At 66.5% G+C, this 53,833-nt stretch carries 59 protein-coding genes (2 of these 59 cut by a window edge); 23 read left to right on the forward strand and 36 right to left on the reverse strand.

Translation table 11 applies throughout. The features are described 5' to 3' along the window. The 6 genes from AC0J5K_RS03265 to AC0J5K_RS03290 all read right to left on the reverse strand — a co-directional run. Nucleotides 1-177 carry the 5' portion of a (2Fe-2S)-binding protein gene (locus AC0J5K_RS03265; RefSeq protein WP_074834382.1) on the reverse strand. The gene continues 78 nt to the left of window position 1, outside the view, so 177 of the gene's 255 nt are visible here — the first part of the coding sequence; its start codon is at nucleotides 175-177; its stop codon lies beyond the left edge, outside the window. A gap of 58 nt (nucleotides 178-235) precedes the next feature. Next, nucleotides 236-1,498: an imelysin family protein gene (locus AC0J5K_RS03270; protein ID WP_274565652.1), complete on the reverse strand. Its 1,263-nt coding sequence runs from the start codon at nucleotides 1,496-1,498 to the stop codon at nucleotides 236-238. Nucleotides 1,499-1,717: 219 nt separating this feature from the next. Then, the gene (locus AC0J5K_RS03275; RefSeq protein ID WP_274565651.1) at nucleotides 1,718-2,155 is read right to left on the reverse strand and encodes a DUF1178 family protein; all 438 of its coding nucleotides are present in this window, start codon (nucleotides 2,153-2,155) and stop codon (nucleotides 1,718-1,720) included. Nucleotides 2,156-2,232: 77 nt separating this feature from the next. Next, a complete protein-coding gene (locus AC0J5K_RS03280) occupies nucleotides 2,233-2,709 on the reverse strand; it encodes an NUDIX hydrolase (RefSeq protein ID WP_274565650.1) in 477 nt (158 codons plus the stop codon). A 106-nt stretch (nucleotides 2,710-2,815) separates the two neighbouring features. Beyond that, entirely contained in the window at nucleotides 2,816-4,078 is a 1,263-nt protein-coding gene (locus AC0J5K_RS03285) for a 3-deoxy-D-manno-octulosonic acid transferase (protein ID WP_274565649.1), read from the reverse strand. Between the two features lie 6 nt (nucleotides 4,079-4,084). After that, nucleotides 4,085-5,716 (reverse strand): AMP-binding protein, encoded by a 1,632-nt coding sequence (locus AC0J5K_RS03290; RefSeq protein ID WP_274565648.1) that lies wholly within the window; start codon nucleotides 5,714-5,716, stop codon nucleotides 4,085-4,087. Nucleotides 5,717-5,793: 77 nt separating this feature from the next. Here AC0J5K_RS03290 and AC0J5K_RS03295 point away from each other — a divergent pair, with 77 nt between their 5' ends. From AC0J5K_RS03295 to AC0J5K_RS03305, 3 genes are all read left to right on the forward strand, one after another. After that, a complete protein-coding gene (locus AC0J5K_RS03295; RefSeq protein ID WP_074834389.1) occupies nucleotides 5,794-6,714 on the forward strand; it encodes a DMT family transporter in 921 nt (306 codons plus the stop codon). Between the two features lie 93 nt (nucleotides 6,715-6,807). Then, nucleotides 6,808-7,452 (forward strand): sulfotransferase family protein, encoded by a 645-nt coding sequence (locus AC0J5K_RS03300; RefSeq protein ID WP_274565647.1) that lies wholly within the window; start codon nucleotides 6,808-6,810, stop codon nucleotides 7,450-7,452. A 256-nt stretch (nucleotides 7,453-7,708) separates the two neighbouring features. After that, complete coding sequence (locus AC0J5K_RS03305) at nucleotides 7,709-7,888, forward strand: hypothetical protein (RefSeq protein WP_048529928.1); 180 nt, start codon at nucleotides 7,709-7,711, stop codon at nucleotides 7,886-7,888. Between the two features lies 1 nt (nucleotide 7,889). Here the strand turns inward: AC0J5K_RS03305 and AC0J5K_RS03310 are convergent, their stop codons facing one another. Beyond that, nucleotides 7,890-8,519, reverse strand: coding sequence for a LysE family translocator (locus AC0J5K_RS03310; protein ID WP_274565646.1), 630 nt, complete (start codon nucleotides 8,517-8,519; stop codon nucleotides 7,890-7,892). A 27-nt stretch (nucleotides 8,520-8,546) separates the two neighbouring features. Continuing rightward, complete coding sequence (locus tag AC0J5K_RS03315; protein ID WP_074834391.1) at nucleotides 8,547-9,434, reverse strand: S-methyl-5'-thioadenosine phosphorylase; 888 nt, start codon at nucleotides 9,432-9,434, stop codon at nucleotides 8,547-8,549. A gap of 170 nt (nucleotides 9,435-9,604) precedes the next feature. On the opposite strand from AC0J5K_RS03315, the gene AC0J5K_RS03320 reads away from it, so the two are divergent. Beyond that, nucleotides 9,605-11,239 (forward strand): SulP family inorganic anion transporter, encoded by a 1,635-nt coding sequence (locus AC0J5K_RS03320; protein ID WP_048529933.1) that lies wholly within the window; start codon nucleotides 9,605-9,607, stop codon nucleotides 11,237-11,239. A gap of 18 nt (nucleotides 11,240-11,257) precedes the next feature. On the opposite strand, the gene AC0J5K_RS03325 is transcribed toward AC0J5K_RS03320, so the two are convergent. Together AC0J5K_RS03325 and tyrS are read right to left on the reverse strand one after the other, a co-directional pair. Further along, entirely contained in the window at nucleotides 11,258-12,094 is an 837-nt protein-coding gene (locus tag AC0J5K_RS03325) for a GNAT family N-acetyltransferase (RefSeq protein ID WP_074834392.1), read from the reverse strand. Between the two features lie 212 nt (nucleotides 12,095-12,306). After that, a complete protein-coding gene (tyrS, locus tag AC0J5K_RS03330) occupies nucleotides 12,307-13,566 on the reverse strand; it encodes a tyrosine--tRNA ligase (protein ID WP_074834394.1) in 1,260 nt (419 codons plus the stop codon). 61 nt (nucleotides 13,567-13,627) lie between these two features. Here tyrS and AC0J5K_RS03335 point away from each other — a divergent pair, with 61 nt between their 5' ends. Next, nucleotides 13,628-14,725 carry an anhydro-N-acetylmuramic acid kinase gene (locus AC0J5K_RS03335; RefSeq protein WP_274565645.1) on the forward strand — a complete coding sequence of 366 codons (1,098 nt, stop codon included), beginning with the start codon at nucleotides 13,628-13,630 and terminating at the stop codon, nucleotides 14,723-14,725. Nucleotides 14,726-14,813: 88 nt separating this feature from the next. On the opposite strand, the gene AC0J5K_RS03340 is transcribed toward AC0J5K_RS03335, so the two are convergent. Further along, nucleotides 14,814-15,419, reverse strand: a complete 606-nt coding sequence (locus tag AC0J5K_RS03340; RefSeq protein WP_074834397.1) for a flavin reductase family protein — start codon at nucleotides 15,417-15,419, stop codon at nucleotides 14,814-14,816. 80 nt (nucleotides 15,420-15,499) lie between these two features. Between AC0J5K_RS03340 and AC0J5K_RS03345 the strand changes: the two genes are divergently transcribed. The 4 genes from AC0J5K_RS03345 to AC0J5K_RS03360 all read left to right on the forward strand — a co-directional run bounded on the left by AC0J5K_RS03345 (nucleotide 15,500) and on the right by AC0J5K_RS03360 (nucleotide 18,347). After that, the gene (locus tag AC0J5K_RS03345; protein WP_274565644.1) at nucleotides 15,500-16,006 is read left to right on the forward strand and encodes a GNAT family N-acetyltransferase; all 507 of its coding nucleotides are present in this window, start codon (nucleotides 15,500-15,502) and stop codon (nucleotides 16,004-16,006) included. A 49-nt stretch (nucleotides 16,007-16,055) separates the two neighbouring features. Further along, the gene (locus tag AC0J5K_RS03350; RefSeq protein WP_074834400.1) at nucleotides 16,056-16,838 is read left to right on the forward strand and encodes an EcsC family protein; all 783 of its coding nucleotides are present in this window, start codon (nucleotides 16,056-16,058) and stop codon (nucleotides 16,836-16,838) included. Nucleotides 16,839-16,939: 101 nt separating this feature from the next. Then, nucleotides 16,940-17,257 (forward strand): hypothetical protein, encoded by a 318-nt coding sequence (locus AC0J5K_RS03355; protein ID WP_048529949.1) that lies wholly within the window; start codon nucleotides 16,940-16,942, stop codon nucleotides 17,255-17,257. A 133-nt stretch (nucleotides 17,258-17,390) separates the two neighbouring features. Continuing rightward, entirely contained in the window at nucleotides 17,391-18,347 is a 957-nt protein-coding gene (locus tag AC0J5K_RS03360; protein WP_274565643.1) for a LysR family transcriptional regulator, read from the forward strand. Nucleotides 18,348-18,413: 66 nt separating this feature from the next. Here the strand turns inward: AC0J5K_RS03360 and AC0J5K_RS03365 are convergent, their stop codons facing one another. Next, nucleotides 18,414-19,169 (reverse strand): alpha/beta fold hydrolase, encoded by a 756-nt coding sequence (locus AC0J5K_RS03365; RefSeq protein WP_048529953.1) that lies wholly within the window; start codon nucleotides 19,167-19,169, stop codon nucleotides 18,414-18,416. Nucleotides 19,170-19,284: 115 nt separating this feature from the next. Between AC0J5K_RS03365 and AC0J5K_RS03370 the strand changes: the two genes are divergently transcribed. Next, entirely contained in the window at nucleotides 19,285-19,659 is a 375-nt protein-coding gene (locus AC0J5K_RS03370; protein ID WP_074834843.1) for a hypothetical protein, read from the forward strand. 6 nt (nucleotides 19,660-19,665) lie between these two features. Here the strand turns inward: AC0J5K_RS03370 and AC0J5K_RS03375 are convergent, their stop codons facing one another. After that, a complete protein-coding gene (locus AC0J5K_RS03375) occupies nucleotides 19,666-19,827 on the reverse strand; it encodes a hypothetical protein (RefSeq protein WP_170850487.1) in 162 nt (53 codons plus the stop codon). Between the two features lie 129 nt (nucleotides 19,828-19,956). Continuing rightward, nucleotides 19,957-21,252, reverse strand: coding sequence for a serine hydroxymethyltransferase (glyA, locus tag AC0J5K_RS03380; RefSeq protein WP_074834404.1), 1,296 nt, complete (start codon nucleotides 21,250-21,252; stop codon nucleotides 19,957-19,959). A gap of 166 nt (nucleotides 21,253-21,418) precedes the next feature. On the opposite strand from glyA, the gene AC0J5K_RS03385 reads away from it, so the two are divergent. After that, nucleotides 21,419-22,180 (forward strand): NAD kinase, encoded by a 762-nt coding sequence (locus tag AC0J5K_RS03385; RefSeq protein ID WP_048529957.1) that lies wholly within the window; start codon nucleotides 21,419-21,421, stop codon nucleotides 22,178-22,180. 98 nt (nucleotides 22,181-22,278) lie between these two features. Here AC0J5K_RS03385 and AC0J5K_RS03390 read toward each other — a convergent pair whose 3' ends face one another. Next, nucleotides 22,279-22,968, reverse strand: coding sequence for a Crp/Fnr family transcriptional regulator (locus AC0J5K_RS03390; RefSeq protein WP_048529960.1), 690 nt, complete (start codon nucleotides 22,966-22,968; stop codon nucleotides 22,279-22,281). 441 nt (nucleotides 22,969-23,409) lie between these two features. Further along, on the reverse strand, nucleotides 23,410-25,299 hold the full coding sequence (prpE, locus tag AC0J5K_RS03395; RefSeq protein ID WP_274565642.1) for a propionate-CoA ligase PrpE: 1,890 nt from the start codon (nucleotides 25,297-25,299) through the stop codon (nucleotides 23,410-23,412). 207 nt (nucleotides 25,300-25,506) lie between these two features. On the opposite strand from prpE, the gene AC0J5K_RS03400 reads away from it, so the two are divergent. Continuing rightward, nucleotides 25,507-25,659 carry a hypothetical protein gene (locus tag AC0J5K_RS03400; protein ID WP_158499008.1) on the forward strand — a complete coding sequence of 51 codons (153 nt, stop codon included), beginning with the start codon at nucleotides 25,507-25,509 and terminating at the stop codon, nucleotides 25,657-25,659. A gap of 51 nt (nucleotides 25,660-25,710) precedes the next feature. Here the strand turns inward: AC0J5K_RS03400 and AC0J5K_RS03405 are convergent, their stop codons facing one another. Further along, nucleotides 25,711-27,993 carry an NADP-dependent malic enzyme gene (locus tag AC0J5K_RS03405; RefSeq protein ID WP_048529964.1) on the reverse strand — a complete coding sequence of 761 codons (2,283 nt, stop codon included), beginning with the start codon at nucleotides 27,991-27,993 and terminating at the stop codon, nucleotides 25,711-25,713. 230 nt (nucleotides 27,994-28,223) lie between these two features. On the opposite strand from AC0J5K_RS03405, the gene AC0J5K_RS03410 reads away from it, so the two are divergent. From AC0J5K_RS03410 to AC0J5K_RS03435, 6 genes are all read left to right on the forward strand, one after another. After that, on the forward strand, nucleotides 28,224-28,625 hold the full coding sequence (locus AC0J5K_RS03410) for a cytidine deaminase (protein ID WP_274565641.1): 402 nt from the start codon (nucleotides 28,224-28,226) through the stop codon (nucleotides 28,623-28,625). Then, complete coding sequence (locus AC0J5K_RS03415; protein WP_274565640.1) at nucleotides 28,622-29,926, forward strand: thymidine phosphorylase; 1,305 nt, start codon at nucleotides 28,622-28,624, stop codon at nucleotides 29,924-29,926. Before AC0J5K_RS03410 ends, AC0J5K_RS03415 begins: the two co-directional genes overlap by 4 nt. Further along, nucleotides 29,926-31,134, forward strand: coding sequence for a phosphopentomutase (locus AC0J5K_RS03420; RefSeq protein ID WP_274565639.1), 1,209 nt, complete (start codon nucleotides 29,926-29,928; stop codon nucleotides 31,132-31,134). The genes AC0J5K_RS03415 and AC0J5K_RS03420 overlap by 1 nt, the downstream gene beginning before the upstream one ends. Further along, nucleotides 31,131-32,117 (forward strand): adenosine deaminase, encoded by a 987-nt coding sequence (locus AC0J5K_RS03425; RefSeq protein ID WP_274565638.1) that lies wholly within the window; start codon nucleotides 31,131-31,133, stop codon nucleotides 32,115-32,117. The genes AC0J5K_RS03420 and AC0J5K_RS03425 overlap by 4 nt, the downstream gene beginning before the upstream one ends. Beyond that, entirely contained in the window at nucleotides 32,114-32,746 is a 633-nt protein-coding gene (gene upp / locus AC0J5K_RS03430) for a uracil phosphoribosyltransferase (RefSeq protein ID WP_048529974.1), read from the forward strand. The genes AC0J5K_RS03425 and upp overlap by 4 nt, the downstream gene beginning before the upstream one ends. A 67-nt stretch (nucleotides 32,747-32,813) precedes the next feature. Next, complete coding sequence (locus AC0J5K_RS03435) at nucleotides 32,814-34,178, forward strand: SPOR domain-containing protein (RefSeq protein ID WP_274565637.1); 1,365 nt, start codon at nucleotides 32,814-32,816, stop codon at nucleotides 34,176-34,178. A gap of 65 nt (nucleotides 34,179-34,243) precedes the next feature. Here the strand turns inward: AC0J5K_RS03435 and AC0J5K_RS03440 are convergent, their stop codons facing one another. From AC0J5K_RS03440 to AC0J5K_RS03465, 6 genes are all read right to left on the reverse strand, one after another. After that, on the reverse strand, nucleotides 34,244-35,269 hold the full coding sequence (locus tag AC0J5K_RS03440; protein ID WP_274565636.1) for a hypothetical protein: 1,026 nt from the start codon (nucleotides 35,267-35,269) through the stop codon (nucleotides 34,244-34,246). 71 nt (nucleotides 35,270-35,340) lie between these two features. Beyond that, entirely contained in the window at nucleotides 35,341-35,499 is a 159-nt protein-coding gene (gene ccoS / locus AC0J5K_RS03445) for a cbb3-type cytochrome oxidase assembly protein CcoS (RefSeq protein ID WP_274565635.1), read from the reverse strand. Next, nucleotides 35,496-37,685, reverse strand: a complete 2,190-nt coding sequence (locus AC0J5K_RS03450) for a heavy metal translocating P-type ATPase (RefSeq protein ID WP_274565634.1) — start codon at nucleotides 37,683-37,685, stop codon at nucleotides 35,496-35,498. The genes ccoS and AC0J5K_RS03450 overlap by 4 nt, the downstream gene beginning before the upstream one ends. Nucleotides 37,686-37,688: 3 nt before the next feature. Continuing rightward, on the reverse strand, nucleotides 37,689-38,150 hold the full coding sequence (locus AC0J5K_RS03455; RefSeq protein ID WP_274565633.1) for a FixH family protein: 462 nt from the start codon (nucleotides 38,148-38,150) through the stop codon (nucleotides 37,689-37,691). 1 nt (nucleotide 38,151) lies between these two features. After that, nucleotides 38,152-39,699, reverse strand: a complete 1,548-nt coding sequence (gene ccoG / locus AC0J5K_RS03460; protein ID WP_274565632.1) for a cytochrome c oxidase accessory protein CcoG — start codon at nucleotides 39,697-39,699, stop codon at nucleotides 38,152-38,154. Nucleotides 39,700-39,797: 98 nt separating this feature from the next. Then, entirely contained in the window at nucleotides 39,798-40,688 is an 891-nt protein-coding gene (locus AC0J5K_RS03465) for a LysR family transcriptional regulator (RefSeq protein ID WP_274565631.1), read from the reverse strand. A 100-nt stretch (nucleotides 40,689-40,788) separates the two neighbouring features. On the opposite strand from AC0J5K_RS03465, the gene AC0J5K_RS03470 reads away from it, so the two are divergent. After that, nucleotides 40,789-40,953: a hypothetical protein gene (locus AC0J5K_RS03470; RefSeq protein ID WP_158499009.1), complete on the forward strand. Its 165-nt coding sequence runs from the start codon at nucleotides 40,789-40,791 to the stop codon at nucleotides 40,951-40,953. Nucleotides 40,954-41,179: 226 nt separating this feature from the next. Here the strand turns inward: AC0J5K_RS03470 and ccoP are convergent, their stop codons facing one another. The 4 genes from ccoP to ccoN are packed head-to-tail and all read right to left on the reverse strand — an operon-like array spanning nucleotide 41,180 to nucleotide 44,688. Continuing rightward, on the reverse strand, nucleotides 41,180-42,070 hold the full coding sequence (gene ccoP, locus AC0J5K_RS03475; RefSeq protein ID WP_274565630.1) for a cytochrome-c oxidase, cbb3-type subunit III: 891 nt from the start codon (nucleotides 42,068-42,070) through the stop codon (nucleotides 41,180-41,182). Further along, entirely contained in the window at nucleotides 42,067-42,258 is a 192-nt protein-coding gene (locus AC0J5K_RS03480; RefSeq protein WP_274565629.1) for a cbb3-type cytochrome oxidase subunit 3, read from the reverse strand. Before AC0J5K_RS03480 ends, ccoP begins: the two co-directional genes overlap by 4 nt. 12 nt (nucleotides 42,259-42,270) lie before the next feature. Next, nucleotides 42,271-43,041, reverse strand: coding sequence for a cytochrome-c oxidase, cbb3-type subunit II (ccoO, locus tag AC0J5K_RS03485; RefSeq protein ID WP_274565701.1), 771 nt, complete (start codon nucleotides 43,039-43,041; stop codon nucleotides 42,271-42,273). 33 nt (nucleotides 43,042-43,074) lie between these two features. Beyond that, nucleotides 43,075-44,688 carry a cytochrome-c oxidase, cbb3-type subunit I gene (gene ccoN, locus AC0J5K_RS03490; protein WP_048529999.1) on the reverse strand — a complete coding sequence of 538 codons (1,614 nt, stop codon included), beginning with the start codon at nucleotides 44,686-44,688 and terminating at the stop codon, nucleotides 43,075-43,077. Between the two features lie 193 nt (nucleotides 44,689-44,881). On the opposite strand from ccoN, the gene AC0J5K_RS03495 reads away from it, so the two are divergent. Continuing rightward, nucleotides 44,882-45,721: a universal stress protein gene (locus tag AC0J5K_RS03495; RefSeq protein ID WP_274565628.1), complete on the forward strand. Its 840-nt coding sequence runs from the start codon at nucleotides 44,882-44,884 to the stop codon at nucleotides 45,719-45,721. A 10-nt stretch (nucleotides 45,722-45,731) separates the two neighbouring features. Here the strand turns inward: AC0J5K_RS03495 and AC0J5K_RS03500 are convergent, their stop codons facing one another. Continuing rightward, nucleotides 45,732-46,166 (reverse strand): DMT family transporter, encoded by a 435-nt coding sequence (locus AC0J5K_RS03500; RefSeq protein WP_048530003.1) that lies wholly within the window; start codon nucleotides 46,164-46,166, stop codon nucleotides 45,732-45,734. A gap of 124 nt (nucleotides 46,167-46,290) precedes the next feature. Here AC0J5K_RS03500 and AC0J5K_RS03505 point away from each other — a divergent pair, with 124 nt between their 5' ends. Further along, complete coding sequence (locus AC0J5K_RS03505) at nucleotides 46,291-46,704, forward strand: c-type cytochrome (protein ID WP_048530004.1); 414 nt, start codon at nucleotides 46,291-46,293, stop codon at nucleotides 46,702-46,704. A gap of 24 nt (nucleotides 46,705-46,728) precedes the next feature. Here AC0J5K_RS03505 and AC0J5K_RS03510 read toward each other — a convergent pair whose 3' ends face one another. The 3 genes from AC0J5K_RS03510 to AC0J5K_RS03520 form a co-directional block, all read right to left on the reverse strand. Continuing rightward, nucleotides 46,729-47,226: a MarR family winged helix-turn-helix transcriptional regulator gene (locus tag AC0J5K_RS03510; protein WP_048530007.1), complete on the reverse strand. Its 498-nt coding sequence runs from the start codon at nucleotides 47,224-47,226 to the stop codon at nucleotides 46,729-46,731. A gap of 75 nt (nucleotides 47,227-47,301) precedes the next feature. After that, on the reverse strand, nucleotides 47,302-47,601 hold the full coding sequence (locus tag AC0J5K_RS03515) for an FAD assembly factor SdhE (RefSeq protein ID WP_048530009.1): 300 nt from the start codon (nucleotides 47,599-47,601) through the stop codon (nucleotides 47,302-47,304). Next, complete coding sequence (locus AC0J5K_RS03520; protein WP_048530011.1) at nucleotides 47,598-47,996, reverse strand: helix-turn-helix domain-containing protein; 399 nt, start codon at nucleotides 47,994-47,996, stop codon at nucleotides 47,598-47,600. Before AC0J5K_RS03520 ends, AC0J5K_RS03515 begins: the two co-directional genes overlap by 4 nt. A 91-nt stretch (nucleotides 47,997-48,087) precedes the next feature. On the opposite strand from AC0J5K_RS03520, the gene AC0J5K_RS03525 reads away from it, so the two are divergent. Continuing rightward, on the forward strand, nucleotides 48,088-49,290 hold the full coding sequence (locus AC0J5K_RS03525) for a pyridoxal phosphate-dependent aminotransferase (protein WP_274565627.1): 1,203 nt from the start codon (nucleotides 48,088-48,090) through the stop codon (nucleotides 49,288-49,290). 4 nt (nucleotides 49,291-49,294) lie between these two features. Further along, nucleotides 49,295-49,696, forward strand: a complete 402-nt coding sequence (locus AC0J5K_RS03530; RefSeq protein ID WP_048530015.1) for a hypothetical protein — start codon at nucleotides 49,295-49,297, stop codon at nucleotides 49,694-49,696. 19 nt (nucleotides 49,697-49,715) lie between these two features. Here AC0J5K_RS03530 and AC0J5K_RS03535 read toward each other — a convergent pair whose 3' ends face one another. The 5 genes from AC0J5K_RS03535 to AC0J5K_RS03555 all read right to left on the reverse strand — a co-directional run. Next, nucleotides 49,716-51,089: an MATE family efflux transporter gene (locus tag AC0J5K_RS03535; protein WP_048530017.1), complete on the reverse strand. Its 1,374-nt coding sequence runs from the start codon at nucleotides 51,087-51,089 to the stop codon at nucleotides 49,716-49,718. A gap of 40 nt (nucleotides 51,090-51,129) precedes the next feature. After that, nucleotides 51,130-51,837 carry a DUF1194 domain-containing protein gene (locus AC0J5K_RS03540; protein ID WP_420398623.1) on the reverse strand — a complete coding sequence of 236 codons (708 nt, stop codon included), beginning with the start codon at nucleotides 51,835-51,837 and terminating at the stop codon, nucleotides 51,130-51,132. Beyond that, nucleotides 51,837-52,265 carry a VOC family protein gene (locus tag AC0J5K_RS03545; RefSeq protein WP_048530018.1) on the reverse strand — a complete coding sequence of 143 codons (429 nt, stop codon included), beginning with the start codon at nucleotides 52,263-52,265 and terminating at the stop codon, nucleotides 51,837-51,839. Before AC0J5K_RS03545 ends, AC0J5K_RS03540 begins: the two co-directional genes overlap by 1 nt. Nucleotides 52,266-52,333: 68 nt before the next feature. After that, complete coding sequence (locus AC0J5K_RS03550) at nucleotides 52,334-53,728, reverse strand: porin family protein (RefSeq protein ID WP_274565625.1); 1,395 nt, start codon at nucleotides 53,726-53,728, stop codon at nucleotides 52,334-52,336. A 4-nt stretch (nucleotides 53,729-53,732) separates the two neighbouring features. Continuing rightward, nucleotides 53,733-53,833 carry the 3' portion of a hypothetical protein gene (locus AC0J5K_RS03555; RefSeq protein WP_048530021.1) on the reverse strand. 862 nt of this gene lie beyond the right edge of the window, so 101 of the gene's 963 nt are visible here — the last part of the coding sequence; the start codon falls outside the window, past its right edge — the gene reads right to left on this strand; it ends in the stop codon at nucleotides 53,733-53,735.

The raw sequence follows: 53,833 nt of genomic DNA on the forward strand, positions 1-53,833 counted from the left end.
GGTGGTTGCCATGGTATCCAGAAATAGCGGCAGACATCCACCGCAATCCGCGCGTTTGCCCAGGGCGCGATAGATCTTGCCCGGGGTGATGATCGTGTCGGGGTCGGCGGCGCGCATCCAGTCCATCGCGGCGCGGATCTCGGTGTCGCGGATGTTCATGCACTGGCAGACGATCATGGCTGCGGTCCTTTGCTCGGGCAGGCGGGCGGCCGTCCGGTCGGGCCGCCCTGAGGGGTTAGTGGAAAACGGCGTCGGGATCGTCGAGGCTGTCGGAGCCTTCGAAGGCGATCTGATCGACACCAAGCACGCTGACCGCGCGTTCGATGCTGCGGGTCTGATCGACCAGCGCTTCGACCGCGCCCATGATCAGCGCCTCGCCTTCGGCATTGCCGCGCGCCAGCATCATGTCATAGCTGAAGCCCGCCTCGGCGGCGGATTTGATCTGGCCCAGCTCGACCATGGTGGCGTTCAGCCTGGCGCGCAGCGCTTCGTCGACGCCGGCATCGGCCGCCGCCACCAGATCAGAGAGCGCCGGGCCGGAGACCCGCGACCCATCGATTCGCAGATATTCGCCCAGATAGACATTCCGCACGCCCAGACCGTCATAGTAATGGCTGTTGTGGGTGTTGTCGGAGAAACAGTCGTGCTCTTCCTCGGGGTCGTTCAGCATGACGCCGAGCTTCATCCGCTCGCCCGCCTGTTCGCCATAGGATAGCGAGCCCATGCCGGTGAGAATCGCGTTGATGCCGGCATCCTCATCCTCGAGCACCGCGGCGCGGGCGTCGCCGCCCTCGGCCCATTGACTGGCCATCCAGTCCAGGTCCGAGACCAGCAGATCGGTGGCGGCCTTGAGGTACTGGCCGCGGCGGTCGCAATTGCCGCCCGAGCAGGCCGCGTCGGTGGCGTAATCGGTCCAGGGGCGGCTGCCGGCGCCATAGTCGGTGCCGTTAAGATCCTGCCCCCAGAGCAGGAATTCGATGGCGTGATAGCCGGTGGCGACATTGGCCTCGACCGCGCCCGCCTCGTGCAACTGGCCTTGCAACAGGGCGGGGGTGATCTCGGTGGCATCGACCTCTTGGCCGCCGAGGGTGAAGACCGGATTGGCCACCACGTTCAGCGCCGCAAGCTGGTTTTCGTCGGTCGCGCCGCCATAAGAGGCATCGACATAATCGATCAGGCCTTCGTCCAGCGGCCAGGCGTTCACCCTGCCTTCCCAATCATCGACGATGGCATTGCCGAAGCGGAAGACCTCGGTCTGCTGATAGGGCACCCGCGCCTCGAGCCAGGCCGCCCTGGCTGCCTGCAAGGCTTCGGCCGAAGGCGCGCCGAGCAAGGTATCGACCGCCGCCTGCAAGCCGCGCGCCTTGATCAGGCTGTCCTCGTAACCCGCCTGGGCGATGTCGGCATAGGTGTCGAGAACCTCGGCCTTGCTCTGGGCAAGAGCAGGCGTGGCGACACAGGCCGCAAGGGCGAGGGCGGTGGTGGAGCGGAGGCGCATGGAAAGTCCTTTCAACTAAGCAACAAGACCCGGCGACGCGAAGCAGGATCGCCCGGCGAATGGGTTTTGCGTATTGCTGACTTATTTTGTCGGATTAGTCAATGGGGCCAAGACCCGATTGATCCGCTGCGATCAGGACAGCGGAAATCACCCCGGTCAAAGCCGGCGCGGCGCGGATTTGGCGATCTGGTGGGGGCGGGCGCAGGCCGCGCCCGGGGGTCAGTTTGTCTTGCGACCGACCTTGAATGGCAGGGGGGCGATCGGCACGCCGTCCTCGACCAGTTTGCGGGCCTCCTCGGGCCGGGCCTCACCGCGGATCGCGCGGCTCGGGGCGTCGCCGAGATGAATGGCGCGGGCCTCTCGGGCAAAGTCGCGGCCGACATCCTCCGAGGTTTTCTCGATATGCGCTTTCAGCTCGGCCAGCGCCTTCTCGGCGGGCGAGGCCGGGGTCGGGAGCGGCTTGGCCGGCGCCTGCGGTTTCGGCTTGGCGGTGCCATGCGACACGCGCGGCGCCATCAGGTCGCGGTCAACTTTGCTGGTGCCGCAGACGGCGCAGGCCACCATGCCCGCGGCCTGAAGCTTGTCGAAGGCGGCGGCGGATTGGAACCAGCTTTCGAACCTGTGGTCTTCGCTGCATTTCAGCGCGTAGTGAATCATCGTCCTGACCGATCCTTGATTGACAAAGACATAGCCATTTGCGGGGCAAGTTCAACTCGCTGCGCGGTCACACCGGATCACGAGCGCAGCTTGCGGGGATCGAAGTGCAGCAGAATCTGGTGCAGCTCCGGCTCGCTGACCAGTTCGGCGGCGCGGGCCGGGCGCATCCACTTCATCCGCCGCTGGCCGGCCTCTGGAAAGGCCTCGGCCAACCGCTTGACGCGAATCGGATAGACCATCGCGACACAGGGCAGGTCACCGGTGCGGGCATTGATCTTCATGTAGGAAAAGACCCCGATGCATTGGCCGTGCGGCCGGCCGATCACGCCGGCTTCTTCCCAGGCCTCAATCGCCGCGCCCTGAGCCGGGGTGACGCCATGGCTGGGCCAGCCCTTGGGAATGATCCAGCGCTTGCGCCCGCGCGAGGTGATCAGCAGCACCTGGGTCTTGTCGTTGACGACGCGATAACACAGCGCGGCGAATTGCGCGCGCATCTCGCCCTTTTGACGGGCGCGAATGGCCAGCGGCAATTGCGTCTTGTCATGAAACGACATCACCGGCCCTCCTTGCCCTGGAACAAAGGTAGAAGAATTCCCCCACATTGCCACCCGGGAAATCGCGGCGGGTCGGCAAAACCGCCCGACTGCCGCGCGGCGGCGCTCAACCCGGCAGCGCCGCGAGAATCCGGGTCACGACCTCGGCCAGATCGGCCGGCTGATCGAGCTGTTCATGGGCCTTGCGGCGCATCGCGTCGCGGCGGTCGGCATGGCGCACCTGGATCAGTGCGCGCGCCAATTCTTCGGCGGTGCTCACCTGGATGGCGGCGCCGGCGACGTCGAGCATGCGGTAGATGCGGGTAAAGTTGCTGGTGTCGGGCCCATGCAGCAGGGTGCTGTCGAACACCGCCGGTTCAAACGGCGTGTGCCCCCCTTTCTCGACCAGCGAGCCACCGATGAAGGTGGTGCCGGCGAGCTGATACCACAGCGGCATTTCGCCAATCGTGTCAGCGATATAGACTGCATCGTCGCGGGGCGCATCGCCCCGCGAGCGCAGGGCCGCCGGCAGATCGGCGGCGCGCACCATGGCGGCGATCTCGGCGCCGCGCCGGGGGTGGCGGGGGGCGATGATCAGCCGGGCCTCGGGGCGCTGCGTCAGCAGGGCGGCATGGGCCGCGATGACGATCTCGTCCTCGCCCTCGTGGGTCGAGGCGGCCAGCCAGGTCGCGTCACGGTCAAAGGCGCGGCGCAGATCGGGATCGAGTGTCAGCCCGGCCGGTGGCACGTAGAACGCCTTGAGGTCGAGCACGGCGGTTATCTGCGCCGGTGTCAGCCCCAGTTCGGCCAAGCGGCGGCGCGACCCCTCGTCCTGCGGAGACACGAAGGTGAGCCGCGCCAGCATGTGCCGCGCCAGCGGCCCGAGCCTGCGCCAGGTCTGCGCGGTGCGCATCGACAGCCGCGCGCCGATGGCGATGACCGGCAGTCCACGGCGCGCCACGGCAGCAATCCGGTTGGGCCAGAACTCGGCCTCGAGCAGCAGGTGGCCGACGACGCCGTAGCGCCGGCAGAGCAGCACCGCCGCCCAGCGGGTGTCAAAGGGCGCCAGCCGCGCGCTCAGCCCCGGCAGACCCCAGCCCAGCGCCAGATCGCGGCCGGTGAGCGAATTGCAGGTGATCAGGAATTTCAGCTCGGGCCGCGCCGCGTGCAGCGCCAGCAGCGCCGGGCGGGCCGAAGTCAGCTCTCCGTTCGAGGCGGCATGCAGCCAGAGATGCGGGCCGCTGCCCCGGCCCGGCGCCAGTCCCGTGCGCTGGCCCCAGTCGGCCAGCCGCTCGCGCTGCGCGATCACACGCGCCAGGAGCGACAGCGCCACAATGGGCCACGCCAGGCAGACGACGAGACGATAAAGCGGCATGGCCGGGAAAGTCATGAAGGATCAAATGTCCTTGGCAATGGTGCGCAGTTCGAATTTCTGAATCTTGCCGGTCGAGGTTTTCGGCAGCTCACGGAATACGACCTTTTTCGGCGTCTTGAAACCCGCAAGTCGGGCACGGGCAAAGGCGATGAGCTCGGCCTCGGTTGCGGCATGCCCGGCCTTCAGCTCGACAAAGGCGCAAGGCACCTCGCCCCATCGCTCGTCCGGCTTGGCCACCACTGCGGCCAGCGATACCGCCTCATGCGCCATCAGCGTGCCTTCGATCTCGACCGAGGAGATGTTCTCGCCGCCGCTGATAATGATGTCCTTGGCGCGGTCGGCGATCTGGACGTAGCTGTCGGGATGCTGGACCGCGATGTCGCCGGAGTGAAAATAGCCGTGCTTGAAGGCCTCGGCGGTGGCCTGCGGGTTCTTGTAATAGCCTTTCATCACCGCATTGCCGCGAAACATGATTTCGCCCTGCTGCGCGCCATCCATCGGCACCTGGTCCATGGTCTCCGGCGCCATCACCGTGATGTCGTCCATCATCGGCATCGCGACGCCCTGCCGTGCCTTGACGGCCGCGCGGTCCTCGGGGGCGAGCGCCGCCCAATCCTCGTCGCGCCAGGTGCATTCGGTGGCGGGGCCATAGGTCTCGGTCAAGCCGTAGACCTGGGTGATGTTGAAGCCCATCGGCTCGATCTTGGCGAGGGTTGCCGGGGCCGGGGGCGCGCCGGCGGTAAAGACCTCGACGGTCTGGTCGAAGGCGCGGCGATCTGCGTCCGGCGCATTGACCAGCATGTTGAGCACGATGGGCGCGCCGCCGAAATGAGTCACGCCCTCGTCGGCGATGGCGTCAAAGATCGCCTTCGCGGTGATGTCGCGGCAGCAGACCAGCGTGCCGCCCAGAAGCGGCATCATCCAGGTGTGGCACCAGCCGTTGCAGTGAAACAGCGGCACGATAGTCAAGTAGCGCGGATAAAGCACCATGCGCCAGGAGATCGGCTGCGCCATGGCGCTGAGATAGGCGCCGCGATGGTGTGTCACCACGCCCTTGGGCCGACCGGTGGTGCCGGAGGTATAGCTGAGCGCGATGCTCTCCCATTCATCGTCGGGCATCACCCAGTCGAACGCCGGATCGCCCGTGGCAATGAAATCCTCGTAGAGCTGATGCGCGCCGCTGGCGCGCACCCCGGCCTGCGGATCGGGCACTTCGATGATGCGTGGGGCGGGGCCCGTCATCAGCGCCAGTGCTTCGTGCAGCACCGGCAGCGCCTGGCTATCGACCAGCACCAGCCGTGCCTCGCCGTGATCGAGGATATAGGCGATTGTTCCGGCCTCCAGCCGGGTGTTGATGGTATTGAGCACCGCACCGCAGGCCGGCACGCCGAAATGCGCCTCGGCCTGGGCCGGGATATTGGGCAGCACGGTCGCCACCACGTCGCCGGGCGCGATACCGGCCTGCGCCAGCGCAGAGGCAAGGCGGCTGCACCGGGCATGGTATTCGGCATAACTCTTGCGATGCGTTCCATAGGCCACGGCCAGCCGCTCGGGAAAGATTCTCCGCGCCCGCAACAGCATCGAAAGCGGCGTCAGGGGCACGTAATTCGCGGGGTTTCTGTCCAACCCGGTCTCATCCGCCAGCCAACCCATCGCATCCTCCCTTTTTAAGCCGGATCATATCGTTATAAGGCAAGACAGACCTCCCGCAAGCTGGCCCGTTGCCCCCCATGAGCAGACCCATCCCCCAAACCCGGCCGCTGGTGGCCGCCGCCTCGATGCTGGGGGCCATGGCCGTGATCGGTGTGATCGACAATGCCGTGCCCGTCCTCGCCGGTGAAATCGGCCTCTGGCAGTTCTACGCCTGGCGGGTGGTGATGGCGGTGCCGGTGATCCTGCTGGCGGCGCGGCTGGGCTTTGGCACGGTGAAGCCAGGGCGGCTCTGGGCTGTGCTCTTGCGCGGGGCGATGCTGTCGATCTCGATGATGTTCTACTTTGGCGCGCTCTCGGTCATGCCGATTGCCCAGGCCCTTTCGGGCCTTTTCACCTCGCCTGTCTTTGTCCTGGTGATCACCGCGCTGGCCCTGCGCCAGCCGATCGGGCCGTGGCGCGTTCTGGCCGTGAGCATGGGGTTCACCGGCATTCTCGTGGTACTCAGCCCCGATCCGGCCAGCCTCAGCCTCGCCACCTTTCTGCCGGTGTTCGGCGGGCTGTTCTATGCGCTGGGCGCGATTGCAACGCGCACGGTCTGCGCCGGCGAGGACGTGCTGGCGATGCTGCTGGCGATGTTCCTGGTTCAGGGGCTGATCGGCCTTGCGGGTCTGGGCACGGTGGCTGTGCTGGCGCCCGAAGTCGGCGCCGGGGCTTCGGGCTTTGTCTCGCGCGGCTGGGTCTGGCCGATGTCGCCGCTGGTCCATCTGCTGATGGTGATTCAGGCGGTGTTCTCGGTGCTGGGTGTCGGGCTGATCACCCGGGCCTATGCGCTGGGCGATGCCTCTTATGTGGCGGTCTTTGAGTATTCGGTGTTCATCTTCGGCCCGCTCGCGGCCTTCGTGATCTTTGGCCAGCGTGTGGGCTGGAACGAGGTGGCGGGCATCGCACTGATCGCCGGGGCCGGGCTGGTGATCGTCTGGCGGCTGCGCGACGGGTGAAGGGCGCGGGGGCCGGGGCGCGGGGCCGAAAACGCCCGCCTCCGGCCTGCCGGAGAATTGCCGTTGGCGGCGCGACCGGCTAGCGTCGCCGCCATGATCATCTCTCGCGGGCGGCGCTATATCTTTGTCCATATCCCCAAGACCGGGGGCACCGCCATGGCGCTGGCGCTGGAGGCGCGCGCCAAGGCCGATGACATCCTGATCGGCGACACGCCGAAAGCCCTTCGGCGGCGTGGGCGGCTCCGGGCGCTTACGCCGCGCGGCCGGCTGTGGAAGCATTCGACGCTGGCCGACATCGACGGGGTGATCGCTGCCGGTGAGCTTGACAGGCTGCTGATCTTCACGCTGGTGCGCAATCCCTGGGACCGGGTGGTGAGCTATTATCACTGGCTGCAAGTCCAGAGCTTCGACCATCCCGCGGTGACCTTGTCGAAACGACTGAGCTTTGCCGCCTTTCTACAAGCGCCACAGATTCAAGCCAGCCTGCACAACACACCGGCCGCAAGCTATGTCACCGATGCGGCCGGGCGCGAGCGGCCGGCGCGCTTTCTGCGGCTCGAGCATCTGGCGGAGGATATGCCGCCACTCGAGGCACATCTCGGCTTCCGGCTGACGATGCCCCATGCCAATCGCTCCGCCCGCGCGGCCGATTACCGCAGCTATTACGACGATGCGGGCGCCGGCATCATCGCCCGCGTCTGCGCCGCCGATATCGCCCGCTTCGGCTATGCCTTCTGATCAGCCGCGGCTGCGCCAGATCGGGTGCCCGTCATGCTTGCTCGGAAAGCGCAGGGCATAGAATTTTCGGGTCAGCCACGCGGCATGCGGGCGGTTCCAATCCATCCGGTCCTGCATCAGCAGACATCTGGCTATGCTTGTCGGCAACATATTCACTCTTTCCTTTTGACCTGTGGCGACATAGCATCGCGCAGCGCCGCCTATGCAATGTATATACACTGCCGTGGCGGAAAAATCAAGGGCCGGACCGAACGACGTGAGCGAGAAACCGCAAAAGAAGAAAACCGCGAACAAGGACGCGCAATTGATCCTGCGGCTCGACAAGGACGAGCGCGACGATTTTGTCGCGCTGTGCCGCGAGCTCGACACCACGGCGGCACGCGAGATCCGGCATTTCATCCGCAAGTTCATGAAGAAGAACGCCGGCAAGAGCTGAGCTAGCTGGCCCGCCGCATCGTCGCTGTCAGCACGCCCATGGCAATCAGCGCGCCCCCGCCGGCGCGGGTGGTCCAGGTGATCACCTGCGGCCGCGAGATCATCCGCCGGAGCCGGTCCGCCAAAATCGCATAGGCCAGCGCATTCAGCGTCGCCAGGCTTACGAAGGTGGCAATCAGCGCGGCGAATTGCCCGCCAAGCGGTGCGGCAGGGTCGAGGAACTGCGGTACGAAGGCGATGAAAAAGGCGATGGATTTCGGGTTCAGCGCCGTCACCGCCGCATTATGGGCAAACACTCCCCGCGCGGTGACTTCGGCCCGGATGCGATCGGCGGCCAGCCCCTCGGAGGGGGCCGAACGGATCAGCTTGACGCCGAGCCAGATCAGATAGGCCGCGCCGGCCCATTTCAGCACCGTGAACAGCGTCGCCGAGGCCAGCACCAGCGCCCCCAGCCCGGCCAGCGAAGCGGTCATGGCGATGAAATCGCCGGTTGCCACACCGGCCGCCGAGGCCACCGCCACGCTGCGCCCCTTGGACAGCGCATAACTCAGCACCAGAAGCACCGTCGGCCCCGGGATCAGCAAGAGCGCCGTCGACGCCGCCACGAAGGTCAGCCAGAGTTCGAATGTCATCCCATCACACCTTTCACCCGCCGGGCGTCAGCCCGTCGCCTTTTCCAGAACACGGCCCGCCACCGCATCGAGCTTGGCCATCAGCCCGGCATCGCGTTTGTCCGGCGCGGTCAGGATCGCATATTCCAGCGCCCGGTCGCAGCCATGCGGGCAGGGCGCCCGACCAGCGCCCAGAAGCGCCGGCAGCCGGCTGACCAGATCGCGCCCCTTTTCGGCATTGCCCATCAGCGTGGCGATGATCTGCGTCACATCCACCTCGCCATGGTCGGGGTGCCAGCTGTCGTAATCGGTGATCATCGCCACACTGGCGTAGCAGAGCTCGGCCTCGCGGGCGAGTTTGGCCTCGGGCATGTTGGTCATGCCGATCACATCCGCACCCCAGGCCTCGCGATACATTCGCGATTCAGCCAGCGTCGAGAACTGCGGCCCCTCCATCGCCAGATAGGTGCCGCCGCGATGCACGTTGATCCCGCCGTCGCGCGCGGCGGTTTCGCAGGCGTCCGACAGGCGCGGGCAGGTCGGATGCGCCACGCTCACATGCGCCACGCATCCTGTGCCGAAGAAGGATTTTTCGCGCGCGATCGTGCGGTCGATGAACTGGTCGACGACGACGAAATCGCCCGGCGCCATTTCGTCGCGGAACGATCCGCAGGCCGAGACAGAGACCACGTCGGTCACCCCGAGCCGTTTGAGCGCATCGATGTTGGCGCGATAGGGCACGGTGGCGGGTGCATGCACATGGCCACGGCCGTGGCGCGGCAGAAAGGCCATCTTCACCCCGTCGAGCGTGCCGGTCAGAAGCTGATCCGACGGCGCGCCCCAGGGCGTGGCGACCGAGACCCATTCCGCCCCGCTCAGCCCGGCGATCTCGTAAATCCCCGATCCGCCGATCACCCCGATCATCGTGTCCGTCATGCCTGTGCTCCGTTTGTTGTCGACGCCACCTTAGGGCGCGCGGTTGCGAGCGCAAGCCACGGCTGCGCGACCCGGCCCGCGACCGCGCCGGCCGGGCCTGGCGGGGTGGCGTTTCGCGCCGCGGCGGACTATAGCGCTAGCGGAAACACACCAAATATCAGGATCCGCCGATGAAACGCGCCTTGCTGGCCTCATTCGCCAAGGGCTTTGCCATGCCCGACCTCCGCTGGATGCCCGACGAGGGCTTTACCATGGGGCGGCTGCGGATCGAATTGCTGTCCGGTCTCACCGTGGCGCTGGCGCTGGTGCCCGAGGCGGTGGCCTTTGCCTTTGTCGCCGGCGTGCATCCGCTGGTCGGCCTCTATGCCGCCTTTCTCGTCGGATTGATCACCGCGCTGATCGGCGGCCGGCCCGGCATGATCTCAGGCGCGACCGGCGCGCTGGCCGTCGTCATGGTGGCGCTGGTGGCGCAGCATGGTGTCGAATACCTCTTTGCGACGGTGGTCCTGATGGGGCTGTTGCAGATCTTTGCCGGTGTCATGCAATGGGGCAAGTTCATCCGGTTGGTGCCGCATCCGGTGATGCTGGGCTTTGTCAACGGCCTGGCGATCGTGATCTTCCTGGCGCAGCTGACCCAGTTCAAGGTGCCCGGAACAGCCGAAAGCAACGGCCACGGCATGGGCGGCGGCGAATGGCTGACCGGCTGGCCGCTGGTCGTGATGCTGGGACTGGTGGCGCTGACCATGGCGATCATCTGGGTGATGCCCAGGATCACCAAGGTGATCCCGGCGCCGCTGGCCGGCATCGGCGTGGTCGCGGCGCTGGTCATCGCCTTCGGCATCGATGTGCCGCGGGTGGGCGACATGGCCTCGATCCAGGGCGGGCTGCCGCCGTTTCACATTCCGATGGTGCCGTTGAACTGGGAGACCCTGCAAATCATCCTGCCCTATGCGGTGATCCTCGCGGCCATCGGGCTGATCGAATCTCTGCTGACGCTTAATCTGGTGGGCGAGATCACCGGCAAGCGCGGCGGCGCCAGCCAGGAATGCGTCGCCCAGGGCGTGGCCAATACCGTCACCGGTTTCTTTGGCGGCATGGGCGGCTGTGCCATGATCGGCCAGTCGATGATCAACGTGAAAAGCGGTGGCCGCACCCGCATCGCCGGCATTGCGGCGGCGCTCTTCCTGCTGATCTTCATCCTCTTCGCCGCGCCGGTGATCGAGCTCATTCCGCTGGCGGCGCTGGTCGGCGTGATGTTCATGGTGGTGATCGGCACCTTCGCCTGGAACTCGCTGACCATCCTGCGCAAGGTGCCCAAGATGGATGCCTTCGTCATCCTGCTGGTCACCGCGGTCACCGTCTACGAAGACCTGGCGGTTGCCGTGGTGGTGGGTGTGATCGTCTCGGCGCTGGCCTATTCCTGGAACAACGCGCGGCGCATCCATGCCCGCACCCGGGAATCGATCACCGACAAGGGCGCCAAGGTCTACGAGATCCAGGGGCCGCTGTTCTTCGGCTCGTCGGATGGTTTCATCGAGCTCTTTGACATCGCCGGCGACCCCGACACGGTGATCATCGACTTTGCCGAAAGCCGCGTGGTCGATCAATCGGCGCTTCAGGCGATCGAGGCCGTCGCCGCGAAATACGAGGCTGCGGGCAAGATCATCAAGCTGCGGCACCTGAGCCGGGACTGCCACAGCCTGCTGACCAAGGCCGGTCACCTGATGGTCGACAGCGACGATGACCCCGATTACGAGCTGGCGGTGGATTATCACGTCCGCACCGGCATTCTCGGCGGTCACTGACGCCGCGGGGGACAGGGCTCAGGCCCGCGCCAGCCATGTCCCCCCGAGCGCCCGGCAACGGGCGCCGGATCCAAGCTTGAACCGCGCCAGCCCCGGCGCGGTGACCGTATCGACCATTCCCAGATCGAGCCGCGTGATGCCGCGCGCCGCCAGATCGATCATCGCCCGCCAGAGCAGCAGATGATGCGCCGCACGCGCCCGGCCTTCGGGGCCGGACCAGCCGATGTGATAGGTCGCCACCGCGCCGTGGCAGAGAAACAGCAACGCCGCCACCGGCGCGCCCTGATGCCGGGCCTCGAAAATCCGCGCCTGGCCGCGGTTGGCGGCGGCAAAGGCGGCGGTAAAGAGCGGTGGATAGCCGCGATAGCGTTTGACCACCTGTTGCGCCTGATCCACCCGCAAGAGCCAGTGCCCGGGATCGGCCGGCAGCCCGACCGAGGCCACCCGCAGCCCGGCGTCCGAGGCGCGATTCAGCCGATTGCGCCATTTCTGCGCCATCCGTGCCCGCAGATCCGCCGCCGTGCCGTCAAGCGACAACTCGGCCACATGCGCCGCCGTCCTGAGCCGCAGGCCGGGGGCGGTTCCCGGCGTCTCGGCATTGATCAGAAACAGGCGGCAGTCGCAGGCCGCGCGCAATCGGCGCAGGTCGCTCCGGCTGACATCCGCCCGCGACACCAGCGCCACCTTGGCAAAAGGCCCGAAGCGGCGGCGCAGCACCTGCACCTCGCCGCCGGACGGGCCGAGAAAGATGCGCAGCGGCGGGCGACCCAGATGCGTGAGCGTGGCGCCATAGGCCGGATGCTGCTGGAACGGTGCGGTCTGTACCGCCGCGAAACGAGAAGCGTGAAACGTCATGGCGGCATTAACATCTGATTCAGGTAAATCAGGGATTAATGGCTGCCATGAAAAACCACATTGTCCTGGGCGTCCACGCCCCGCCGCCGCGCCTCGCCCCTGCGGGCCTCGCACTGTTCTCCGCCGCTCTCGCCCTGCCGGCCGGGCTTCTGCTCTGGCTCACGGAGTGGCTGTTGCTCTAGGCGCAGCGAGGGATCGCCGCGCCCTGGCGCTCAGCCGAGCTGCACCAGCGCGTGTCGCTTCTTGCCCGCCGAGAGCTTGACCGGCGAGGCCAGCGCGCCGGCATCCAGCATCAGCCCGGCGTCAGTCAGCGGCGCATCGTCGAGGCGCGCGCCGTTTTCGGCGATCAGCCGCTTGGCCTCCTTGCCGGATTTCGCCAGCCCGGCCCGCACGATCACCTGCACGATGGAAATGCCGTCGCCCAGCTCTTCGGCCGAAAGCGTCAGGGTCGGCAGGTCGTCGCCCACGCCACCCTTTTCGAACACCTCGCGCGCGGTGGCCTCTGCCGCCGCCGCCGCCTCGGCCCCGTGACAGAGCGTGGTGACCGCATTGGCCAGCACGATCTTGGCCTCGTTGATCTCCGATCCGGCCAGCGCGCCCAGCCGCTCGCATTCGGCGACGTCGATTTCGGTATAAAGCTTGAGGAAGCGGCCGACATCGGCATCGGTGGAATTGCGCCAGAACTGCCAGAACTCGTAGGGCGAGAGCATGTCGGCATTGAGCCACATGGCGCCGCCCTGAGATTTGCCCATCTTGCGGCCGTCCGAGGTGGTCAGCAGGGGCGAGGTCAGGCCAAAGATCTCATGGTCGAGCACCCGGCGCGTCAGGTCGATGCCATTGACGATATTGCCCCATTGATCCGATCCGCCCATCTGCAAAACACAGTCGTAGCGGCGGTTCAGCTCAAGGAAATCATAGGCTTGCAGGATCATGTAGTTGAACTCGAGGAACGACAGCGATTGCTCGCGATCAAGCCGCGACTTCACGCTTTCGAAGCTCAGCATCCGGTTGACCGAGAAATGCCGGCCGATGTCGCGCAGGAACTCGAGATAGTTCAACCCGTCGAGCCATTCGGCATTGTTCAGCATCAAGGCCGCATTGTGCAGGCCGTCGGCGTCCCCGTAGTCGAGGTATTTGGCAAAGACCTGCTGCATGCCGGCGATATTGGCGTCGATCTGCTCCGGCCCCAGCAGCGGGCGTTCGTCCGACCGGAACGAGGGATCGCCCACCTTGGTGGTGCCGCCGCCCATCAGGGTGATCGGCTTGTGCCCGGTCTTTTGCAGCCAGCGCAGCATCATGATGTTGAGGAGATGCCCCACATGCAGCGACTGCGCCGTGGCATCATAACCGATATAGGCGGTCACCATGCCACTGGACAGGGCCTCGTCCAGCCCCTGATAATCGGTGCAATCGGCCAGATAGCCGCGCTCCATCATGACATGCATGAAGTCCGATTTGGGATGGTAGGTCATGAGGTCTCTCCGATATGGTCGGGGCAAGGCTATAAAGGCCACAGGCCACGAGGAAAAGAGCATGTTGCAGGCAGGCATGGTCAATGCGCTGGGCGCGATGTCGGGAACGTCGCTCGACGGGGTCGATGCGGCGCTGATCCGCACCGACGGGGTGACGATCGAAGGTTTCGGCGCACATCGCTACCGCGCCTATTCCGACAGCGAACGCGCGGTGCTGCGGGCGGCGCTGGGGCGCTGGCCGGGCGAGGATCTGGGCGCGGCGCTGGCGGTGGTGCAACGGGCCCACGCCGAGGCGATGGCCGGTTTTGACGGTGTCGATATCGCCGGCTTTCACGGCCAGACCCTGGCGCATGACCCGGGCGGGCGCGGCACCCATCAGCTGGGCGATGGCGCGGCGCTGGCCGCCGCCCTGGGGCTGCCGGTGGTCTGGGATTTCCGCTCGTCCGACGTGCGGCTGGGCGGGCAGGGGGCGCCGCTGGCGCCGTTCTTTCACTTTGCCTGCGCTCGCTGGATCGGGGCAGACCAGCCCGTGGCGTTCCTCAACCTCGGCGGTGTCGGCAACCTGACCTGGGTCGATCCGCGTCACCCAGGCCCCGAGGCGGCCGGCGCGCTTCTGGCCTTTGACACCGGCCCTGCCAATGCGCCGCTCAACGACCTGATGCAGGAACGGCGCGGGCTGCCCTATGACGCCGATGGCGTGCTGTCGTTGCGGGGCGAGGTGGTGGAGGGCGCGCTGGAGCTGTTCCTCGACGAGGGGTATTTCCTCAAGATGCCGCCCAAATCCTTGGACCGGAACGATTTCTCGCTGATGCTCGATCTGGTGCGCGAGCTTGGGGACGCCGATGCGGCGGCCACGATGTGTGCCATGGCGGCAAGCGCGGTGATGCGGGGAATGGAGCATTGCCCGGCGCCGCCCGCAGCGCTTTATGTCACCGGTGGCGGGCGCCACAACCCGGTGATGATGCAGATGCTGGGGGTGTCGCTCGACTGCCCGGTGGCGCCGGTCGAGGCGGTGGGCCTCGATGGCGACATGCTGGAAGCGCAGGCCTTTGCCTATCTCGCGGTGCGGGTGGCCCGCGGTCTGCCGACCTCGGCCCCGGGAACCACCGGCGTGCGCGCGCTGGTCGGCGGCGGCGAAATCTCGCATCCCGCCGGCTGACCCGTCCCGGACCGGCTCCGGGACTTCTTCGCTTCTGGCCAGGGGCCCCGGATCGGGGTCCGGGGCGCGCGGGGGTCCGAGGGCGCGCCTATTCGCCCGGCCGCTTGAGCGAAAACACCTCGCGCACCACCGCGTAATCGCGATAGCCCAGCCGGCTCAGCGGCGCATAGCGGGTCACGTCGACGCGGCCGTCATCGAGGCAATCGTCGCGGATATGCACGCCGACGACTTCGCCCAGCACCATGAAATTCGACCGGCCCGCCAGCTCGATGATCTGCGTCATCCGGCATTCCAGCGCCGCCGGGCTGTCGGCCACCCGGGCGCAGGCGATCTCGTGGCAGGCGTCGCGCGCGATGCCGGCCTTGCCGAATTCATCCACCTCGCGCGGCCAGGGGCCCGAGCTCACGTTCATCACGTCGCGCTGGGCCGAGGCCACGATATTGACGCAGAACACCCCGGTTTCGCGGATATTGCCGACGCTGTCCTTGGTATCGCCGCGATCTTCCTTGGCCGAGGTCGAGCAAAACATTACCTGCGGCGGCGTATAGGCGACGGCGTTGAAAAACGAATAGGGCGCCAGATTGTCCTGGCCGTCCGCGCCGCGGCTGGAAATCCAGCCGATCGGGCGCGGGCTGACAATTGCGCTGAACGGGTTGTGCGGCAGCCCGTGGCCATCCTCGGGGCGATAGAACATGCGGAAATCCTTTGGCTTTACCCTTGACCTAACCGCATGTTAACCGGCTTTCCACCACAACCAGCCGAGGACGGTCGCCTTTGATCCAGCTGCGCAAAGAAACTCCGGCCGACCTCTGGGCGGTCGAGGCGCTCTTTGATCTCTGTTTCGCGCCAGGCCGCACCGCGCTCAGCTCGTACCGGCTGCGCGAGGATGTGCCGCCGGTGGCCGCGCTCTCGACCGTGGCCGAGGACGAAACCGGCACCATCGGTGGCGCGATCCGTTATTGGCCGGTCCGGGTCGGGGCGCACCCGGCGCTGCTGCTCGGGCCGATCGCGGTGCACCCGACGCGGCAGGGCGAGGGGCTCGGCGCCGCGTTGATGCGTGATTCGCTGGCGCGGGCGGCCGAACTGGGCTGGCACCGGGTGATGCTGGTGGGCGATGCACCGTATTATGCGCGCTTCGGCTTTGACAAGCTGACCGGCGTCGAGATGCCGCCGCCGACCAATCCCGAGCGGGTGCTGGGCCACGATCTGACCGAAGGCGCCTGGCAGGGCATCCGCGGCGAAGTCACCCGTTGGGGTGACACGCCGGGCCACGAGGCTTGACTTCCGCCCCGCAGGCCCAATGTAAATAGCTGTAACATCGGGGGCCGCCATGACCGCAGAGCATACAACCGGAACAGATCTGATCTCGCCGACGGCCGCGTTGCGGCTCGATGCCCTGGCGCTGCGCTATCGCAAGGCCGGGGGCGTCGGGCTTCAGGTGCTCAACCTTGTCGGCACCCAGGCCGAGAACCTGCTTGAACGGCTGCCCGACGGCGTCAAGCACCGGCTTGAATCCGCAACGGAACGCGCCCTCGGCATCGCGCTCGAGGCGGCCGGGCAAAGCCGGACGCGAGTGGGCGATGCGCCGGGCTGGCTCAATCGCGCGGCGACCACGGCGATGGGCGCGGCGGGGGGCTTTGGCGGGCTGCCCTCGGCGCTGGCAGAATTGCCGGTGACCACCACGGTGCTGCTGCGCGCCATCCAGGGCATTGCCGCCGAACATGGGTTTGACCCGGACGATCCCGAAATTCGCGCCGAATGCCTGCAAGTCTTTGCCGCCGCCGGCCCGCTCGAACATGACGACGGCGCCAACATGGCCTTTCTTTCGGCGCGGGTCACCTTGACCGGGGCAACGGTGCATGGCGTCATTGCCCGCGTGGCACCGCGGCTGGCCACGGTTCTGGGCCAGAAACTGGCGGCGCAGGCGGTGCCGGTGGTGGGGGCGGTGGCCGGCGCGGCGACGAATTTCGCCTATACCAGCTATTACCAGGAAATGGCGCATGTGCATTTCGGCCTGCGTCGCCTGGCCATCGACGAGGGGCTGCCGCGCGAGGCGCTGCTTGCCGATCTTCGGCGCCGGCTTGCCATTCCCGCCGGAAAGCGCCGGGAGTGACGCTGCCGTGAATTGAATTTTTCGCCAAAATGGCGCACACTGCCCGAAAACAAAGGCGGCGCACCCGAGCCAATTCGCGCCGCGCCATGAGAGGGCAGTTGATGAAACAGGTGATCTATACCCTGGCCATTGCGGCTATTTTGACTCCGGTCTTTGCAAGCCTTGCCTCCGCCGGGCCGATCAGCCGTGCGTGTCTGACATCCGGGCGCAAGGCGGCGAATTCGAGCCTGTGCGGCTGTATCCAGGCGGTGGCCGATGTGGCCCTGTCGCGCCGCGACCAGCGGATGGCCGCCAAATTCTTTCGCGACCCGCACCGGGCACAGGAAATCCGCCAGTCCGACCGCGCCAGCGACGAGGCCTTCTGGCTGCGCTACAAGGCGTTCGGTACCCAGGCCGAATCCAGCTGTCGCGGCTACTGAGGCGCGGCGCCGTCCCGACGTGAACCGGGCGGGACGTGGCTTTGGCCCTGCGCTGGCACGGCCAGCCTGGCCCACAGGTTGAACAAAGCGGGAGATACCTTCACAAAAGGCAAAACTGTGTGGAGGGCGGCCGATGCTGGCCAAGGGGGTGACATTGCGCGGGCTCGAGGTCTTCGAGGCGCTTGCGCACAGCGGATCGGTGGCCCAGGCGGCGCGCACCACCGGGCTGAGCCAGCCCGCCGTCAGCCAGCAGATGAAGAACCTCGAAGCCGCGCTGGGCACCGCGCTCGTCGATCACGCCCGAAGGCCGATGCAGCTGACGCCGGCCGGGCGGTCTTTCCTGGCCCGGACCGAGACGGTGCTGGGCCAGCTCAGGCTGGCGCAGAGCGAGCTGACGGTGATGGATCTGGCGCATCTGTCGACGCTCAATCTGGGCATGATCGACGATTTCGACACCGACCTGACGCCGCGACTGGCGACGATCCTCGGCGAGAGCATGTCGCGCTGCCGCTTCAAACTGATCTCGGCGCCCAGCCATGAAATCAGCGCCGCCCTGCGCGACAAGCGACTGCATGTGGCGGTGGCGGCTTCGACCGGCGAAGTGGTCGACCATGTCGCCGAATATCCGCTTGTCTGCGATCCCTTCATTCTGGTCACGCCACGCGGCTTCAGCGGCGGGGCCGAGGCGGCGATGGAGCAATTGCCGCTGCTGCGGTATGACCGCGACCAGATGATCGGGCGGCAGATCGAGGCGCAGTTGACACGGCTCCGGCTCGATTGCCCCGGGCGGTTCGAGATCGGCTCGCATCTTGCATTGATGACGCTGGTGGCGCGGGGCATGGGCTGGGCGCTGACGACGCCGCTGGGATATATGCGGGCGGTGCGCATCCATGGCGAGATCGAGGCCCACCCGCTGCCCTTCGCGCCGTTTTCGCGGACCATCTCCCTGTTTGCCAGCCCTGACTGGACCGACCAGGTGCCGCGCGACATCGCCGCCACCATGCGCCGGCTGGTGAGCGAGCTGGTGATCGCGCCTGCGCTGGTGCAATTGCCCTGGCTGAAGGATCAGCTTCGGCTGCTTGCGGCGTGACACCGGCGGGGCGTTGCACTGGCAGTACGCGCGGATTTGGGAAATCCGAAACTGCGGCGGTCGGGGTCAGGCGTCGAGGAAGGCCCGCAGCGAGGCCTCGAATTCGCGCGGTTTTTCCGCGTGCAGCCAGTGGCCGGCCTGCGCCAGTCTGGCAAATCTCGCCTTGGGGAAATGCGCGCGGATCACGGGCCGATGCTCGGGCAGGACATAATCCGAGAGCGCTCCGGACAGGAACAGGGTGGGGCCCTCGAACCGGCCCGAGACCTCGGGGAAGCCGACGATCTTGTCCATCTCGCGCTTGAGCACCTCGAGGTTGAGCTTCCAGCGCTTGGCCGCGATGTCGAGCGACTGGGTAAAGAAGCTTTGCAGCACCTTGTCCTCGACCTGTCGGGCGAGTTGTTCGGAGGCATCGGCGCGCTTGGTGACGGCACCGAGATCGACCGATTGCATGGCGTCGATATATTGCGTCTGATCGTGGCTGTACCCCACCGGGGCGATATCGGCGACCACCAGCCTGGCCACCTTTTCGGGATGCGCCAGCGCCAGCACCATCGCCGCTTTGCCGCCCATGGAATGGCCGACCACATCGGCGCGCCCGCCATTGGCGTCGATCACCGCGGCCAGATCGGCGGCCATGTCGGGATAGGAATGGCTGTCGTGCCAGGGGCTGTCGCCGTGATTGCGCTGATCGACGGCGATGACGTGGCGGTTTTCCGACAGGCGTTTTCCGATCACGCCCCAGTTGCGCGCCGAGCCATAGAGGCCGTGGACGATGATCAGTGGCGTGCCACCGGGGGCGCCGTGGTGGATTTGGTTCAACATGGGGCAGAATTAGCCTGCCGGCGCCCGGGGGAAAACCGGGAAATGCGTATTTGCAAAGAGAAGAAGTTGCCGGCCGCGAGGCAGGGTCTTATGCAGGGGGCCGGAGGTGGCCCGGGTGATCGACGCAAAAGAGATGGAGCGCCGCAATGCGCAACTGGCCGAGCAGATCGGCACACGGCTGCTGGTTGGCGGGGTGACGCTGGAGCAGCGGCTGCGGCGGGCCGGACGGCTGTTGCCGCGCTGGGCCCGGCGCGACGCGTCCCGGTTTGTCGAGGCCGGGCGGCTGGCGGCACACCCCAAGCTGGCGCGTCAGATCGACGAGGCGGCGCTCGACAAGGCCGAGGCGCGGCTGACGCGCTATCTCGGCAGCATCGATCCCGACGAACGCCGCACCACGGCGCGGCTGCATCTGGCCGGGGGGATCGTTCTCAAGCTTCTGATTGTCGGTGGGCTCCTGCTGGCGGTGCTGCGCTGGCGTGGCCTGATATGAGCGGGCTCAGCGGGTGCAATTTGCCCGATCGGCCTCGACCGGCATGGCACAGGCCGCCGGAGCGTCGCGGGCGCCTGTGCCCTGGGGGCTGCCGGTGGCACTGGCCAGCATGCCCAGAGCGATGAGTGCGGCAGTCAGGATCGGCGGGATGTAATAGGGACGTTTCATCGGCGGTCCTTCTGCGGCGGCTGTCTCCGGTGATACGGGTGACCACGGCCGTTCCGTCGGTATCGCTGGTGCAAATACAGAAAAGGCCCGGAAAATCCGGGCCTTTGTCATCTCTGGCGGGCTGAACGATCAGAGCTCGGGGTAGATCGGGAAGCGTTTGCAGAGCGCTTCGACTTCCGCTTTTACCTTGGCTTCGATCTCGGCATTGCCGTCTTCGCCATTGGCGGCCAGCCCGTCGACCACTTCGATGATCCAGTCGGCGATCTGGCGGAACTCGTCCTCGCCGAAGCCGCGGGTGGTGCCGGCGGGCGAGCCGAGGCGGATGCCCGAGGTCACCGTGGGCTTTTCCGGGTCGAACGGCACGCCGTTCTTGTTGCAGGTGATATGCGCCCGGCCCAGGGCCTTTTCGGTGGCGTTGCCCTTGACGTTCTTGGGCCGCAGATCGACCAGCACCACATGGGTGTCGGTGCCATGGGTCACGGTGTCCAGTCCGCCCTTGATCAGCTGATCCGACAGCGCCTGGGCGTTCTTGATCACCTGTTTGGCATAGGTCTTGAACTCGGGCTTGAGCGCCTCGCCGAAGGCCACGGCCTTGCCGGCGATGACATGCATCAGCGGGCCGCCCTGGATGCCCGGGAAGATGGCCGAATTGACCTTCTTGGCGATGGCCTCGTCATTGGTGAGGATCATGCCGCCGCGCGGGCCGCGCAGGGTCTTGTGCGTGGTGGTGGTGGCCACATGCGCATGCGGGAAGGGCGAGGGGTGTTCGCCGGCCGCCACCAGACCGGCGAAATGCGCCATGTCCACATGCAGCAGTGCGCCCACCATATCGGCGATTTCGCGCATGCGCTTGAAGTCGATCTGGCGCGGGATGGCCGAGCCACCGGCGATGATCAGCTTGGGCTGGTGCTCCTTGGCCAGCGCCTCGACCTGATCGTAATCGAGCATGTTGTCCTGCTTGCGGACACCGTATTGCACCGCATTGAACCATTTGCCCGACTGATTGGGGCGGGCGCCGTGGGTCAGATGGCCGCCGGCGTCGAGCGACATGCCGAGGATGGTGTCGCCGGGCTGGATCAGCGCCTGGAACACACCCTGGTTGGCCTGGCTTCCGGAGTTGGGCTGGACGTTGACGTATTCGCAGCCGAACAGCTCCTTGGCGCGGTCGATGGCGAGGTTCTCGGCCACGTCGACCCAGTCGCAGCCGCCGTAGTAGCGCCGGCCCGGGTAACCTTCGGCGTATTTGTTGGTCAGGACAGAGCCCTGCGCCTCCATCACCGCGCGGGAGACGATGTTCTCGCTGGCGATCAGCTCGATCTCGTCACGCTGGCGGCCCAGCTCGCCGGTGATCGCGCCGAACAGCTCGGGGTCGCGCTCGGCGAGAGGTTGGGTGAAGAATCCTTGGTCCTTGACAGACGCATCCATGGGCTGGCTCCTTGGGCAAGCAATGTCTTGGCGCGTTTCCTAATGCAAAGCGGACGCGACGAAAAGCCGGGAAAGCGACGCATGTCCCGGCGCGTGCGGCACCGCTGGCCTTGCCGGAGAACTTGTGGTTGTTTCGGAAACGACGCGGCCGGCAAGGAAACCCGACATGACGCTCAGAATCGCCTTTTGCGCCTCGAATGCGCCGATTGCCCAATCGGCCAAGGCGGCGCTCAGCGCGCGCTATGGCGACCACGCCGAACAGGGTGCCGATGTGATCGTGGCGCTGGGCGGCGACGGCTTCATGCTTCAGACCCTGCACCGGACCGAGGCCAACCCGGCGCCGGTCTATGGCATGAATCGCGGCACCGTCGGTTTTCTGATGAACGAATACGGCGAACAGGGCCTGATCGAACGGCTGAGCGCGGCCGAGGAAGAGGTGATCAATCCGCTGAGGATGCAGGCCACCTGTCTCACCGGCACGCTGCATCACGCGCTGGCGATCAACGAGGTCTCGCTGCTCAGGGCCGGGCCGCAGGCGGCACGGTTGCGGATCTCGGTCGATGGCCGGGTGCGGATGCCGGAACTTGTCTGCGACGGGGCCTTGCTGGCGACGCCGGCCGGATCGACCGCCTACAATTTTTCCGCACATGGCCCGATTCTGCCGATCGGCGCAGATGTGCTGGCGCTTACCGCCATGGCGGCCTTTCGTCCGCGGCGCTGGCGTGGCGCGCTGCTGCCCAAGACGGCCGAGGTCTGTTTCGAAGTGCTCGATCCGGCCAAGCGCCCGGTGATGGCCGAGGCCGATGCCCGCGCGGTGCAGGATGTGGTCAAGGTCGAGATCCGGTCCGACCCGTCGATTGCCCACCGCATCCTGTTCGATCCCGGGCACGGGCTGGAAGAGCGGCTGATCCGCGAGCAATTCGTCTGACCCAGTCCCGGGCTTGACCCGGGACCTCTTGTGAGCCGCCGGAGGGGAGGCCCCGGATCGGGTCCGGGGCGCGTTGGGCTTTGCGGCTGGCGCCTGTCCTACTGGGCTTTCTCGGCCAGCAGGTCAGGATCGGTCAGGATCAGCTCACGGCCATCGCGGCGCAGCAGCCCGTCGGATTCCCAGGTGCGGATCTGCCGGTTGACGGTCTCGCGCGTCAGCCCCGCCATGTCGCCGAGATCGGATTGCGAGACCGAGGGGGTCAGGCGGTAGCCGCCCGGCTCTTCCACCCCCCAGCGGTCGAACAATCCGATCAGCACCTTGGCCAGCCGGGTTCCGCCATCGGCGGTCGAAAGGTCGGCCAGCGCCGCGGTGGTGGCCTGAAGCTTGCGGCAGAGATCGGCGATCAGCCCGAGAGTGGTGCGCGGGTGCTGGGTGAGAAAGGACATCAGCACCGTGCGGTGCAGCATCCGGCCGGTCACGTCATTGGTGGCCACCGCATCCGCCGTCCGGTCGCCGCCCAGCAGCACCGCCATCTCGCCGACGGAATCGCCGGGGCCGAGATGCGCCACGATCGAACGGTTGCCCGCCGCCGAGGTCAGGCTGATCTCGACCCGGCCGGTTTCGATCAGCATCATAGTCTCGCCGGGGCTGTCCTTGGAAAAGATCACCTTGCCGCCGTGGTAGTGGCACGGTTTCGACAGGCCAAGCAGCGTCGCACGCTCCTTGGCCGAAAGGGCGCCGAGAATCAGGCTTTCCCTGCTGGCGATATCGCGAAACTTCAACGTCATAAAATCTGAACCGGAACCTGCCCGAACCGCAGGGATCGGGCCTCAAAATCATTCTACACCCATATGCTGCGACAGCAAACAGCGTCTGAAAATCAATAACTTTCCACAACTGTGACTTGGCTCACAGATTTTGGTGCATAAAAAGTGAATCTTCTGGGAGCGTTCGTCGGGGTCGGTGTCTCACCATAGTTCCCAAACCCTTTTTCCCGAGTCTGGCGGGTGCGCACCCCTATCTTCGTGGCATTTCCGCGGAGGTTCGATCGTGCGGAGGGCGGACGAGTGAGTGACGTTCGTCCTTTCGCCGATCACCCGTGTTGCTGAGGCCCGGCACCGACAGGGTGCAGTTCCTGCTGCCGAGGTGGCGCGGTTTGAAGGATCCTGAAGTGATCCAGGCCGTCCGGTGTTCCCCCGGGCGGCCTGCTCTGCGTTTTGGACGGGTGTCTATTTCGCGTAGCCAAGGGTTTGCAGGGCCGATCTGATCTCGTCGAGAATGGCGGGATCGTCGATCGTGGCCGGCATCTTGTATTCCTGGCCGTCGGCGATCTTGACCATGATGGCGCGCAGGATCTTGCCCGAGCGGGTCTTGGGCAGGCGATCCACCACCACCGCCAGCTTGAATGCCGCCACCGGGCCGATCTTGTCGCGCACCAGTTTGACGACCTCGCCGGTGATTTCGTCCTGCGTCCGGGAGCAGCCCGCGTTCAGGCAGAGGAAGCCCACCGGCAACTGGCCCTTGAGCGGATCGCTGACGCCGATCACCGCGCATTCGGCCACATCCGGGTGGCTGGCCAGCACCTCTTCCATTCCTCCGGTCGAAAGCCGGTGCCCCGCGACATTGATCACGTCATCGGTGCGGGCCATGATATAGAGGTATCCGTCCTCGTCGATCATCCCGGCATCGCCGGTTTCGTAGAAGCCGGGAAAGGTGGTGAGGTAGCTCTTGCGATAGCGGTCCTCGGCGTTCCACAGCGTCGGCAGCGTGCCCGGCGGCAGCGGCAACTTGACGGCGATGGCGCCCAGTTCGCCGCGCGGCATTTCGTGGCCGGCGTCGTCGAGGATCTGCACGTCATAGCCCGGCATGGCGACCGAGGGTGACCCGATCTTGACCGGCAGCGGCTCGATCCCCATCGGGTTGGCGGCGATGGCAAAGCCGGTTTCGGTCTGCCACCAGTGATCGATCACCGGCACGCCCAGCTTGTCCTGGGCCCAGAGGATGGTGTCGGGGTCGGCACGCTCGCCGGCAAGGTAGACGGTCTTGAGCGACGACAGGTCATACTCCTTGATCAGCGCCCCCTGCGGATCCTCGCGTTTCACGGCGCGAAAGGCGGTGGGGGCGGTGAAGAAGCTCTTGACCCGGTGTTCCGATATCACCCGCCAGAAGGTGCCGGCGTCGGGGGTGCCGACCGGCTTGCCCTCGAACACGATGGTGGTGTTGCCGTGGATCAGCGGGCCGTAGCAGATATAGCTGTGACCGACGACCCAGCCGACATCCGAGGCGGCCCAGAACACATCGCCGGGGTCGACATCATAGATGTTCTTCATCGTCCAGTTCAGCGCCACCAGATGGCCGCCGGTGTGTCGCACCACGCCCTTGGGGGCGCCGGTGGTGCCCGAAGTATAGAGGATATAGGCCGGGTGGTTGCTCGCGACCGGCACGCAATCGGCCGGCGCCACGCCCATCTGGAAACCGTGCCAATCGTGGTCGCGGCCTTCGGTGAGCCTTGCGATCTCCTGCTCACGCTGGAGGATCACGCAGAAGTCGGGTTTGTGGCTGGCCTGATCGATGGCGCCGTCGAGCAGCGGCTTGTATTTCACCACCCGCCCCGGTTCGAGGCCGCAGGAGGCGGCGATGATCGCCTTGGGCGTGGCGTCGTCGATCCTGACCGCCAGTTCGTTCGCGGCAAAGCCGCCGAACACCACCGAATGCACCGCCCCCAACCGGGCGCAGGCCAGCATGGCCTCCAGCGCTTCGGGCACCATCGGCATATAGATGATCACGCGGTCGCCCTGTTCTACGCCCTTGGCGCGCAACGCCCCGGCCAGGGTCGCAACACGGGTCTGCAATTCGGCAAAGGTGATCTTTTGCTGGCTGCCGGTGATCGGGCTGTCGTGGATGATCGCCACCTGATCGCCGCGTCCGGCGGCAACATGGCGGTCGACGGCGTTCCAGCAGGTGTTCACCTTGCCATCGGCATACCATTCGAAAAGGTCGTCGCCCCTGTCGAACAGCGCCTGTGACGGCGCCTCGTCCCAGTCGATGGCCTGCGCGGCCTCCATCCAGAAGGCCTCGGGGTCGGCCTGCCAGCGCGCGTAAACATCCTTGTATGCCATTGTATCCTCCTCCGGCGATTGCCTTCGGGATACGAGAGCCGCCGCCCATCGGGCAAGCCGCTTGGCGCTACCAGCGTCAGATTAACGCAATTTGTTTGCAGAATCTCCGACGGGAACCTGCAAATTGTTGCAAACTCGGTGATATTTGCGGGCGAACTTGGCGCATTATGCCGGTTTGCAAAGTTTGGCAGATTTTCGACACTGCCGATGTCGATTCCTGTCGCGCGGGCCGGGCGACTCGCTGGCATAGAGGAGATATGGCGCGGCACAGGGCTGCGCCTTTTCAGAAAAGGTCATGTTGCCATGGGCGACAAGAAGCAAAAGCCGGTCAAGACTGGCGACAAGACGGTCAAGAAGTAATTTTCAACAAAGGAAGTCCGTGCCGCCCGCTTGGGCGGCACGGCATTCGGATCAGCCGTACTGCGCCACCGGCGTGCCGGCGATGGCCGCCATGTTGAGCAGCCCGCGGGCGGTGATGCCGGGGGTCACCACATGCGCCCGGTTGCCCATGCCCATCAGGATCGGCCCCACTTCCAGCCCGTCGGCCTTCATCTTGAGGATGTTGCGCACACCGGAAGCCGCATCGGCATGGCCGAAGATCAGTACGTTCGCCACCCCGTCCAGACGGCCGCCGGGCAGCAGCCGCTCGCGCAGGTCGGGGTCGAGCGCGGCATCGACATTCATCTCGCCTTCGTACTGGAAATCGGTCTCCATCGCGTCGAGAATGGCGATCGCCTCGCGCAGGCGCTTGCCCGAGCCCTCGGCCTGATTGCCGAATTGGGACTGCGAGCAGAAGGCGATACGCGGCTCCACCCCGAAGCGGCGGGCATGGCGCGCCGCGCCCAGGGCCACCTCGGCCAGCTCCTGCGGCGAGGGCAGGGACCAGACATGGGTGTCGGCCAGAAACAGCGGCCCGTCCTCGAGGATCATCATGCTGAGCGCGCCATGCGGACGAAAGGTCTGGTTGCCCAGCACCTGGGTGACATAGTTCAGATGCCAGCGAAACTCGCCGATGCTGCCGCAGATCAGGCTGTCGGCCTCGCCTCGGTGCACCATGACGGCGCCGATGGCGGTGGAATTGGTGCGCATCACCGCCCGGGCCACGTCGGGCGTGACGCCGCGCCGCGCCATGATCTGGTGATAGGTGCCCCAGTAGTCGCGGTAACGCGGGTCATTCTCGGGGTTCACGATCTCGAATTCGCGGCCGGGGCGAATGTTCAGACCGTGGCGTTCGCAGCGCTGTTCGATCACCTCGGGGCGACCGATGAGGATCGGCTTTTCCGTGGTGTCTTCGAGGATCGCCTGCGCGGCGCGCAGCACGCGCTCATCCTCGCCCTCGGCAAAGACGATGCGGCGGCTGGCGGTGGCGGCGGCATGGAAGATCGGCCGCATCAACAGCGCCGATTTGAAGACCGACGCGTTCAGCTTGTGCTTGTAGGCCTGCATGTCCTCGATCGGGCGGGTGGCGACGCCGGTCTCCATCGCCGCCTTGGCCACGGCGCTCGAGACCACGGCCGACAGCCGCGGATCGAAGGGCTTGGGGATGAGGTATTCGGGACCGAAGGTCAGGTCTTCGCCCTGATAGGCCGCCGCCGCCTCGGCGCTGGTGGTGGCGCGGGCCAGGGCGGCGATACCTTCGATACAGGCGATCTTCATCTCGTCGTTGATCTCGGTCGCGCCGACATCCAGCGCCCCGCGAAAGATAAAGGGGAAGCAGAGGACGTTGTTGACCTGGTTGGGAAAATCGCTTCGGCCGGTGGCGATGATCGCCCCGGGTTTTACCGCACGGGCATCGTCGGGCATGATTTCCGGCGTCGGGTTGGCGAGGGCAAAGATGATCGGACGATCCGCCATTTTTGCCGCCATTTCCGGCTTGAGCACGCCGGGCCCGGACAGCCCGAGGAACAGGTCGGCGCCTTCGATCACCTCGTCCAGCGTGCGCTTGTCGGTCTTCTGGGCGTATTCCGCCTTCTGGTCGGTCATCTCTTCGGTGCGGCCCTCGTAGACCACGCCCTTGATGTCGCAGAGCCAGACGTTTTCGCGTTTCACCCCCAGTTTCAGCAGCATGTTGAGACAGGCGATGCCGGCCGCGCCGCCGCCGGTCGAGACGATCTTGATGTCCTCAAATTTTTTGCCCGCCACGCGCAGCGCATTGGTCGCCGCCGCGCCGACGACGATGGCAGTGCCGTGCTGATCGTCGTGGAACACCGGAATGTTCATCCGCTCGCGGCAGAGCTTTTCGACGATGAAGCACTCCGGCGCCTTGATGTCCTCGAGGTTGATCGCGCCGAAGGTCGGCTCGAGCGCGCAGACGATATCGGCGAGCTTCTCGGGGTCGGTCTCGTTCACCTCGATGTCGAAACAATCGATGCCGGCGAATTTCTTGAAGAGCACCGCCTTGCCCTCCATCACCGGCTTCGAGGCGAGCGCGCCGATATTGCCCAGCCCGAGAACGGCCGAGCCATTCGACACCACCGCCACCAGGTTGCCGCGCGCGGTGTAGCGGGCGGCATTGGTCTCGGCCTTGGTGATCTCGACACAGGCCTCGGCCACGCCGGGCGAATAGGCCCGCGCCAGATCGCGGCCATTGGCCAGCGGCTTGGTGGCCCGCACCTCGAGTTTGCCCGGCTTGGGGTACTCGTGATAGAACAGGGCCGCCTCGCGCAGTGTTTCCTGTGCCTTGCTGTCGGTCATCTCGAAGTCCCTCTGCGTGTTTGGTTTAGTGTTAAACTATCTCGGCCCGGAGTATTATACCCGGCGCGGCGATAACAGCTATTTGCCAATCCTGTAAATCAGCTTAGCGATAACAGTGCGGTTCTGTCGTGCCTTTCGTCGCTTTTCCCGGCAGGGCCGGGCCACGTCATGCTTGCATCGCGTGGCGCGCGGCCCGATCATGACGGGCAGTTTGAACGATGGGGGTTTTGATGGAACTGGCCGAAACCGCGCGTGCCGTGCGCGACAATGCCTATGCGCCATATTCCGGTTTCAAGGTGGGCGCCGCCCTGCGCGCCGGCGATGGCACGGTCTATGCCGGCTGCAACGTCGAGAACGTGGCCTATCCCGAGGGCACCTGTGCCGAGGCCGGCGCCCTCGCCGCCATGGTGGCCGGCGGGCAGACCCGGTTCGACGCGGCCTATGTGGTGGCCGACAGCCCGACGCCGGTGACCCCCTGCGGCGGCTGCCGGCAGAAGCTGGCGGAATTCGCCAGCGGCCCCGATGTGGTGGTGACCATGGCGACGCTGGGCGGCGAGGAAATGGCCCTGACCATCGCCGAGCTGCTGCCGGGCGCCTTTGCCACCGCCCATATGGACGCAGCCGCGACATGAGCGATGCGCGGGCGATTCTTGCCGCCTTGCGCCGGGGCGATCCCCCGACCGAGGCCGATCTGACGTGGTTCGTCCAGGGGCTGGCCGATGGCGGCGTGACCGATGCCCAGGCCGGGGCCTTTGCCATGGCGGTCTGCCTGCACGGGCTGCCCGAGGCCGGCCGCGTGGCGCTGACCCGCGCGATGCGCGACAGCGGCGATATCCTGCGCTGGGATCTGCCGGGGCCGGTGCTCGACAAGCATTCCACCGGCGGGGTGGGCGATTGTGTCAGCCTGGTGCTGGCGCCGGCGTTGGCGGCCTGTGGCGCCTTTGTGCCGATGATTTCGGGCCGTGGCCTCGGCCATACCGGCGGCACGCTCGACAAGATGGAAAGCATTCCCGGGCTCGCCACGACGCTCGACGAGGCGCGATTTTCCGAGGTGGTGCGCCATGCAGGCTGCGCCATCGTTTCCGCCAGCGCCGAGATCGCGCCGGCCGACAAGCGGCTTTATGCGGTGCGCGACGTCACCGCTACGGTCGATAGCCTCGACCTGATCACTGCCTCGATCCTGTCCAAGAAGCTGGCAGCGGGGCTCGAGGGGCTGGTGCTCGACGTCAAGCTCGGCTCGGGCGCCTTCATGAAACGGCACGCCGATGCGCAGGCACTGGCACAGGCGCTGGTCTCGACCGCCAATGCCGCCGGCTGCCCGACCCAGGCCTTGATCACCGACATGTCGCAGCCGTTGGCCCCGGCGCTGGGCAATGCGCTCGAGGTCGATGTCTCGATGCGGGTGCTGACCGGCGCCGCCGAGGGGCGGCTGCACGCGATCACCTGCGGCCTCGGCGGGGCGCTGCTGGCCTCGGGCGGGCTGGCGCGCGATGCCTTGGCGGGCGAGGCAGCGATTGCCGAGGCGATCCGCTCCGGCAAGGCCGCCGAACATTTCGGCCGCATGGTGCAGGCGATGGGCGGCCCGGTGCATTTTGTCGAGGACTGGCAGCGCTTTCTGCCCGAGGCGCCGGTGATCCGCGAGATCCCGGCGCCGGAAGCGGGCGTCGTGGCGTCGATGGATGGCGAGGCGCTGGGCCTCGCGGTGGTACATCTGGGCGGCGGCCGTCTGGTCGAAAGCGACCTGGTCGACCCGGCGGTCGGCCTGTCGGACGTGGTGTCGCTGGGCGAGCAAGTGGCACAGGGCCAGCCGCTGGCGCGGGTCCATGCCGCGCGCGAAAGTCAGGCGGATGCGGCGGTGCAGGCCGTGCGGGCGGCGATCCGCATCGGCGATGCCGCGCCGGAACCGCCGCTGATACACGAAAGGATCAGCTGATGGCGCGTGCCTTCCTTGTGGTGATGGATTCCCTGGGCATCGGCGGGGCGCCGGATGCCGCGGCCTATTTCAATGGTGACATCCCCGACACCGGCGCCAACACCCTGGCCCATATCGCCCAGGCCTGCGCAGCGGGCGAGGCGGAAGAAGGACGCTCCGGCCCGCTGCACCTGCCGCATCTCGAAGGGCTGGGGCTGGGCGCGGCCTGCCGGCTGGCCTCGGGCGACGCGGCGCCGGGGCTCGAGGCGACGCCAAAGGGCCTCTGGGGCGCAGCGACAGAGCATTCGCGCGGCAAGGACACGCCGTCGGGGCATTGGGAGCTGGCCGGGCTTCCCGTGCCCTGGGACTGGACGGTCTTTCCCAAGACTGTTCCGGCCTTTCCCAAGGATATCAGCCAATTGGCTGCCGAACTTGCGGGAACAGACGGGATTTTGGGCAATTGCCATGCCTCGGGCACGGAAATCCTCAAGCAGCTTGGCGAAGAGCACCTGCGCACCGGCTGGCCGATCTGTTACACCTCGGCCGACAGCGTTTTTCAGATTGCCGCGCATGAAGAGCATTTCGGCCTCGCGCGCCTGCTCAGGCTTTGCGAGGAGCTTGCGCCGCATCTGCATGCGATGCGCGTCGGTCGGGTGATTGCGCGGCCTTTCGTCGGCACGCCCGGCGCGTTCGAGCGCACCGGCAACCGCCGCGACTATGCGCTGACGCCGCCAGGCAAGGTGCTGACAAACTGGGTGCAGGACGCGGGCCGTGCGGTGCATGCGATTGGAAAGATTGGCGATATCTTCTCGATGCAGGGGATCGACGCGGTGTCCAAGGGCACAGATGCCGCGCTGATGCAGGCGCTGGCGCATCAAGTCGATCACGCGCCCGACGGCGGCTTGGTCTTTGCCAATTTTGTCGAGTTCGACAGCCTCTGGGGTCACCGCCGAGACGTGTCGGGATATGCCCGTGCGCTGGAGTGGTTCGACGCCGAACTTGGGCCGATCCTGGCGCGGCTGCGGCCGGACGACCTGATGATCCTCACCGCCGATCACGGCAACGATCCGACCTGGACTGGCACTGATCACACCCGCGAACGGGTGCCGGTTCTGGGCGCCGGCCGGGACGCCCAAGGCATCGGAATCGTCGATTTCACCGCCGTGGCGGCTGCCATATCCGAACGCCTTGACGTCGAATACCCCCCTGATCTGCGGAGTTTTCTGTGACTTTTCGAACATTTCCCAAGGCGGAGCTGCATCTCCACATCGAAGGCGCGGCGCCGCCGAAACTGATTGCCGGGCTGGCCCGGGAAAAGTCTGTGGATATCGCCGGTGTCTTCGACGAGCGGGGCAATTACGCCTATCGCGATTTTCTGCAATTTCTCAAGGTCTACGAGGCCGCAACTCAGGTGCTTCAGACGCCCGAGGACTACCGCCGCCTGACATTGGCGGTGCTTGAGGAAAGCGCCGCGCATGGGGTTGTCTATTCCGAAGCCTTTCTGAGCCCGGATTTCTGCGGCGGCGGCGATCTGGCGGCCTGGCGCGAATATCTGCATGCGATCCGCGAGGCCGCCGATCAGGCCGAGCGCGAAATGGGCATCACCCTGCGCGGTGTGGTGACCTGCGTGCGGCACTTCGGGCCGGAGCAGGCCAAGAAGACGGCGCTCTGCGCTGCCGAAACCGCAGATGACTGGCTCTGCGGCTTTGGCATGGGCGGCGACGAGAACGCCGGCGAACAGGGCGATTTCGCCTATTCCTTCGACATGGCGCGCGAGGCCGGTCTGCGGCTGACCACCCATGCCGGCGAATGGCGCGGCCCCGAGGAAGTGCGGGCGGCGGTTCGCGATCTCCGGGTCGAGCGCGTCGGGCACGGGGTGCGGGTGATCGAGGATCTGGCGCTGGTTGACGAACTGATCGAAAAGGACGTGGTGCTCGAGGTTTGCCCCGGGTCCAATGTCATGCTAGGGGTCTACCCCAAGCTTTCCGCGCATCCGATCGAAAAACTGCGCGAACGGGGCATCAAGGTCACGGTTTCGACCGATGATCCGCCGTTTTTCCACACCGACATGACCAAGGAATACGAAGGGCTTGCACGCGTCTTCGAATGGAACGAAGACGACTTCAAGGCCCTCAACCAGACCGCCCTCGCGGCGGCCTTCTGTGATGACGCGACCCGCGACCGGATCGCGAAGAAACTGGAAACCGCATGACCGAACATCTGACCGTCGTCGAACACCCCCTGGTGCAGCACAAGCTCAGCCTGATGCGCGACAAGGCGACCTCGACCGCCGAATTCCGTCGCCTGCTGCGCGAAATCAGCCAGTTGCTGGCTTATGAGATCACCCGCGAGCTGCCGATGACGACGCAGCAGGTGGAAACTCCGATGGAGATGATGGATGCGCCGGTGCTCGACGGCAAAAAGCTGGCGCTGATCTCGATCCTGCGGGCCGGCAACGGGCTGCTGGACGGGGTGCTCGAACTGGTGCCATCGGCGCGGGTCGGATTTGTCGGGCTGTACCGCGATGAAGAGACACTGCTACCGGTGCAATACTACTTCAAGGTGCCCGACGGCCTCGATGACCGGCTGGTGATCGCCGTCGATCCGATGTTGGCAACCGGCAATTCCTCGGCCGCCGCGATCGACCTGCTCAAGCAGGCCGGGGCGACCAATATCCGGTTTCTCTGCCTGCTTGCCGCGCCCGAAGGCGTCGCCCGGATGCAGGAGGCGCATCCCGATGTGCCGATCATCACCGCCTCGCTTGATCGCTGCCTGAATGATCAGGGATATATCATCCCGGGTCTAGGTGATGCGGGTGACAGGATGTTCGGCACAAAATAGGCCCGAGACCGCTTTACTAAATAGCAACCTTTTGTCATGCTGAGCCCCAAACCTGTGGGGACTGGTGATGAATAAATCGAGCATCTGTGCGGCGTTGGCGGTCGCAATTGGACTTTCGGCAAGTGCGACCTCGGGGGTGGCCCAGATCCGCGATGAGCTGGCCGCGCCGGCCGAGTTGCCGCCGGCTTCCTTTACCGGCCGGCAATATGTCGACAGCCGGGGCTGCATGTACATCCGTGCCGGGATCGACGGCAATGTCACCTGGGTTCCGCGGGTTGACCGCAACCGGCAGGTGGTCTGCGGCCAGACCGCCTCTGCGCCCGCCGCCGCACCCGCTCCGGTTGCCTCGGCCCCGGCGCCGATTGCAGAGCCCGAACCCGCGCCGGCCGCCCCCGCCGAAACCGCGCCCCGGCCGGTTGTCACCGAGCGCCCGGCGCCCGCAGCGGCCCCCGCCGCGCCGCGCCGGGTGGTGCAGGCGCCGGCCCCGCGCAGGGTGGCGCAGCCCCCGGCGCCGCGTCAGGTCACCCAAGCCCCGGCACAGGTTGCTCCCAAACGGCGCGTGCGTCGCGATGCCTCGGGCAAAACGGTGATCCGGCATGCCACGCCGATCGTGCGCAACGCGCCGGCGCCGGCGAACAAGGTCATCGTCCGCCGCGCCGGGCAGCTGCCGCCGAATACTGTGCTGCGTACCCCGGCCGGGCTGAGCAAAGGCCCGACGGTCGTGGTCCGCGAGACGGGCAAAGCGGTGCGTCTGGCCGATCAGGGCGTCAAGGTCTTTACCGGCACCAGCGGCATCCAGCGTGTCACCGGCCAGACGCGCATCGCGCCCAAGGAAGCCTATGTCCGTGGTGCTTCTGTCGATGTGCCGGTGCCGGAAGGGTATCAGCGTGCCTTCGACGACGGCCGGCTGAGCACCACCCGCGCGCATCAGACCCTTGATGGCCGACGCAAGATGCTGCTGACCTGGACAAATACCGTACCGCGCCGGCTGATCGACAAGAGGACCGGCGAAGAGGTCAGTCATTACTTCCCCCAGCTTGTCTATCCCTATCGCTCGATGAAGGAACAGCAGGCCGCCGGTTTTGTCAGCTCACGCGGGGCAGTGCCCGAGGCGGCGCCGGAGCAACAGCGCCGGAGCGCGCCCGAGGCGGTGCGCAAGGACACGCCGAAACCGATCCGCAAGAGCGCCGTGGCCCCGGCCAGCCACCGGTATGTTCAACTCGGCACCTTCAGCACGCCGGCCAAGGCGCAGGCGGCGATCCGTCGGGTGCAGGCGGAGGGATTGCCTGTACGGATCAATGAATTCAGCCGCGCCGGCGTGCCGCACCGGATGGTTCTGGTGGGGCCCTTCGCACGGCAGGACCGGCTCAGGGCCGCGCTGGACACGGTGCGCAACCGGATCGGCTATCGCTCGGCCTCACTGCGCAAGTAAGGCCAGGGCAGGTGTGACGGCAGGGCGGGCTTCGGGCCCGCCCCATTCGCTTTCCGAAAGTTGCGTTATTCGCCGCAGATCGCCTGCAAGCGCAGCCAGTCGTTGTCCGACATCACCGGCGCGGCATCGGCGTCTTCCAACGGATCGGCCTCGATCAGGGGGAGCGTGGTTTCCCCGGTGAAGTCAACCGCATAGGCATAAGGCGCAGTGTGCAGCCGGGCCGCGTGAAACGCCTCGATCACGCGCCGGTCGGGCAGGGGCTCGGGCGATCCGGCCATCAGGGTGACGGCAAAGCGCTCGAGCGCGTCGTCGGGCAATTGCCCGGTGGTCAGCAGGCGCGCGGTGGCCATCATCCCAGCCTGCCGCAGCAGCGCCTCGAGCGGATCCTCGGCCTGGGCGCGCAGATTCTCGACCAGCACATAGCCGGCGGCGGCCTCGGGGTCTTCGGTGTCCTCGAGCACGCGCCGGTCAAGCAGGATGAAGCCGCCCGGCAGATGCGCCGTCGCGCGGGACGAGGCGCGCAGTACTACCAGATCGCCGGCGCGCTCGGGGCCGAGAACCCGGCGGCTCAGCATGCGCAGTTGCGCGACGGCGGTGTCCGAGCGGCAGGCGGGGCCGGAGACGCGCGAAATCTCGGTCAGCAGGGCGCGGCCGATGGCATCGCGTTTCACATCCGGCACCACCCGCATGGTATGGGCGACCAATGCGTCCGGCAGCCAGAACACGGCCAGGCCGAGAAAGGCCGCCATCGCCGTGGCGCCCAACCCCCAGCGCAGCCGGCCCTGGCGCGGCCGGCGGCGGATGATCTCGCGCCGCAGCCGCTCGATGGCGTCGATCATGTCATTGGCGTCGTCGTCAAGCTCGAGCTCTTCGCCGGGATCGCCGTTGGGAAAGTAGCGGGCAGGGCGTTGGCCGGGGTTGGCGCGTTCCACCGCCGCCAGCGACCAATGCGCCAGGGCCTGGTCGTTCATGTCGCTCAGAACCAGCGTCGCTTCGCCCAGAGAGACCACCACATGTCGGCGCTGCGCGCCCTCGGTGGCGCGCCAGAGACCCTGTGCCTCCAACCTCTGGAATTCCTTCAACGCTGTCATCTGCCGGGCCTGCTCCGCCTCATCGGCGCGGACCGTAACATGAAGCGCGGGGCGGCGTCCATCAGCGGCGATCAGGGTTTGGGCCGGTCGTCCCATTGGTCGCAGAGGATACGCTGCGCATTGCCCGCGGGATCGTCGTATTGCCGCGCCCGGACGGTAAAGACAAAGCCGGCGAGGCCAATACCGCCGAGGAACAGCGCGATCGGGATCAGATAGATCAGGACGTTCATGGCGACCTCAGGCGCAGGGCGTTGAGCGAGACGGTGATCGACGAGGTCGACATTGCCAGCGCGGCGATCAGCGGCGTCGCCAGCCCGGCAACGGCCAGCGGCACGGCGAGGATGTTGTAGAGCGTGGCAATGCGAAAGTTCTCGCGGATGCGCCGGGTCGCCGCGCGCGCGGTGGTCAGCGCCAGGGGCAGGGGAGCAAGATCGCGGCCGAGCAGCACGATATCGCTGGCCACCCGCGCCGCATCCAGCGCGCTGGCAGGCGAGATCGAGACATCGGCCATGGCCAGTGCGGCGGTGTCATTCAGCCCGTCGCCGACCATGAGCACATTTGCGCCCTGGGCCTTCAGCGCCCGGATGCGCGCCGCCTTGTCCTCCGGGCGGGCTTCGGCCGTCCAGTCCTCGATGCCGAGGCGCGCGGCCATGGCCGCCACCGGGCCGGGGGAATCGCCCGACATCAGGAGCACCCGATGGCCCGCCGCCTGCAAGGCCGCGACCGCCGCTTCGGCGCCGGGGCGCAGGGCGTCGCGAAAGGCGAAGCGGTGGGTTGTGCCATCCGGCAGGGTCAGCCAGGCGGCGGTCTCGCGGCCCTGGTCGCCGGCGCCGGCCCAGGCGGCGCGGCCGAGGCGGACCATGTGGCCCTCGAACTGCCCTTCGGTGCCGAACCCGGGCACCTCGTGGAGCCGGGTGACCCGGTCCGGTTGCAGCCCGCGATCGCGCGCGGCGCGGGCCAGTGCCTGGCTCAGCGGATGAGCCGAGCATTCGGCCAGCGCCAGAGCCAGGCGCAGCACCGCGTCTGAATGGCTGTCGGGGTGCGAGAGCACCGGTTGGCCCTCGGTCAGCGTGCCGGTCTTGTCGAACACCACGGTGTCGACCCGGGCCAGCCGTTCGAGTGCGGTTTCATGTTTGATCAGCATGCCGCGTTTGAACAGCCGGCCCGAGGCGGCGGTGGTCACCGCCGGCACCGCGAGGCCCAGCGCGCAGGGGCAGGTGATGATCAGCACGGCGGCCGCGATGTTGAGCGCGATCCGCAGGTCGCCCGACCAGGCAAACCAGCCGATAAAGGCCAGCGCCGAAAGGATGTGCACGCCCGGCGCGTAGAGCCGGGCGGCCCTGTCGGCCAGCGAGGTATAGCGCGCGCGGCCGGATTCCGCCACGGCCACCAGATCGGCCAGCCGGTGCAGCGCACTGTCGCTGCCAATGCCGCTGGCGCGAACCTGCAATGGCCCGGTGAGGTTCACCTCGCCGGCGCTGACGGCCATGCCCGGCGCGGCAAAGACCGGCAGGGTCTCGCCCGTCAGCAGTGACCGGTCGAGTTCGGAGTTGCCGGCCAGGATCTCGCCATCGACCGGCATCCGGCCGCCGGGCCGCACCAGGACGATGTCGCCAACCGAAAGCGCGCCCAGCGGCACCTGGGTCTCTTCGCCGTCGCGCAGGCGGGTGGCGCGGGGCACCTCCAGCGCCGCCAGCTCCTCGGCGGCCGACCGGGCGATGGCGCGGGTGCGGTGATCGAGATAGCGGCCGGCCAGCAGGAAGAAGGTCAGCGCGATGGCGGCGTCGAAATAGGCGTGGTGTCCCGAGAGCCATGTCTCCCAGAGCGAGGTCGCGAGCGCCAGCGCAATGGCCAGCGAGATCGGCACATCCATGTTGAGCCGCCGGGCGCGGAGTGCACGCCAGGCGCTGACAAAGAACGGCTGGGCGGCAAAGCCGATGGTGGGCAGGGTGATCACCGCCGAAATCCAGTGAAACATGTCGCGCGTCGCACCCTCGGCCCCGGCCCAGACCGCGACCGAGAGCAGCATCACGTTCATCGCCGCAAAGCCCGCCACCGCCAGCCGCATCAGCAGGTCGCGCCCGGCCTTGTCGGTTGCGGTGGCGCCGAGCAGCCCGGCGTCGAGCTCATGCGCCTCAAAGCCCGCATCCGCCAGCACCCGGATCAGCGCGTCGGGGGTGACTTCGGGCCCGGCCGCAACCGTCACCCGTTTCAGCGTCAGGTTCACCCGCGCCTCGCGAACCCCCGCCTGGGCATTCAACACCCGTTCGACCGTGGCGATGCAGGCGGCGCAATGGATCGTGGGCAGCGACAGGGCCAGCGGTCCGGATGCCTCGGCGGCGCCGAGGGCCTGGGCCGCCGGAGCCGCGGCGCAGGCCGGGCAGGCCGAAGGCGAGGGGCGAAGCGCGACCGTCATGGCCTATTCCCCGCGCAGAAGGACGCGCTGCGAAAATGCGGTGCCGTCCGGCGCCTTAGCGGTCATCCGCAGGTTCCAGTTGCCCGGTGCAATCTCGGCATCGGCGACATAGGCGCGACCGTTGAAACTGAAGTCGGGCGCGATGTCGTCCTTGACATGGGTGGCCCGGCCCAGCACCGCATGCAGGTCGGCCACCTGCACCGGCCGGCCCTCGGCATCCTCGATCGCCAGCACCACCCTGCCGTCATCTGCGGTGGCGGTGACGGTCCAGCCCAGCGCCTGCTGCGCGTCGCGTCTGGCATCGAAGCTTTGGCTGGCGACATAGGAATTGCCGGTCTCGAGCCCCGGAAAGGTCGCGACCGCATTGAAGGCCAGGGTCAGGTTGACGCCGATGATCACGCCAAAGGCGGCGGTGAAGATTGCCAATACGTGCCAGCCGGTGAGTTTCCGCATCGCGGATGTCATCTCAGTTCTCCTTGCCGTTGAAGACGGTGTCTTCGAAGCTGCGTTCGCCGCTCTCGGTGTCTTCGGCCCAGAGCCGGATATCGCTGCGTGCCCGCCGGGCCGGGGCCGCGGCGGCGGGCGCGATCACATGGACCTTGTGCAATTGCGTGCTGTCGGCGGGAACGGTGACGGTCGTGTCCGTGGCGCCTTCGACCTCGAGCCGCAGCGCCGGGTCGCCGGCCACCGAGAGCCGGAAGGGCTGCGCCATGCCATGTTTGTTGCGCAGCCGCACCTCGTAGGTGTTGCGGGTCGCCCCGTCCGACAGGGTGACAAAGGTCGGGTTGCGCACCGGGGCGACTGTCATGTCGATCTCGGGCCGGATAAAGAGCGCAAAGAGCAGCAGCAGCCCGACCCCGCCCCAGAGCGTGGTATACAGCACGGTGCGCGGCCGGAAGACATGGCGCCAGACCGGCCGGGGCGTGCCGCCGGCGCGTTCCGCGGCTTCGTCGGTCAGTGCCATGTAGTCGATCAGCCCGCGGGGCTTGCCGATCCTGGCCATCACGTCGTCGCAGGCATCGATGCAGAGCGCACAGGTGATGCATTCCATCTGCTGGCCGTTGCGGATGTCGATCCCCATCGGGCAGACGTTGACGCAGGCCATGCAGTCGATGCAATCGCCGGGCGGCTGATCGGCCAGCGGCTGCGGCAGGATCGGTGCGGCATAGGGCATCGGTGTCGAGGGATAGGCCGGCGCGGTGCGCCCGGTGGCGGCCTCTTCGGCGGCGATTTTCAGCGACAGCGCCTTGTTCTTCTTCTGACGGCGGGTGTTGCCCTTGCCGCGCGGCTCACCGCGCCAGGCGCGGTAGCCGACGGTCAGCGTGTCCTCGTCCATCATCGCCGCCTGGATGCGCGGCCAGGGGCAGGCGTAGATGCAGATCTGTTCGCGGGCCAAGCCGCCAAAGACAAAGGTGGTCAGCGTCAGGATCGCCATGGTGGTATAGGCCACCGGATGGGCCTGGCCGGTCACCAGATCGCGCAGGAGCGTCGGCGCATCGGCGAAATAGAACACCCAGGCGCCGCCGGTGCCCAACCCGATCAGCAGCCAGATCGCCCATTTCGTCAGCCGCAGCCGGGCCTTGCGCAGGCTCATGGCCTGACGGTGCAGGCGCAACTGGGCGTTTCGGTCGCCCTCGATCCAACGTTCGACCAGCATGAAAAGATCGGTCCAGACGGTCTGCGGGCAGGCATAGCCGCACCAGACCCGGCCCAGCGCCGAGGTAAAGAGGAAGAGGCCGAGACCGGCCATGATCAGCAGCCCGGCGACGAAATAGAATTCATGCGGCCAGATCTCGATCCAGAAGAAATAGAACCGCCGGCCGGCCAGGTCGATCAGCACCGCCTGATCGGGCAGGCTGGGGCCGCGGTCCCAGCGAATCCAGGGCACCAGATAATAGATGCCCAGGGTGACCGCCATGATCGCCCATTTCAGATTGCGGAACCTGCCCGAGACGCGCTTGGGAAAAATCGGTTCGCGCGACTTGTAGAGGCTTTGCTCTGTCGTATCGGTCAAGAGGGGGCTCCGGGTGCTGCGTTTGCGTCCTTTTGGACGTTGCGCCGCGCCACGGCTTTGACCTGAGTCAAACTGCGCCGCCCGGTCCCCCTTTATGTTCAGCCCGACACCATGCCCTGTGCCTTGCCCTGCTGGCGCAGCCATGCCACGAAACGCCGCAGCGGCGGGCGCTGGACACCGGGGCGGGTGACGATGAAATAGCCTTTCTTGCGCACATCCTCGAACAGCACCCGCAGCCGGCCGGCGGCGACATCCTCCTCGACAAAGACCCGCGCGGTGATGGCGATGCCCTGGCCCTGCCGCGCCGCCTCGATCATCAGGTTGCCGGGCAGGGAAGAGATGCCCATGGCGCGGTTGCGGCCGACGCCGAGCCGGGCGAACCATTCGGTCGCCTCGTTGGTGCCCAGCTCCTGGAGCCAGTGAAAGGCGCGCAGATCGTTCAGATCGTCGAAGTCTCGCATGCCCACCAGCGAGGTCGCCGCCACCACCGCGATCGGTGATTGCACCAGCAGTTCGGCTTCGAGCCCGGGCCATTCGCCCGAGCCGTACCGCAGCGCCACATCGATGCCGCCGGGTTCGATCGGCTTCACCTCGGCGGTGGGGTCGATCATCAGGCTGATCGCGGGGTTCGCCGCCCGGAAATCCGCCAGCCGCGGCATCAGCCAGGACGAGGCAAAGCTCGGTGTCGCCGATACCGTCAGCGGCCGGTCGGCATCGCGCCCGGTAAGCTCGTCACAGACCCGGGCAACGCCGCCAAGCCCGTCGAGCAGGGCATCGGCCAGCCGCTGGCCCTCGGGCGTCAGCACCATGCGGCGGCCCGACCGGTCGAGCAGGGTAAGGCCGAGATGCGCCTCGAGATTGCGGATCTGCTGGCTGATCGCCGCGTGGCTGACATTGAGCGCGGCGCCCGCGGGCTGCACCGCGCCGGCATCGGCAAAGGCGGCAAAGGCGCGCAGGGCGGCCAGCGGGGGCAGGGCAGTCCAATCCATCATGTAATCCTATCTTACATGAATGAATTATTCCTGCCTCGCCTGAGCGCCGTCAATAGCGCATATTATCTGCATATCCCCAAGGTATCAGGAGGCTGACATGTTCGGAATTTTTGCAGATGTCTTCAAGCGCGCAACCTATCTCGAGGATCGTGATGCGGGCTATCGCAAGGAAGAGCCGCCGCGCCGCGACATCCAGCAGCGCGCGCCCTTCCACTGGTCTTTCGAGACCCGCCGCCGGTTGTTCGGCGACGACAATGGATGAGCCCCGCGCCAAGCCCGGTGCGCTTCGCTGGCCCTGGCGGACCGGGCGCTGGCGGCGGCATCAGGTGCCGTTCGGCCGGCGTTATCTCTGACGCGGAAAGGCCGCCGGTTCCGGCGGCCTTTGGCTTTGAACACAGGGGCCCTGTGCGGGGTCTCGGGCGTCACGGTTCCCCGACAGGGCCCCCACGCCAGCACGAGACGGCAGGGCCGTCCCGGCTGTTCCGGGGCTATTCGGCCGGTGGCGCCTCGCCGCCGCCCAACCCGTGCACATAGGCCGAGACCGCGCGGATCTGCGCCTCGGTCAACCGTCCCTGCCACGCCGGCATGACGCCGTAGCGGGCATTGTGCACCGTCTCAACCAGCCGCGCGAAATCGCCGCCATACAGCCAGATCGCATCGGTCAGATCGGGGGCGCCCTGCATCCGGTCGCCGGAGCCGTCCGCTCCGTGGCAGGACGCGCATTGATCGGCAAAGACCTGGGCCCCGGCCGCCACTTCGCCGGCATCCTGCGGTGGGCCGGAAAGCGACATCACGTAGTTGACCACCTGGCTGATCTCTTCGCCTTCGAGCAGTTCATCGCGGCCAAAGGCCGGCATCATCGAAAACCGCGCATCGGGGTTTTCCTCATTGCGGATGCCGTAAGAGATCGTCTCGTGGATGGCCGTGATATCGCCGCCCCAGAGCCAGTCATCGTCGAGCAGATTGGGATAGCCACCGGCCTGCGCGCCGGCCGCACCCGAGCCGTGGCATTGCGCGCACCAGGTGCGAAACACCGCAGCGCCGGCATTGGTGGCATAGCTCAGAAGCGCGGGATCGGCGGCGATGGCGGTCAGATCGGTGGTTTCGAGCCGTGCGTTGGTCGCGGCGTTGGCGGCGTCGACGGCGGCGATCTCGCTGGCCACTTCGGCGCGGGTGGAATAGCCCAGCACGCCGGCCGTGGCCTTGGTAATCCCCGGCCAGGCCGGATAGGCGATGGTGTATCCCACGCCCCAGACAATCGTGGCGTAGAAGGCCCAGAGCCACCAGCGCGGCAGCGGATTGTTGAACTCCTCGATCCCGTCCCAGCTGTGGCCGGTGGTTTCGGGATCGCCCGTCTGTTTCGGCGGTGTCCGGCTCATGTCCGTGCCTCCTTGTCCTCTGCGGCGGCAGGTTTGTCATCGTGGCGCAGCGGGATGGCGGCGCAGTCGCGATGGGCGGCGCGGCTGCCGGGGCGCAGCACCCAGAGCACCATGCCGACGAAGAAGGTGAAGAGCACCAGAAGGCCCCAGCTGTCGGCCAGTTCGCGCAGAAAGGAATAATTCTCCATGTCAGTGCCTCCTTAGCGGCTTGCAGCGGGCGTGAAGGTCGAGAAATCGACCAGCGTGCCCAGCATCTGAAGATAGGCGATCAGCGCGTCGGCTTCGGAAACCCCCGGCGCCCCGTCGAAATTGCGCAGGTTGACACCTTCGCCGTAGCGGTCGAACAGCCCGTCGTAATCGCTGTCGGGATCGGCCTGCGCCCGAAAATCGGCCTCTGCCGCCTCGATCATTTCGCTGCTGTAGGGCACGCCGACGAAGCGGTGGGTGGCCATCAGCTCATCGACATGGCGCCCGTCGATCAGCGTCCGTTCGAGCTGGTCGTATTTCGGCATCACCGATTCCGGCACCACCGATTGCGGATCGCGGAAGTGATCGACGTGCCAGTCGTCGGAATAGCGCCCGCCGACGCGGGCCAGGTCCGGCCCGGTCCGTTTGGAGCCCCATTGGAACGGGTGATCATACATCGATTCCGCCGCCAGCGAGTAATGGCCATACCGCTCGACCTCGTCGCGCATCGGCCGGATCATCTGGCTGTGGCAGGAATAACAGCCCTCGCGCACATAGATGTCGCGCCCGACCAGCTCCAGCGGGGTATAGGGGCGCATGCCCTCGACCTTTTCGATGGTGTTGTCGAGGTAGAACAGCGGCACGATCTGCACCAGCCCGCCGATGGTCACCACCAGGAAGCTGAAGATCAGCAGCAGGGTGGCGTTTTTCTCGAGGATCTTGTGCCGATCCAGGAGTGAGCGGCGGCGCGGTCGTTCGCCAATCGCCGTGGCGGATGCGGGCATTGCGGGTTTGTCAGTAGCCATCTCCGGTCCTCCTCATTCGGCCGGCGTGGCATGGGCTGCGGCGGCAGGGGCCTCGGCGGCCGGGCTGCGTTTCACAGTCATCCACAGGTTGAAACACATGATCAGCGCACCGGCGAGGAACAGGACCCCGCCCAGACCACGCACCACGTACATCGGAAGCTTCGCGGCCACGGTGTCGGCGAAGGAGTTCACCAGGAAGCCATTGGCATCCACCTCGCGCCACATCAGCCCTTCCATGATGCCGGTCACCCACATCGAGGCGGCGTAGAGCACGATGCCGATGGTGGCGAGCCAGAAGTGCCAGTTGACCAGGCTCAGCGAATAGAGCCGCTCGCGGTTCCACAGTTTCGGCACCAGGTAATAGAGCGCGCCAAAGGTGATCATGCCGTTCCAGCCCAAGGCGCCGGAATGCACGTGGCCGATGGTCCAGTCGGTGTAATGGCTCAGCGAGTTGACTGCGCGGATCGACATCATCGGCCCTTCGAAGGTCGACATGCCGTAGAAGCCAACCGAGATCACCATCATGCGGATCACCGGATCGGTGCGCAGCTTGTCCCAGGCCCCCGACAGCGTCATCAGCCCGTTGATCATGCCGCCCCAGGACGGCATCCAGAGCACGATCGAGAACACCATGCCCAGCGTCGAGGCCCAGTCGGGCAGGGCGGTGTAATGCAGGTGGTGCGGACCGGCCCAGATATAGAGAAAGATCAGCGCCCAGAAGTGGATGATGCTGAGCTTGTAGCTGAACACCGGGCGTTCGGCCTGTTTCGGGATGAAGTAGTACATCATGCCCAGGAAGCCCGCGGTCAGAAAGAAGCCCACGGCGTTGTGGCCGTACCACCATTGCACCATGGCATCCTGCACGCCCGAGAAGACCTGCACCGATTTCGAGCCCCAGATCGACACCGGGATCGAGAGGTTGTTGACCACATGCAGCATCGCCACGGTGACGATGAAGGCGAGGTAGAACCAGTTGGCCACGTAGATATGCGGCTCGCGGCGGCGGATGATCGTGCCGAGAAAGACCGCGAGATAAACCAGCCAGACCACGGTCAGCCAGAGGTCGATGTACCATTCCGGCTCGGCGTATTCCTTGGATTGTGTGGCGCCGAGCAGATAGCCGGTGGCGGCCAGGACGATAAAGAGTTGATAGCCCCAGAAGACGAACCAAGCGGCATTGCCGCCCCAGAGCCGCGCCGCGCTGGTGCGCTGGACCACGTAGAACGATGTGGCGATAAGCGCGTTGCCGCCAAAGGCGAAGATCACCGCCGAGGTGTGCAGCGGCCGCAGCCGGCCAAAGTTGGTATAACCCTCCGACCAGTCGAAGTTCAGCCCCGGAAAGGCCAGCTGAAAGGCGATGAAGGTGCCCACGAGAAAGCCCACCACGCCCCAGACAGCGGTGGCGATCACCCCGTAGCGCACGACGCCGTCCATATAGGCGGTTTCGATCGCGGGTTCGGGTGGGTCCTCGTCGGTGTTGCGCAGAACCCAGAGAAACAGCCCGCCGCTGATCACGAGGATCAGGACGGCGTGGACCTGATAGGCCAGGTCGCGCGCGAAATTGGCCGCCAGCGCCGAAAAAAGCACCAGCAGACCAAGCGCCGCCAGCTTGATATAATTAGACATTGTTCGTCCCTTCGTCTGGCCCCGCGCGATTCGTTGTCCGGCGGGGCAAATACGGATGGGGGCGTTTCTGCGCCTGCCGGGCGAAAGCTGCCTTGATCTGGGTCAATACTTTCGCCGCCCCGGTTTGACGTGGCTCAAGGCGAGGCTGCGATGCAGGCGGCTAACGTGCAGCGACAACGGGAAGGAGACACCCATGACCTACAAATCCGTGTTCACGGTTCTCACCAATCCGAAGCTGGACAGTTCCGTTCTGCCCCAGGCCGCCGATGTGGCGCGGCTGTTCGAGGCGCATCTCGAGGTGCTCTGCCTGGGCATCGACACCAGCCAGGGCGGATATTACTTTGCCGGCGCCAATGCGGTGATCCTGCAAGAGACGCTGAGCCGGGCCTCGGCCGAGGCCAAGGCGGTGGACGAGGCGGTGCGGGACTGGCTGGACCGGACCGATCTGCACTGGAGCAGCGATGCCGCCATGGCGCAATCCGGCGATCTGGGTCGGTTCGTTGCCGGCCACGGCCGGTTCTCGGACCTGGCGATCCTGCCGCAACCCTACGGTGAGGATGGCGGTTTCGATCAGGAAGCGGTGATCGAGGGCGCCTTGTTCGGGGCGCAGGTGCCGGTTCTGGTGATGCCCGACGGCGCAGAGCTGCGGAGCATGCCGAAACGCATAGCGGTTGCCTGGAACGAAAGCGCCGAGGCGCTGCGCACGGTGCGCGCGGCCTTGCCGTTGCTGATGGCGGCCGAGCGGGTGGCGGTGGTCGTCGTCGATCCGCCGGTGCACGGGCCCAACCGCTCGGATCCGGGCGGGCTGTTGTCGCAATATCTGGCGCGCCACGGGGTCAAGGTCGAGATCGACATCCTGTCACGGTCGCTGCCACGGGTGTCTGACGTGCTGAGCCGTTATTGCACCGACATGGGGGCCGACCTGCTGGTGATGGGGGCCTACGGCCATTCGCGGTTCCGCGAAGCGATCTTTGGCGGGGCGACGCGCGAAATGCTTGAAAGCGCGCAGCTGCCGGTCTTCATGGCGCATTGAGCGGCGGCGCTCAGGCCTGTTGCGTGATCCAGACGCCGATGCCCATGACGCCGATGCCCAGCGCGCGGGTGAAGGTGAGGGGCGAGACCTGCGCGGTAAAGAGGCCGAAATGATCGATCGCGGCGGCGCTGACCAATTGCCCCAGAAGGACAAAGAACACCGCGTTTCCGACCCCGAATTTTGGCGCCACCCAGGTGACGGTGAGCACGTAGAAGGCGACGAAAAGCCCGGCCAGGAACAGGTGCCGCGGCGCGCCCGCCGCCCGCGCCAGCGCCGCCGGGCCGGTGACCGCCAATACGGCGATCGTCGCCGTCAGCGCCACGCAGAACAGGATCGTCGCGGCCGCCGCGGGCGAGCTCATGCGCTGGCCCAGTGCGGCGTTCAGCGCGGCGAGCAGCGGAATGCCGAACCCGGCGGCAAGCATGGTCAGGGCATAGATCGGCATCGGCCATCTCCTCGAATTACTGCGGCACACTATCGCGGGATCTGCGCGGGACGCCAGCCTCTTTGCCATTGCGGTCCGCAATGCGGTTTGCGACTCTCAACTCAATCGAGCAACAGGATAAAAAATGACCCCGATTCAACGTCTCGGCCTTGGCCTTGCCGCCTTGGCCGCCCTTGCGGCCTGCAAACCGAACGAAATGCCGGAACCGGATGATGGCCGCAGGCTGTTTGTCGAAAATTGTGCCCTGTGCCATGGCCGGCAGGGCTTGGGGGACGGTCCTGCGGGGGCGGGGTTGAAGCCCGGGCCGGCCGATCTCACGCGGATCAGCGCCCGCAATGGCGGCCGCTTTCCCCGGGCCGAGGTGCTCTCGACCCTCGATGGCTATTCCCGGGTCGATTTTCCCGGCGCCGGCATGCCGGAGTTCGGCGAGCTGTTGCGCGGCGATCTGATCCCGGTGGATGTCGGCGATGGCAGGCCGACACCGACGCCGCGCAAGCTGGTGGCGCTGATGGAATATCTCGAAAGCATCCAGCGCTGAGCCGCCGGCCCGCGCAAGCCCCGTTCAGTAGATGTAGCGGATCTGGTCGGTCCAGTAGCGTTCGACCCGGCGCAGCGATGTGGTGATCTCGGTGATCCCTTCGGGGCCGAGCACGCCGCGCGCCTGGAGCCCCTCGGCATGGCGGGCAAAGAGCTGCGACACCACATCGCGGATGTCGCGGCCCTTGGGCGTCAGCCGCACACGCACCGAGCGCCGGTCGATCTCGCAGCGCTGATGGTGCATGTATCCGGCTTCGACGAGTTTCTTGAGATTGTAGCTGACATTGGAGCCCTGGTAATAGCCACGGCTCTTCAGCTCGCCGGCGGTCACCTCGTGGTCGCCGATATTGAACAGCAACAGCGCCTGGACCGCGTTGATTTCAAGCACGCCAACCCGCTCGAACTCGTCCTTGATCACATCCAGCAGCAGCCGGTGCAACCGTTCGACGAGCGCGAGCGCTTCGAGATAATTGGCCATGAAGCCCGCATTGCCGGGTGCGGGCAGGGAGGAATGCAAGCTCATAAGGATCTCCGCCATGCGTCTTCTTTCGGGCAAGTTGCAGGAAAATCCCGAAAAAAGCGTTAAAGGCGGAAGGAATTACCCGACCCGGCCGGTCTGTCCCACGCCGCCCGCCGCCGAAAGGGCCACATCGCGGATGTCGGCGATCAATGCGGCATGGGCGGGTGGCGGTGTCATCTGGCCCGAGACCCATTGATAGAGATCCTGGTCGTTTTCCGACAACAGCGCATCGTAGCGGTCGAGCGCGGGCGCATCCATCGCCACCAGCCGCGCCTCGGCATAGGCCACCAGGATCAGGTCCATCTCCTTGATGCCGCGCCGCATCGACCGCATGCGCAGCCGCTTGATCCGCGCCTCGCGCGCTTCGCCGCTGCTCATGTCACCGCCTCGGAGAGCTTCAGGCGCAGTTTCTTCTCAAGCCGGCCGAGCTTTTCCGCATTGGCCTTCATCGTCGCCTTCATCTCGCGCAGCTCGATCAGCAGGTCATTGATGTCGGGGGTCATCAGGTCGGTGTCGTCGGGGTCCGACACGCCTTCGCCTTCGCCGGTCAGCAGCCACACCAGCGAGACATTGAGCACGCCCGCCATGATCGAGAGCCGGTTGGCCCGCGGTTCAAGCAGGTCGTCCTCCCATTTCTTCAGGGTGCTCAGCTTGACCCCCAGGCGCTTGGCCAGATCGGTCTGTGTCATCCCGGCCTGGTCGCGCGCGGCGGCCAGCCGGTCGCCGAAGGTTGCCGCTTCGGGGCCATACCAGTCGGTGGTGTCGTCCTGCATCTCATGCTCCTCGCTGCCGATCCCGCTTGAACGGCCTTCCCGCGCAATCTAAGACGGATGTCGTTGAGTTACAAACCACAGGCCCGACCCGATGTCCCTGCTTTCCGACACGCTTGCCCGTGTCAAACCCTCGCCCACCATCGCCGTCACCACCAAGGCCGCCGAATTGCGCGCCGCGGGCCGCGATGTGATCGGCCTTGGTGCCGGCGAGCCGGATTTCGACACGCCGGACAACATCAAGCAGGCCGGCATTGCCGCCATCGAGGCCGGCAAGACGAAATACACCGCGCCCGACGGCATCCCCGAGCTGAAAGCGGCGATCTGCGAGAAATTCGCCCGCGAGAACGGGCTGAGCTATACGCCCGATCAGGTCAGCGTTGCCTCGGGCGGCAAGCAGATCCTCTATAATGCGCTGATGGCCACGTTGAACCCCGGCGACGAGGTGGTGATCCCCGCGCCTTACTGGGTGAGCTATCCCGACATGGTGCTGCTGGCCGGCGGCACGCCGGTGATTGCCGAAACCGCGCTCGAGAACGGCTTCAAGCTGACAGCGGATCAGCTCGAGGCGGCGATCACCGACAAGACCAAGTGGCTGATTTTCAACTCTCCGTCGAACCCCACCGGGGCGGGCTATGACCGCGCCGCGCTCAAGGCGCTGACCGAAGTGCTGATGCGGCATCCGCATGTGCATGTGATGACCGACGACATGTACGAGCATCTGGCCTACGACGATTTCGAATTCTGCACGCCGGCGCAGGTCGAGCCGGGGCTTTATGACCGCACGCTGACCTGCAACGGCGTGTCCAAGGCCTATGCGATGACCGGCTGGCGGATCGGCTATGCCGCCGGGCCGAAACCTCTGATCGCCGCGATGCGCAAGATCCAGTCGCAATCGACGTCGAACCCCTGCACCATCTCGCAATGGGCGGCGGTCGAGGCGCTGACCGGGCCGCAGGATTTCCTGGCCGACAATGTCACGCTGTTTTCCGGCCGCCGCGATCTGGTGGTGCGGATGCTGAATGCCGCCGAGGGCGTGACCTGCCCGAACCCGGAAGGCGCCTTTTACGTCTATCCCTCGATCGCCGGTCTGATCGGCAAGACCAGCGCCGGCGGCACGGTGATCGCCGATGACGAGGCCTTTGCCACGGCGCTGCTGGAAGAGACCGGCGTCGCGGTGGTCTTTGGCGCGGCCTTCGGCCTCAGCCCGAACTTCCGGGTAAGCTACGCCACTTCGGAGGCGCAGCTGGAGGAGGCCTGCCGCCGCATTCAGAGCTTCTGCGCGGGGATGACGTGAGCCGATGACCTCCGGTCTGCCAGAATATTACTTTCGCGTGCGCGAGAACGGCGCCCTGGTGTTCCGTATCGACACCGGCAACCGGCACCGGCGGATCGAGATGGACCAGATCGCGGTGGTCAATATCCGCAACGGCGAGGTCAAGCCGCATGGCGGGCGCGAGCTGAGCGCGGCGGACCGGGCCGAGATCGACCGCTGGATCGCCGAGCGGCAGGCCCTGCTCGAAGCGCGCGACCTCGACGACATCCTGCGTGCGGTAGATCACATGAACCTGACCACGCAATGGGCGCAGTCGCGGGCAACACCGGAGCAGCTCGATCAGGTGACCGATGCGCTGTTGCTGGCGATGCATGATCTGCGCAGCGTGCTGGTGCGCAAGAAAGCCGATCGCCTGCTGAAAGACTAGGGCCGCCTTTCTGGAGCGGTTACGAGACAGAGGCCGGGCCGGAAGTGGCGAGGCGGTCGGCACGAAGCCAGAAGCGCGACATCATCATCACCCCGGCGGCGGCCAGGCCGATGACCAGCCCGGCCCAGACCCCGATGCCGCCGAACCCCCAGGTGAATCCCAGCAGATAGGCGGTGGTCAGCCCGAGGCCCCAATAGCTGATGCCGGCGATGATCATCGGCACCGTCGTGTCCTGGACCCCGCGCAACAGGCCCAGGGCCAGCACCTGCATGCCGTCGGCCAGCTGAAACAGGGCCGCCATGACCAGAAGGCCGGTGCCGATGGTGACTATCGCGGCGCGGTCGGGGTCGTTGTCCGACAGGAAGAGCGAGATCAGCGCCTCGGGCCAGATCAGGAAGATCGCGCAGGTGATCGCGGCGAAAAAGGCCGACAGGGCAATGACGCTCTGGGCGCCGCGGCGCAGCGCGAGCCGGTCTTTCTGGCCAAAGGCATTGCCCGCGCGCACCGTGGCGGCATTGGACAGGCCGAGGTGGATCATGAAGGCGGCGGTGCCGATCTGAAGCACGATGCCATGCGCGGCGAGCGGCACGGTGCCCAGCCAGCCCATCATGATCGAGGAGGCGGCAAAGAGCCCGACCTCGGCGAAATTGGTCAGGCCGATCGGCACGCCCATGCGCAGAACCCGGGCCAGCACGTCGAAATCCGGGCGCCAGAGCCGGGCAAAGAGGTTGTGCGCGGGCAGGGTGGCGCGGGCATAGATCACCACCCCCACCAGCGAGACCAGATGCACAATCAGCGAGGCACAGGCGGCGCCGGCGACGCCCAGCTCGGGGGCGCCCCAGTTGCCGAAGATCAGCATGTAATTTGCCAGCGCATTTGCCGCCGCCGCCAGCACGGTGATCCAGAACACCACCGCCGTGCGTTCCAGCGCCGCGAGGTAGCTCTTGATCACCATCACCAGCAGCGCCGGGATCAGCGCCACACCGGTGATGCGCAGATAGACCTGGGCCTCGGCGGCCAGCTCGGGCGCCTGCCCCAGCGCCTCGAGCAGCGGCGCCGAAAACCAGAACATCGGCAGGAAGAGCGCGCCGTAGATCACCGAGAGCCAGAGCCCCATGCGGGTGATGCGGCGCAGCCCGATCTCGTCGCCCTCGGCGGCGGCAGAGGCCACCAGCGGCATCACCGCAAAGGCAAAGCCCGAGCCCAGCAGGAAGGTGACAAAGAACACCGTGGTGCCCAGCACCAGCGCCGCCAGCGCCTCGACCCCGTACCAGCCCATCATCACCGTGTCGGTCAGACCGATCAGGAATTGCGCCAGGTGCCCGCCCACCAGCGGCAGGCCGATGCGGGTGATGGCACGGATGTGCTGGCTGTGGGTCAGGGGCGTCTGCATGGCTCCGCTCTACCACTCTGGCGGGGTCCGGCAAGCCTTTTCAGCGCTGCGGTGTGGCGCCCAGAACCAGCTCGCGGGTTTCGCGGTAGAGCTTGCGGGTCATCGCCGCCTCGAAGCCTTCGAAGCCCTGCGCCTCTTCGAGAAAGGCGCGCCGGCCACGCAGCACCTCCTGGCGGTAATACGGCACGACGCGGGTGTCGTCGCCGGTGACCACAAGGCCGTTCACCGTCACCCCGTCAAAGGGAAAGTGGCGATAGGCGAGCTGCGGCCGGAAACCTTCGTTGGTGATGCCGTCGCCAGAGACGTCCACCACCTGCCGCAAACAAACCGGGGCCCGTTGCAGCAGACCGGCGGCAAATCCCAGGGCATAGCCCATGGCGGTGGGAAATTCGGAATAGGAGCGCGGCAGGCGGCGCACGCGGTCGGCGACCGCCGCCAGGTCTTCAGCGCTGTCGAGCAGGAGCCAGTCTTGCAGGACCTGTTGTTGCTGCCGGCCGCTCCATTCAAAGATTGCCAGCGCCACCGGGCCGGAGCCTTCGAGGATGGCCTCGGCCACGGCGTCATCGGTGAGCGCGGCCGCGAGGCCCTGGCGTTGCAGCTGATGCTCGGAGGCGTTGACCGAGGCCGAGACATCCACCGCCAGCACCAGCGCCAGCCGGCAGTTGGCCGCCGCCGCCCCGGCCCAGAGGGCCAGAAGACAGGCAGTCAGAAGACGGGTCGTCCAAAGACGGGCGGCCAACCGGGGCATCACCAGTGACCGGTGTTTTCCATGCTGGCCCAGGGCTCTTGCGATGGCAGGTTGTCGCCCTCTTGCAGCAGTTCGATCGAGATATTGTCGGGCGAGCGGACAAAGGCCATGTGGCCGTCCCGCGGCGGGCGGTTGATGGTGACGCCCGCGTCCATCAGTTTCTGGCACAGCGCATAGATGTCCTCGGTGCGATAGGCGAGATGGCCGAAATGGCGGCTGTCGGAGGGCAGGCCCTCGTCGCCGTCCCAGTTGTAGGTCAGCTCGATCGGGCAGTCCTCCTGCCCCTCGGGCGCCATGAAGACCAGGGTAAAGCGGCCTTTCTCGCTCTCGTTGCGGCGGGTCTCTCTGAGGCCCAGAAGCTGGTAGAAATTCATCGAGGTTTCGAGGTCCTTGACCCGGACCATGGTGTGCAGATAGCGCAAGCCCATGCCTGTCTCCTTTGTTTGCTGGGGCGGAGCCTCGGGCACGGGGGCGGCGATGTCCAGTGGTCTGGCGTTCAGAATGCCGTGCGCAGCCCGAGCGAGACCGAGAGTTCGTCGGTCTCGAAGCGGCTGACGTTGGACAGCGTGCGCTCGGACGAGAGCTTGAGGGTGGGGGTGAAGCCCATGTAGCCCAACCGGTCGAAGCTGACATTGACTTCGGCGCTGCTGCGGGTGTCCTCGCGCCCGCCGGGGACGGACCAGAACAGGATGCGGTAATCGGGATAGGTGGTCTCGGACACTCCGATCGCGGCCGAGAGCGAAACCGGCCCGATCGGCTTGGCGCGGTGATAGGAGAGCCGGGCCGAGCGCTCGGTAGAGCGCGACTGCCCATTGTCGGAGGCGGCCCAGGTGGTGCCCACGGTCAGCGCCAGCCGGTCCTTGTTGGCCATGGTGTGGATGGCGCCAAAGCTGACGCCGGTGGTCTCGACATCGGCCAGACCGTTGGCGTCGTTGTGGCGCATCTGATAGTTGGCCCCGGCGGTCAGTCGCAGTTCGGGGCCGAGGTCGAAACCGTAAGACAGCCCGCCGCTGGCCAGATCGTAGGACCGGTCGCCGCCATTCCAGACCTGGCCGAAGCTGAGCCGGGCGGAGGCCAGCCCGCCGGCGGCCCCCAGGGCGCGGTGATGCGACAGTCCGAGGGCGACATAGGTCGAGCCATAGTCGGCGTCCTCGGCCTGCGGTGCCTTTTTCCGTGCCTCGTCGCTCAGCCTGACGCGGCGCAGCTGGCCGCCCCCGGTCAACCGGGTTTCCGATGCCGCGCCCTGATGCAGCCGGTAGCTGAAGCTGCCCCCGACCTCGGCGATCGTGCCCGACAGCGCCTGGCTCGCGGCGGGCAGGATGCCCACCACTGGAATGCCGTCGATCACGTTGATCCGGTCGGCCGAGCCATTGTTGACGTTCGAGGATGGCGCGATCTGGCCCGCGATCTGGAACTTGAGCCGGGCGGCGCTGCGCAGGGCGCGGTATTCGTGGATCGACCGGTTGCGCGTCGGCGCGGTGGGGGCGGCCTGAAGCGCCCGGCGCATCCAGAGCTGGCCCAGTACAAACCGCTCGTCGCGGGCCTCGGTCGCGGCCACCACGCGGGCGGCCTCGTGGCGCTGGCGCCTGGTGTCGGCGTGGCGATAGGCCAGCTTGGCCGCGCGGCGCGCCTCTTCGAGATTGCCGGCCCGCATCAGCACGGTCGACATCACCATATGGCCAAAGGGATCCTCGGGGTCGGCGCGCAACAGGCCCAGCGCCAGCTTGCCGGCGATGTCATGCCGGTCGGCAGAGAGCGCGCGCAGGATCAGCGCGCGGCTGTCCTCGGGGGTCAGCAACTCCGAAGCCGGTGCAGCGGGCGGCGCACTGTCGGACCATGCCGGGCCGATCAGGCCCAGGCACAGCCCGAGGATTGCGACACGGCGCAACATGGGATCAGTTCGGAGCGACGATATCGCAGACCGCCGCATCGTTCGGCTGGCCGCATTGCGTCAGCACGAAGACACCGTATTCCTGTTCGTTCTCGACATCGTCGA

The organism is Marinovum sp. E3 (assembly GCF_055755275.1).

Coding starts and splice junctions, on each gene's coding strand:
- ccoN (WP_048529999.1), bottom strand. CDS start 44,688: ATGTCTAATTATATCAAGCTGGCGGCGCTTGGTCTGCTGGTGCTTTTT.
- AC0J5K_RS03420 (WP_274565639.1), top strand. CDS start 29,926: ATGGCGCGTGCCTTCCTTGTGGTGATGGATTCCCTGGGCATCGGCGGG.
- AC0J5K_RS03410 (WP_274565641.1), top strand. CDS start 28,224: ATGGAACTGGCCGAAACCGCGCGTGCCGTGCGCGACAATGCCTATGCG.
- AC0J5K_RS03480 (WP_274565629.1), bottom strand. CDS start 42,258: ATGGAGAATTATTCCTTTCTGCGCGAACTGGCCGACAGCTGGGGCCTT.
- prpE (WP_274565642.1), bottom strand. CDS start 25,299: ATGGCATACAAGGATGTTTACGCGCGCTGGCAGGCCGACCCCGAGGCC.
- ccoO (WP_274565701.1), bottom strand. CDS start 43,041: ATGCCCGCATCCGCCACGGCGATTGGCGAACGACCGCGCCGCCGCTCA.
- AC0J5K_RS03350 (WP_074834400.1), top strand. CDS start 16,056: ATGACCGCAGAGCATACAACCGGAACAGATCTGATCTCGCCGACGGCC.
- AC0J5K_RS03415 (WP_274565640.1), top strand. CDS start 28,622: ATGAGCGATGCGCGGGCGATTCTTGCCGCCTTGCGCCGGGGCGATCCC.
- AC0J5K_RS03365 (WP_048529953.1), bottom strand. CDS start 19,169: ATGTTGAACCAAATCCACCACGGCGCCCCCGGTGGCACGCCACTGATC.
- AC0J5K_RS03515 (WP_048530009.1), bottom strand. CDS start 47,601: ATGAGCAGCGGCGAAGCGCGCGAGGCGCGGATCAAGCGGCTGCGCATG.
- glyA (WP_074834404.1), bottom strand. CDS start 21,252: ATGGATGCGTCTGTCAAGGACCAAGGATTCTTCACCCAACCTCTCGCC.
- AC0J5K_RS03325 (WP_074834392.1), bottom strand. CDS start 12,094: ATGACGTTTCACGCTTCTCGTTTCGCGGCGGTACAGACCGCACCGTTC.
- AC0J5K_RS03535 (WP_048530017.1), bottom strand. CDS start 51,089: ATGCAGACGCCCCTGACCCACAGCCAGCACATCCGTGCCATCACCCGC.
- AC0J5K_RS03550 (WP_274565625.1), bottom strand. CDS start 53,728: ATGTTGCGCCGTGTCGCAATCCTCGGGCTGTGCCTGGGCCTGATCGGC.
- tyrS (WP_074834394.1), bottom strand. CDS start 13,566: ATGACCTACCATCCCAAATCGGACTTCATGCATGTCATGATGGAGCGC.
- AC0J5K_RS03440 (WP_274565636.1), bottom strand. CDS start 35,269: ATGACAGCGTTGAAGGAATTCCAGAGGTTGGAGGCACAGGGTCTCTGG.
- AC0J5K_RS03335 (WP_274565645.1), top strand. CDS start 13,628: ATGTTGCAGGCAGGCATGGTCAATGCGCTGGGCGCGATGTCGGGAACG.
- AC0J5K_RS03435 (WP_274565637.1), top strand. CDS start 32,814: ATGAATAAATCGAGCATCTGTGCGGCGTTGGCGGTCGCAATTGGACTT.
- AC0J5K_RS03270 (WP_274565652.1), bottom strand. CDS start 1,498: ATGCGCCTCCGCTCCACCACCGCCCTCGCCCTTGCGGCCTGTGTCGCC.
- AC0J5K_RS03405 (WP_048529964.1), bottom strand. CDS start 27,993: ATGACCGACAGCAAGGCACAGGAAACACTGCGCGAGGCGGCCCTGTTC.
- AC0J5K_RS03285 (WP_274565649.1), bottom strand. CDS start 4,078: ATGACTTTCCCGGCCATGCCGCTTTATCGTCTCGTCGTCTGCCTGGCG.
- upp (WP_048529974.1), top strand. CDS start 32,114: ATGACCGAACATCTGACCGTCGTCGAACACCCCCTGGTGCAGCACAAG.
- AC0J5K_RS03530 (WP_048530015.1), top strand. CDS start 49,295: ATGACCTCCGGTCTGCCAGAATATTACTTTCGCGTGCGCGAGAACGGC.
- AC0J5K_RS03400 (WP_158499008.1), top strand. CDS start 25,507: ATGTCGATTCCTGTCGCGCGGGCCGGGCGACTCGCTGGCATAGAGGAG.
- AC0J5K_RS03450 (WP_274565634.1), bottom strand. CDS start 37,685: ATGACGGTCGCGCTTCGCCCCTCGCCTTCGGCCTGCCCGGCCTGCGCC.
- AC0J5K_RS03500 (WP_048530003.1), bottom strand. CDS start 46,166: ATGCCGATCTATGCCCTGACCATGCTTGCCGCCGGGTTCGGCATTCCG.
- AC0J5K_RS03455 (WP_274565633.1), bottom strand. CDS start 38,150: ATGACATCCGCGATGCGGAAACTCACCGGCTGGCACGTATTGGCAATC.
- AC0J5K_RS03520 (WP_048530011.1), bottom strand. CDS start 47,996: ATGCAGGACGACACCACCGACTGGTATGGCCCCGAAGCGGCAACCTTC.
- AC0J5K_RS03495 (WP_274565628.1), top strand. CDS start 44,882: ATGACCTACAAATCCGTGTTCACGGTTCTCACCAATCCGAAGCTGGAC.
- AC0J5K_RS03375 (WP_170850487.1), bottom strand. CDS start 19,827: ATGAAACGTCCCTATTACATCCCGCCGATCCTGACTGCCGCACTCATC.
- ccoP (WP_274565630.1), bottom strand. CDS start 42,070: ATGAGCCGGACACCGCCGAAACAGACGGGCGATCCCGAAACCACCGGC.
- AC0J5K_RS03525 (WP_274565627.1), top strand. CDS start 48,088: ATGTCCCTGCTTTCCGACACGCTTGCCCGTGTCAAACCCTCGCCCACC.
- AC0J5K_RS03540 (WP_420398623.1), bottom strand. CDS start 51,837: ATGCCCCGGTTGGCCGCCCGTCTTTGGACGACCCGTCTTCTGACTGCC.
- AC0J5K_RS03510 (WP_048530007.1), bottom strand. CDS start 47,226: ATGAGCTTGCATTCCTCCCTGCCCGCACCCGGCAATGCGGGCTTCATG.
- AC0J5K_RS03310 (WP_274565646.1), bottom strand. CDS start 8,519: ATGACATTCGAACTCTGGCTGACCTTCGTGGCGGCGTCGACGGCGCTC.
- AC0J5K_RS03385 (WP_048529957.1), top strand. CDS start 21,419: ATGACGCTCAGAATCGCCTTTTGCGCCTCGAATGCGCCGATTGCCCAA.
- AC0J5K_RS03290 (WP_274565648.1), bottom strand. CDS start 5,716: ATGGGTTGGCTGGCGGATGAGACCGGGTTGGACAGAAACCCCGCGAAT.
- AC0J5K_RS03505 (WP_048530004.1), top strand. CDS start 46,291: ATGACCCCGATTCAACGTCTCGGCCTTGGCCTTGCCGCCTTGGCCGCC.
- AC0J5K_RS03320 (WP_048529933.1), top strand. CDS start 9,605: ATGAAACGCGCCTTGCTGGCCTCATTCGCCAAGGGCTTTGCCATGCCC.
- AC0J5K_RS03300 (WP_274565647.1), top strand. CDS start 6,808: ATGATCATCTCTCGCGGGCGGCGCTATATCTTTGTCCATATCCCCAAG.
- AC0J5K_RS03355 (WP_048529949.1), top strand. CDS start 16,940: ATGAAACAGGTGATCTATACCCTGGCCATTGCGGCTATTTTGACTCCG.
- AC0J5K_RS03465 (WP_274565631.1), bottom strand. CDS start 40,688: ATGGATTGGACTGCCCTGCCCCCGCTGGCCGCCCTGCGCGCCTTTGCC.
- AC0J5K_RS03340 (WP_074834397.1), bottom strand. CDS start 15,419: ATGTTCTATCGCCCCGAGGATGGCCACGGGCTGCCGCACAACCCGTTC.
- AC0J5K_RS03280 (WP_274565650.1), bottom strand. CDS start 2,709: ATGTCGTTTCATGACAAGACGCAATTGCCGCTGGCCATTCGCGCCCGT.
- AC0J5K_RS03295 (WP_074834389.1), top strand. CDS start 5,794: ATGAGCAGACCCATCCCCCAAACCCGGCCGCTGGTGGCCGCCGCCTCG.
- AC0J5K_RS03360 (WP_274565643.1), top strand. CDS start 17,391: ATGCTGGCCAAGGGGGTGACATTGCGCGGGCTCGAGGTCTTCGAGGCG.
- AC0J5K_RS03315 (WP_074834391.1), bottom strand. CDS start 9,434: ATGACGGACACGATGATCGGGGTGATCGGCGGATCGGGGATTTACGAG.
- AC0J5K_RS03390 (WP_048529960.1), bottom strand. CDS start 22,968: ATGACGTTGAAGTTTCGCGATATCGCCAGCAGGGAAAGCCTGATTCTC.
- AC0J5K_RS03545 (WP_048530018.1), bottom strand. CDS start 52,265: ATGGGCTTGCGCTATCTGCACACCATGGTCCGGGTCAAGGACCTCGAA.
- AC0J5K_RS03470 (WP_158499009.1), top strand. CDS start 40,789: ATGTTCGGAATTTTTGCAGATGTCTTCAAGCGCGCAACCTATCTCGAG.
- ccoS (WP_274565635.1), bottom strand. CDS start 35,499: ATGAACGTCCTGATCTATCTGATCCCGATCGCGCTGTTCCTCGGCGGT.
- AC0J5K_RS03275 (WP_274565651.1), bottom strand. CDS start 2,155: ATGATTCACTACGCGCTGAAATGCAGCGAAGACCACAGGTTCGAAAGC.